Here is a 55,191-nt window from a genome sequence, read left to right as displayed (position 1 = left end):
AAGTTCCTCCGGCAAAGCGGAATGGAGGAAAGCATGCCAGATGCTGCCCGAAAAGAGATGCTCCCGTTCGAGGATAAACTGCAAAAACATAACTGGCAGCGTGACAAGCGCACCGTATAAAAACGCTTTTGCAACAACAAGTATTGGCTCTGGCTCAAACTGGTCCCGCAAATAAAAATAGCATAGCAGGGCAAGTCCGGGGGCGATGCCGGCTGACAAAAGGGCAAGCATATCGAAACCTCGCTTTTTGCAAAAATCAAATGATCCGTGCCAAGTCATTTGTTTTCATCGTAACATGAAAAAGCCGGAAAAGAAATACTGCCCCCGAAAAAACCCTTTAATTTCCTTTTTGCAAGTGAGCCTCCCGGTTTTTGATCGCTGTGGCAATTACACCGCCATGAAAGCGCCCGTTTTCAATAAAAATCTCATTGGCATTGTTTCCGGCAGCAAGCACGCCCGCAATAAAAATCCCTTCAACATTCGTTTCCATTGTCTCTTCGTTGTAATGCGGGCGGCCTGTTTCCGGATCAACGTCCACTCCCATTTTCCGCAAAAACGTATGATCCGGATGATAACCGACCATCGCAAATACAAAATCATTCCGGATCTCTTTCACTTCTCCGCCTGCTTCGTATACAACGCTCTGTTCTTTAATTTCTTTTACGTGCGCCTGAAATTCCATTTTCACTTTCCCGTGGCGGATAAGCGAATCAAATTCCGGCAATATCCACGGTTTAATGCTTTCTGAATAATGATCGCCGCGGTATAGCACGGTCACGCGGGCACCCGCCTTGTGAAGCTCAATGGCAGCGTCCACAGCCGAGTTTTTTCCGCCGATCACGCAAACATCGGTGTCAAAAAACGGATGGGCTTCTTTAAAATAATGGTACACTTTGTTTAAATCTTCCCCCGGGACATCCAGCCTGTTCGGATTGTCGTAATAGCCGGTTGCGATGACCACATAAGGCGTCTCATATTGGCCTTTTGTCGTCGTAACGATAAAGGTTCCGCGTTTCTTTTCGACACGGAGCGCTTCTTCAAACCGGTGGATGCGAAGGGCCTTCAGTTTCGCCACTTCGCGGTAGTATGTAAGCGCCTGGTTGCGTTTCGGCTTTAAATTTTCGGTAATAAACGGCACATCGCCAATTGCAAGCCGGTCGCTTGAACTGAAAAAAGTCTGGTGCGTCGGATAACGGTAAATCGCATTGACGACATTTCCTTTTTCCAGTATAAGCGGATGTTTCCCGATTTCCTGCAGGCTGATTGCAGCAGCCAATCCGCAAGGGCCGCCGCCAATAATGATACAATCTTCTTTTCGCATGTTTGTCCACTCATCCTTTTTTCGTATCTGCCTTTTCGTTTTCATCCATTTATTTAAAAATCTCCCACCGTGAACACGACAGGAGATTTCAGCCTTCTTCTTCTAAAACCTGTAAAGCCCCGTTTGTCGCCCGGCTGGAGCCGGCTTTCGGAAACTCTAAATCCAGCCTCTGAACCGCGAAGCTTCCGCCACTCTTCTTACACCGATCATATAAGCGGCAAGCCGCATGTTCACCCGGCGTGAGCGGGAAGTATTGTAGACCGTATTAAACGACTGGACAAGCACTTTTTCAAGTTTTTCTTCCACTTCTTCCTCCGTCCAGTAATACCCCTGGTTATTCTGTACCCATTCAAAATACGAAACCGTGACGCCCCCAGCAGATGCAAGCACATCCGGAACGAGCAGAATGCCGCGGTTGGTTAAAATTTCGGTTGCTTCAAGCGATGTCGGGCCGTTTGCTGCTTCCACCACAATTTTCGCCTGGATATTATGGGCGTTTTCTTCTGTAATTTGGTTTTCAATGGCGGCCGGAACGAGAATATCGCAATCCAGTTCAAGCAATTCCTTGTTCGTAATCGTATTTTTAAACAGGGTTGTAACCGTCCCGAAACTGTCGCGGCGGTCGAGCAAATAGTCAATATCAAGGCCTTCCGGATCATGCAGCGCGCCGTATGCGTCGGATATGCCAATCACTTTTGCGCCCGCATCATGCATAAATTTTGCAAGGAAACTTCCGGCATTGCCGAACCCCTGAATGACAACCCTGGCGCCTTTTAAATCAATCCCTTTTTTTCTGGCCGCCTCGCGAATGCAGATGGTTACCCCTTTGGCCGTAGCGGATTCGCGGCCGTGCGAACCGCCAAGCACAAGCGGTTTTCCTGTGATAAAGCCCGGCGAATTAAATTCGTCGATCCGGCTGTATTCATCCATCATCCAGGCCATAATCTGCGAATTTGTAAACACGTCCGGTGCCGGAATGTCTTTCGTCGGACCGACAATCTGGCTGATCGCCCGGACATAGCCGCGGCTCAAATTCTCGAGCTCGCGGAAAGACATTTTCCGCGGATCGCAGATGATGCCGCCTTTTCCTCCCCCATACGGCAGATTCACAATGCCGCATTTTAGCGTCATCCATATAGACAAGGCTTTCACTTCATTTTCCGTCACATCCGGATGAAACCGGACGCCTCCTTTTGTCGGTCCGACAGCATCATTGTGCTGCGCGCGGTACCCCGTAAAAATCTTAACCGTACCATCATCCATTCTGACGGGAATTTTAACCGTTAACATACGGACCGGCTCTTTTAAAAGTTCGTATACTTCTTCAGGGTATCCAAGCTTTTCAAGAGCTTCGTGAATAATTGTCTGTGTCGATTTCAGCACATCTCGACTTGCTTCCATTGTTTGATGATCTGCGCCCTTTTCGGCTGCCATTATCGCAAACCTCCTAGATACGAAAGAAATATCTGCTATCAAATTTAGTATACAACGTTCCCCAGCAGATGAAAACCTGAAAAAACATGCCGGACGGTTACGGGAAATGCTTCAGGAGTTCCGCAAGTGCATTTTGCTCAAACACCGCGATCCCGTATTCCCGGACCATAAACGGGGAGATTTGCGCGCGCTCGCCGTATTCAAGAATAAGCGACGCATTTTGGGTCTCCGGTTTTTGCAGCAAATAATACTGGTCTTCGAATATATAAAGGCTGCACGCGGAAATCCGGCCGATCTGGTTTAAAAAGCCCGCAAGCGCAATCATTTCCTCAATCGATGGAAAAAAGTAGGCTTCTTCCTGTTCCAAGTTTTCCGGGTCCGCCCATTCGCCCGGATCCGCGTCGTCCGCTTCCCCTACTGTCAGAATAAACACCAATTCCTGGACATTAAAGGAATAGATTTCAATGGTCAGCATGTCGCTTTCGCCGACATGGTAAGCCTGATCCGCCAACTCCAGCATTTCTTCAAATAAATGATTCCAAATGGGCGAGTCGAGATCGTTTTCCATAATACCGCGTTCCGATAACTCTTCAAACGTAATGGAGTATTTAATTTTATTGGATGAAATCCGTTCCAGCTTCATTGATTTCCGCCCCCTGCATACGGATCTTACCTTATCGTATGCGGGAGGGGAAAGATGGTTCATGATGGCCGCCTGTTGCTTTCGATCGTAATCAAATGGGCTTCCGGTTTTGCGCAAAGCCTGAGCGGAACAAGCGTCGTGCCGTAACCGTTGCTTATGAGATGGATAACATTGCGCACTTTTCTCACCCCGCCGCGCCTGTAGCGGCTGAGACCGAGAATGCGGATCTGCCCGCCGTGCGTATGGCCGCTCAGCATCACATCGATATCGTCCCATTCATAAAGCTGGTGGATCATTTTCGGGTTATGGCTGATTAAAATCCGGAGATCGTCCGGTTGCACCGATTGAAGCGCTTCATCAAGATTTTCATTTTCCGTCGTCAAATCATCCACGCCGATCAGCGCAATCCGTTTTTTTCCGTTTACGCATACAAAATCCGCCGCGTTGCGCAGCGTGCGGACGCCGGTTCTGGCAAAAACGGCCGCGAGCGCTTCGCCGTCCGCTTCATAATCATTATTTCCCCACACAAAAAATACCGGGCCAATTCTTTTCAGCAACCGCAAATTTTCTTCTGTTCTGGAAAGCGGAACCCCCTTTTCCAGCAAATCTCCCCCGATTACTGCAAAACGTGCTTTCCCTGTTGCCTCTTCCACCAGTCCGGGATCGATTTTGCGCCGGTGGATATCGGAAATAAAGAAAAAAGTGCACGGCTCCTCTCCGGCCGGATATTCATCAAGCAAAAACCGGTGCCGGACGAGCCGGTTTAACGATGCTTCATAGCGCATATACATCAATAAGACTATGCCAAGCAAAGAGGCAATCCATAAAAATGCAAACATACACGAGAGCTCCTGTTCCGCCGGGTCCTTGCCGGCACAAACGAAATTTTCTGCAATCCCTATTCGTATTATATCTTAATCACGCCAGATAGAAAGCATTCCGGCATTGTTTTTGACATAGCGGGAGAGAACCGCGCATAAAATGAAAAAGACTTTTAAATGTCAGGAGGACTGAGATGAAAAGCCATTATAAAACGTATCATCCCTTTATCGGGCCATTTGACCCCTGTCCGCCGATAACCGAAAAAGTTTATTCCACCCCGCCAAATTTGTATTTAGGGTTCCAGCCCCCGAACCTTCCTCAATTTGCGCCGCAGGAAGCGTTGAGGCGCGGGACGCTTTGGAGGCCGCTTTATGACCCGTATTACAGCCCTTATGAACGGGCAAAGGAGGAAACCGATTGAAGCAGCTGCCAAAAGAGTATTACACAAGGCTTGAAGAACTGCAGGCCCTTGATTTTGCAATTGTGGAGCTGAACCTTTATTTGGATACCCATCCCGATGATCAGGCAGCGATCGAACAGTATAACACTTTTGTCCATGCCAGGAAAAAAGTCAAAAGAGCATTTGAAAAACAGTTCGGGCCGCTGACAAATTTCGGGCACAGCTATTCGCCAACGCCTTTCCAGTGGAAAGAGCCGCCGTGGCCATGGCAGGTATAAGCAAATAAAGGAGGAAACCGTACATGTGGATCTATGAGAAAAAATTGCAATATCCCGTCCGGGTCTCAAGCTGTAACCCGAGACTTGCGAAACTTTTAATCGAGCAGTACGGCGGAGCGGACGGAGAGCTTGCGGCAGCGCTCCGGTATTTGAACCAGCGCTACACCATCCCAGATAAAGTGATGGGGCTTTTAAATGATATCGGCACGGAAGAACTGGCCCATCTTGAAATGATTGCGACGATGGTCTTAAAATTAACAAAAGATGCCACACCGGATCAATTGATTGCTGCCGGCCTTGACGCGCATTATGTGGACCATGATAAAGCGCTCCATTATCATAATGCCGCAGGAGCCCCGTGGACAGCTACCTATATCCAGGCAAAAGGGGATCCGATTGCCGATATTTATGAAGACATTGCCGCCGAGGAAAAAGCGCGGGCTACGTATCAATGGATCATCAATTTAAGTGACGACCCTGACCTAAATGACGGGCTCCGCTTTTTAAGGGAGCGGGAGATTGTCCACTCGCAGCGGTTCCGCGAAGCCGCGCAAATTTTAATGGAAGAAAGAGACAGAAAAAAAATTTTTTAGAAGATGCCGGGGCATCTTCTTTTTTTCGGCGGCTTTTAGTCTCCGTACCTGTTCCGGTGAATGGCTACTTGTTCTCGTGGTATAAATTAATATCAAACTCTTTTTGCATCATTTCGAATACAAGGTGGCGATCCTTCCAGCTTTCCCCTTTCCATAAATCTTTGCTTTTATCAATAATTTCGCAGCGGAGCGCATGAAATTCTTTTTCAGCCTTTTCCCGCTTGTCAAACAAGATTTTGCTCATGCCCCAAAGCGCAGCGGCCACAAGCAGGAAAAACAGGTGAAACGGGCTTTCAGAAATACCGGAGAAAACGGAGAACACGGAACCGGCATTTTCAAAAGACCTGTAAACATAGTAAGCCCAAGCGCATGTGTAGAGCATGCTTGTCCAAAGAAAAACAAGATGCCGCTTCCGCAGGCGGTCAAATTTTTTTTTGCGTTTGACAGCACTTTGCAGCATCTGCTTTGTCGCCGCATCTGTCCCTTTTAGTCCGGTGATGGACGGCTCCATACTGATCCCCCCTCACTCTACTATATGCGGCAAGGGACAGATCCATGACAAGCAGGCAGCTGCCCTGTCCTGAAATTTCGCCGGCAGATCCCCCCTTCTTGTGGCACCATTTATCGCGGGACGGGCATCTATCTGAAAAACAAAAAAGTATAACAGATGTAAACGGCAATTGGCACTAAAATAAAAATGACAGCCAATAGGTTCACAAGCGGCAACCGGGAGCGGGATTCCTTTTCGGTACTTTTCCGCTTTTCTGCCCGCGAAACGGCCGCCGCCGTTTGTTTCTCCGTTTTTTCCTTTGCTTTGCCGGCCGGTTCAAGCTTTTGCCGCCGTTTTTCCATTTCAATGATATATTTTTCGTCTGACATGGCTTCCCCTTCCCCACATCCGGACTAAATCCCCTGTTTTTTGATGCGGATACCCAGTAAACAATCGATTGTAAAATGCATGATGATGACTGCCGGAAGATTTTCATGAGAAAGCGCATAAACGGCACCAATCCAAAAACTCAAAAGCAGCACATTCGCAATCAAATACCAGTGGCCAAAATACCGGATATGCATGAGTGCAAAAATAAGGCTTGCTGCCGGCAATCCAAAATGCGTCTGGATGACGCCCCGGAACAAGAGCTCTTCCGCCACCGCGATCAGCGCAGTTAAAGCAATAATGTCCGAAATTGAACGGGATTTAAAAATCCGCTCATTCACGCCCCCGTCATCATAATACGCTTTCGGGAGCCATTTCATGAGCAAAGTATCCGCCGCAACGACAGCGGCTCCGTTTAATAAACCATATGTACATTTCGCAAATGACAAGTGAAAGTGCTGAAAAAATGCTTCGCCATCCGGAAATAACAGAAATCCGAGCAAAGCGGCAGCAAACAGGAGAATCAGCTGCGTCAAAATTAAGTGAAAAGTAAGTTCCCGGTCTGTGAGTTCCTTGATCAAATCCGCCTGTTTTCTTCGCGCCATTTCTGTTCCCCTTTTCTGAATAGATCCTGCAAAAGCAATTCCCATGCAGGAACGGTTTCCAGGGTGCCCCCGCTTTTTTGATTGCTTTCATATAAGGCTGTTTCAAGGCCGCAAATGTCACAGCACGCTTCATTGCCTGCAGCGGGCGGTTCACCGAAATACCGTAAAATTTCCGAGCGGCGGCATGACGAAGACCGGACCATCTGCACCATTTCCTTTAACTTCCTTCGCTTGTACGCCATCCGCTCGTCCCGGATGGCTGCAACCTCCCGGATCCATGCTTCTTCCGGCAGGTTAAGCGCTCTGTGGTGCGCTAGGAACCGGAGTTGCGGTTCCGTGCATCCGAGCAGCGCCCCGGCTTCCTTCAGATCCCCTTTCCATCTGCTGAAAGCGGCCAATTGTGCGTCAGTCGGAAGTTCAGCCTCGATTAGCTGGAGAGGGAGCCGTTCATCCCCTTCCGTATACAAAAGGACGGCAATGCTCGGCAACCCGTCCCGCCCGGCTCTGCCGATTTCCTGCAGATAGGCTTCCATCTGCAACGGCAGGTGAAAATGGATGACAAAGCGGATATCTGCTTTGTCCACCCCCATGCCAAACGCGCTTGTCGCACAAATGATCCCGATCTGTCCGTAAATAAACTGCTGCTGGATCAAAATTCTTTGCTCCTGGTCAATGCCGCTGTGATAAGCGGCCGCTTCGGCAATCCCCTCCTGCCTTAACCGCGCCGCCATTTCCTCAGCCGCCTTTTTGCTTGAAAAATAGATGATACCGGGCTTCTGCAAGTTTTTCGCATAGGCAACTAGTTTTTCCTCTTTTTCGCGGTATGAAGGGATCCGATCTATTTTGATGGCGATATTGGGCCTGTTGACAGAATAAATAAACCGGTTTGGGTCCTTTAAGCCGAGATACTTGCAAATATCGTCCCTCACCTGTTCTGTTGCTGTGGCGGTCAGGGCAAGGGTAAGCGGTGTGCCCAATTGTTTCCGGATTTCGCCAAGGTTTAAGTATTCCGGCCTGAAATCATGGCCCCATTGGGAAATACAATGCGCTTCATCGACTGCAAAGAGCGCAGTCCGGATTTGTTTTAATTTTCCGAGGACATGGCGGTTGTGCAGCATCTCCGGCGAAACAAAGATAAATTTGAAAGCACCCAGATGTGCAAGGGCGGCTTCCCGCTCCGGACCGGTTAAAAATGAATTTAACGCCACCACACTTTTTTCGCCGCGCATTTTCATCTGCTCTGTCTGGTCCTGCATGAGCGATAAAAGCGGGGAAACGATGACGCAGGATCCGTCCAGCAAATAGGCAGGCAACTGGTAGCATAAAGATTTTCCGGTACCGGTCGCAAGCATCGCCAGTGTATCTTTGCCGTCCAGCAGTGAACGGATGACTTCTTCCTGCCCCGCCCGGAATGCGCTGAAGCCGAATTTACTTTTCAAAAAGCTTAAAAGATCCACTGCGGCCCATCCTTTCTGCCAGTACAAGGCGAATATGGAAATACGGGACATCCCCTACTTTTTCTTTAATCGGTTTTAATTTCTTCGTATTTAAATCAGCGGCTGCCCGGATGATCTTTTGTTCTTCATCCTTTGGCACATACCGGTTCAGCGGAAAATCCGGGACCGTTAACGCGATTTCAATCAGATGGTCTTCAATTGTGCTTTGCTTTAACCCTCTCAGCGTGCTGATTTCCGCAATCGTTTTCCCTTGCTTCAAGAAGCCGAATGTCACCGAGGCAGACCGGGTCAGCGGCAGGGCCTTTTGCACATCATGAAGCATTTGGTATAAATACCAGAATGTTTCAGGATCTCCGAGGATGCGCCGGACCATAAAATGAAGCAAATGCAAATATCGATACCAGTACTCCACAGGATCAAGGTGCAGGGCGGAGGCAGCCTGCGTGATTGTATATCCGATCCGGCCCGCACCCGTCAACCGGAGGACAAAAATTTCAGGCTTTTCCGGCGGGCTGCCGGAAAACAGGCTGTAAAATTCACGATACAGATGCTCTGCTAAAGCAGTCCGGCTTTTTGCATGCTGTTTCAGCCAGTTTTTTGCCCAAGCCTGTAGAGCCGGGTCCCTTTGAACCGGATAATATACTTTATTTCCATACACTAAGTTGGATACGGCCTGGGTGATGAGGTTCAGCCTTTTCCAAAACAGATTTGCCGAATCCTGGTATTTCAAGCCGTCCAGGTAAGGAAACCGTTCTTCCATCCTGCCGGTTGCCAAAAGCAGGGCAGCACCTTTTTCTGTGACCACGCAGGCATCCGGGCCGCTTTTTTGCAGCAACCCGGCCTTTAAAAGGGCCTCTACTTCGCGTGTGAAAGCCTCACGGGAAATAAATGGAAACGTTTGAAAGAGCCTGCCAATCTTGAAAAAATGGGAATCCTGGATCGTCTGTGCTGATTTTTTGCCGTTTAATAGATGAAAAACAGCATAAGGGGTGCGTTCTCCATTCAGGTTGCTGAAGCAATCCAGCAATACAGCCTGTAAAAAAGGCATCTGAATCCTCTCCTGTTCTTTAGCTGAAAAAAGGGGAAAGTGCAAGGAAAAATCGGGGGTTGGTTCTATTTTAACATGGAAACCGGCGATTTGTTTACCATTTTTTTCATTGATTCGACAGGTTTCACGAACTCCGCCAGCCCGCTATTGAAATAAGAAAAAAAGAGTTTTAAAATGAAGGAGAAACACCGGCATGCCTTCGTGCACATGACGAGGCTGCCTGTTTTTCTTTTCTGCCGTGATTGAACAGCGAGGAGGAATCAAAATGGCAAAGTTTACAATCGTAGACAAAGATACATGCATCGCTTGCGGCGCTTGTTCCGCCAGCGCTCCTGATATTTTCGACTATGATGATGAAGGGCTCTCTTTCGTCATTTTGGATGATAATAAAGGCATTGCGGAAGTCCCGGAAATATTGGAAGATGACCTGATGGATGCCTTTGAAGGATGCCCGACAGAATCGATTAAAGTTTCCGACAAGCCTTTTGATGGCGATCCGTTAAAATACGAATGAAAAAAAGCAGGCCGTTTGAGCCTGCTTTTTTTCATATTCTTTTTCCCCCAATGGCGGATGCTTTGTCAATCCAATTTTTCATTTTTGTAAACATGAGCATAAACAAAACCGTCACGATGAGGCCTTTCACAAGATTAAAAGGCAGCACGCCCGCCACAATATACGCTTTTACATTCCCGACCGAAAAGTTCATGAAGTACAGGTAAGCCGGTAAAATGACGAAATAATTTAAAATGCTCATACATACCGACATGGATACCGTGCCAGTGACTAGACCTACAGTCATGCCCTTTTTTGTCCGCATCCGTTTGTAAATGAGATATGTCGGCAGGACGAACAGCATCCCTGCAAAAAAGTTTGCCACATTCCCGATCGGTACCCCTGCTTCACTGCCGAGTGATAAATAATTCAGGATATTTTTGATTAGTTCCGCTACAACAGAAGCCATCGGCCCGTAAAGAAGGGCTGCCACCAATACCGGAATGTCGCTGAAGTCCACTGTTAAAAACGATGGAAAAGGCGGAACCGGAAATTTAATAAACATCAGCATAAAAGCCAGAGCACTGAGCAACGCGACCGCAACGAATTGCTTTACATCCCATTTCTTCATTTAAACTTCCTCTCTCCTTGTGACCGATTTATCATCAAAGGAAGAAAGGTGCCGCGGACCAAAATGAAAAGCCCCTGACAAAATGTCGGGGGCTTTGTAATAGGCGAGTCCAAATAAGCGTTTAATACGTCATTAAACACTGGCAACCTTTATCTTCTCCCATCCAGACTATACTGTCGGTTTTGGAATTTCACCAAATCCTGCCGGAAATCCGGCTCGCGGACTGAAAGGCAACTGCCTTATCACCGCCGGTCGGGAATCTCACCCAGCCCCGAAGATAAATCGTATGAAATTTTGATTACAAGCTTATTATACATGCCGGCTGCCATTTTGTGAAGCATTCCGCATCACTTTCATTCATTTTTTATTTTCAGCACCTGGCCGGCCATAATTCGGTCCGACCGCAATTTGTTCCAGCTTTTCAGCCTTCCCACGCTCGTATGAAAATGGAGGGCAATGTTCCAGAGCGTGTCGCCTTTTTTCACAGTGTAAGCTGCAGGCTGAGGGACGGTGGAAGCAGCAAAAACCCCGTAAGGATCATGGGTCTTGGCGGAAACCGTCTGGCCCGGCGCGCCTGGTCCGAAGATCAAAAACGGGTCAATGGCGTTTTTCTTATCCGGCGTCCATGGCCCGTTATGCACTTCAAAATGAAGATGGATACCAGTTGAATGGCCGGTCGAACCCATATAGCCGACCACCTTTCCTTTTTCAACATGCTGCCCCGCTCTCACTGCCCTTCCGGCAAGATGGGCGTAAACCGTTTCATAACCGGACGGATGGCGGATAAAAACAACATGGCCGTAGGATGCGGACAGATAGGAACGGGTAACGGTACCTTCTTGGGCGCTGAATACTTTTGCGCGGTATCTTCCGGCAATATCAAGCCCTTTATGTGTGCCGTATCTTGTGTTAAATGTGTCGGAGATCGTCCCTGCCGCCGGAAAAATCCAGTCTTTTGTCGCTTCATGGATAACCGACCCGGATGCGGCTACGTCATTTGCCGAACAGGCAAACCCCAGGCATGCAGCTGTCAATGAAACGAAAAGGCATATTTTGATGTATGCCGGCAATTGATCCACCCCATTTTCATTTTTTCAATTCCGTTTCAAGCAAAGCCATCTTCTAAGATGCGCAAAAAACGGGAAAATATACAAAAAAGGCAGACCCGGCGCAGAGGTCAGCCTTTTTTTGGAAGGAAAAATGAAAAGGTGGTCCCTTCCCCTAATTTGCTTTTGACAAAGATCCGGCCACCATGCCCTTCGACAATGTTTTTAGCAATCGCAAGGCCCAGCCCTGTTCCCGATTTGCCGCGCGTCCTTGCTTTATCCGCTTTGTAAAAGCGTTCAAATACAAACGGCAAATCCTCATCCGGTATACCGGATCCGTTGTCTTCGACGTGTACATATACGCCGCCGGGTGCTTCTTCCTCTTTTACTTTGACGTAACCGTTCGAGGAAGTATGCCGGAGGGCGTTATCAATTAAATTCGTCAGCACCTGTTCAATTCTGTCGGCATCGATTTCAAGGGTGAGATCGCTGTCCGAAGTCTCGCAAACGAGGTCGATTCCTTTTTCTTTCGCGATGCCGTTAAATTTATGTGTCACTCTTTCAATGAAACTGTTAAATGAGACCGGCTCCATTCTGAACGAAAAATGCCCCGCTTCCATTCTTGCCAGATCGAGCAGCTCATTGACAAGCCGGCCGATCCTTAGCGTTTCATCGTAAATGATTTTGGCAAATTCTTTCTTTTCTTCTTCACTTGCCGCAATATCATCAATGATCGCTTCGCTGTATCCCTGCAACATGGCAACCGGCGTCCGCAATTCGTGCGAAACGTTTGCGATAAAATCATCGCGCAGCTTGTCCAGCTTCCGTTCTTCCGTCATATCGCGGATAATGGTGACAACGCCGCGGATCCGGGACAAATTATAAAGCGGGCTTGCAATCATAACATAGTACCGGCCGTTGATTTCAATTTCATCCGTCTGTTCTTTCTCCGTTTCGACCACTTTCGCAAGCAATGCGGACAACCCTTCAGGAAGCGGGGCGTCTTTTGCAGCCTGGTTATGATACCAGTTTTGAAGAAACATCTCAGCCGGCGGGTTCATGATTAAAATGGCACCGTCCCGGTTAAAGGTCAAAACACCGTCGGCCATGCTGCTTAAAATATTCCGCAGCTGCTCTTTTTCCTGCTTTAAGGCGTCCATATTAAATTTAAGCTGTCGCCCCATCGTATTAAAAGCGGTGGCCAGTTCCCCGATTTCATCACGGGTTAAAATCGGCACCTTTTTGTCAAAACGCCCTTTTGCCACTTCAAAAGCCGCTTCCCGCATTTTATGCAATGGCCCGCCAATCCTTTTTGAAAGGAAGAAAGCAAAGCCGGTCGTTAAAATAATGGCAATGCCTGCACCGAGCAAAATGATTTTTGTCGTTTGCCGCGTCATTTCCTGAAGCACTTCCAATGACTGGTAAACAAATACCGCGCCCGGTTCTTCCCCCTTCACATGAAGCGGGACGGCCGTCACAATCACATGATGGTACTTATTGCGGGAAGACCCGCCAGAAGGGGTTAACTCTTTGCTCACTTTCTTCTTTTCGCTAAACACTTGGGACAGCTGCTTGTCCTTTAAAATCGACGCGTACGGGATCCCTTTGTATGATTTGGAACCGGACGGATAAAAGATATCATTTTTGCGGTAAACGATCATGACTTTCTCGTTTTGGTCCAGAACGCCGAGGGCAATTTCTTTCCCGATCTTTCCGCTTGGGTGCTCCTCCATAATCCTCGAGATTTTTTGCGCCGTATTAGACAAATCCTGCTCAATCTGATTGATATGGTATTCTTCAAAAAACTTGAGCAACAGTACCGTCAGGATGAGCAGAACGCAGGCAACCATCAGCAGAATGGTCATCCACAGTTTCCCGACAACCGTCCGCCAAATTCTCATTCCGGCGCAACCTCAAATTTATACCCGACGCCCCAGACGGTAACGATCATTTTAGCCGCGTTTTCGCTCACTTTATTCAATTTTTCCCGCAAGCGTTTGACATGCGTATCCACCGTACGGAGATCACCGAAAAATTCATAATGCCATACTTCTTTTAAAAGCTGTTCGCGGTCAAACACTTTATCCGGAGATTTGGCGAGAAAATAAAGCAGCTCATACTCTTTCGGGGTCAGATTGACTTCCTTTCCGTCCGCTGTGACGCGGTGAGCATCATTGTCGATGGTAATATGCGGAAAAACGACAATGTCTTTTGCTTTTGTATCCGCGTTTAAGAAACCCGTTTGCAACGACCGGCGGAGCAGGGCTTTCACCCGCAGTACCACTTCGCGCGGGCTGAAAGGTTTTACAATATAATCATCCGCGCCAACTTCAAATCCTTCCACCCTGTTGGCTTCTTCGCCTTTGGCCGTCAGCATGATCACGGGCGTCATTTTCTTTTCGTGCAATTCCTGGCACACTTCAATGCCGTCTTTGCCCGGCATCATAATATCGAGCAAAATGCAGCTGTAGTCTTTTTCAAGCGCCATTTTCAAAGCGGTATCGCCGTCTTCCGCTTCATCAATCATGTAATTTTCCCTTTCCAAATACATTCGTAACAGGCGCCGGATCCTTTCTTCATCATCAACCACTAAAATTTTTACATCCTCATCCATGGCTATTCCTCCTCAGTCAATATCAGCCGCCTGCCCGGGCAAGATACATCCGCCGGTAAAATCCTTGCGGGTCCATGCAAGCCCCCGCATTCCCGGGTGGGGCTCCCGGGGATGCGCAGGATTCAAAAGCTTACAAAATCAGGCATACGAATGCAGCCCGGCAATGACAAGATTTACTGCAATCAGGTTAAACAGAATAATGGCAAAGCCAATGACGGCCAGCCAGGCGGATTTTTCACCTTGCCAGCCTCTTGACATGCGCAAATGGAGAAAGGCGGCATAAAACAGCCACGTAACCAGTGCCCACACTTCTTTCGGGTCCCAGCTCCAAAATTTGCTCCAGGCAATTTGTGCCCAGATCATCGCAAAGATTAACGCGCCGAGTGTGAACACCGGAAATCCGATCAATACCGAGCGGTAGCCGATCTCATCCATTAAATCTAAATTTAGATTTTTGGTGAGCGGTTTTAACAGCGCGCCGATCCGCTTTCTGGCCGCCAACCGGACCAGCGCGTAAAGAATCATGCCGCTGAAAACAGACCAGAGGACCGTGTTCAGTTTGACGGCATTGATAAAGGCCGGCACGTAAAACCACGGCTTCATTCTCCCGGCTGTTAAAATTTCCCCGTCATGCGGCCCGATAACAGCCGGCATATGGTAGACGAGGGCATTTTCCCCCGTGTTTTTTGCCCCGTTGCGGTCAATCCAGCTGAAATCCACTTTGTAATGAAACAAGCCGAAAGCGGATTTTGCAACAATAAAACCGGCGATGCAGATTAAACAAAGCATAACAAATTCCAGCCAGAAAGTCTGCCGGTTTGATTTTTGCTGATCAGTGCTTTTCACAAGGTAAATCAGCCCGGCAGCAAAACTGACAGCAAGAATGGCCTCCCCGGCGGCCGCCGTTGTCACATGAATCTGCAGCCAGTAGCTCCTGAGAGACGGCACGAGCGGATTGATGTCTTTCGGGAACATGCTTGCATAGGCAATCAAAAGAAGTGCAACCGGCAAAGCAAACAGCCCGAGCACCGCACTCCTGTAAAGAAAATAAATGACCATAAAGGCTCCAACAAGCATCATACCAAAAAAAGTAGTGAATTCAAATAAATTACTTACAGGGGCATGCCCGGATGCGATCCACCTTGTAATAAAATAACCGGCCTGGCAAATAAACCCCGCAACCGTTGCGAAGATCGCAAAATTTCCCCACTTCGTTTTTTGCGGCCCAGTGCTTCCCTGTCCCTTTTTCGGTGTGCGGATCGCGCCGCCAAACAGTAAAGTGCCGATTAAATACAAAAGAAATGCGGCGAACAACAACCGGCTGCTCGTTTCGACCAGATTTTCCAATTTTCCCCCTCCTCATCCGATTGCTCCTGTCTGTTTAAGCCGTATGGGCCTGTTGCGGATTCTTCCGTTCTTTTCTGTCAACAAGCGCCGGCATGCCGGATGCGCTGAGCACCCATTCCAGCTCCCTTTTTAGCCCGTACCAGTTTTTATTTGTATGGGCTGCCAAAAGCACGGCGCCTTTCTCCCGCTTCAGCCAGAAACGGCGGTGATTCCAGTACGCGCCTTGAATAACCCCGATCATAAAGATCGCGCCCCCAACGGCCAGTACCCAGAGCGTCTCGTCTTTTCTTACGGCCAAAGCAGAAACATTCCGCGTTTCAAGCCCGGCAAAAGCCAGCTTGTAGTCATTTTTTCCGAGCGGTTCCACAGTCTGACGGATGGCAACAAAGCTTTTTTCCCCTTTCGGATGCTCCGGCGAAATTAAGCTAAAAAGAAAAGCAGGATTGTTTGGAATATACGAATCCGTTTGCGGCTCCCCGTTTTTGGCAAACCCTGTAAACGAAGGATAGTAGCCGAGCAGCTTGACTTTATAGCCTTTTCCGAGCGGGTACTCCGCCTTTGGATGGTACAGGTCAATTTTAAGTTTGCCGTATATTTTTTTATTCGACTTCTTCTCAAAAGCAAAAGACATCGCCTGGAATTCATCCAGCTTGTAATCCATTTGATACACGGCGTAATGTCCGAATTTCAAAGGTTTATTGACCTGGATGCGGTAGAATTTCACTTTTTTAAGCGGGGCGTCTTCCCCTAAAACGCGCTTTTTCCCCTGCTTGTAAAGCACGGCGTCCGTCTCGAAATTTTTCGCAACATTGCCGACCCTATTCAGTGCCGATTCAAAATTTTGATTGTCTTTTTTGCTGTAAACTTGCAGCTTGAATTGCTTGTTCAGGAGCACATACTGCCCGTTTGTGCCGGGGAGCACCGCTTTTTCTCCTTCCCTCACCCAGACCAGTTCATCGACATACATGCCGGGAACAAAGCGGAGCATAGAGCCGCAAAGAAAGATGATCAATCCGATATGGTTGACGTACGGCCCCCAGCGGGAAAACCGATTTTTCTCGGCAAATAAGTTCCCGCCTTCTTCGCGGATTTTATAATGTTTCGCTTCAAGCCGGTGTTTGACCTGTGTATAAGCGGCGTCATCGATGACCCCATCTTTTTTCACGTACAGGCGCTGCCGCTTCAGAAACCCTTCATGGCGCGCTGCTTTCTGGTTTAAGAGGGCGCGGCGCAGCGGGATAAAGCGGTCAAGGCTGCAAATGACGAGCGAAACGCCGATCAGGGCGATGAAAAGCAGATACCACCAGGAATTGTAAAGGTTATCAAATCCGAGCGTATACCAGAGCTTGCCGAACCAGCCGTACTGATTCTCGTAATACTCGGACGGGTCGACATTGGAAGGGATATAGTCGGCCTGGGGCAGCACAGTGCCGAGTGCTGACGCAATTAACGTCAGGACAATCAGCCAGACGCCGGTTTTTACGGACGAAAAAAAATTCCAGATTTTATCCACCGGCGTTTTTTTATACACTTGCGACCTGCGCGCGCTCCCTTCATACCGCATATCATGGAGAACTGCCGCCTCCGCTTCTGCTGTCAGCGCTTTCCCACACGACTCGCACAAAACGGTCCCGGGAGGATTCACATGTCCGCACTCACATTTTATATCCTTCATTGTCTCTCTCCTCGGTTATGGTTTGATCATATCCATCATGTCCTGAATGTCTTTTTTGGAGAGGTTTTGGTTTCCAATGATCACTTTTTTGACTTTCCCGTCCGGCCCGATCAAAAAGGTTGTCGGAAGGGGGTCGATGTGATACGCATGCTGAACATCGCCGTTTTTATCAATCAGCACCGGGAACGTTAGCCCATACTGTTTCACGAATTCGTCCACAAGAAAGCGCGTATTTTTTACGTGGACGGCAAGAATTTCCACGCCTTTTGGTTTATAGGATGAATAGAGTTCATTCATATAAGGCATTTCTTTCTTGCACGGCTCACACCATGTCCCCCAAAAATTCAAAAGGACACCTTTCCCTTTATAATCAGATAACCGGTACGTTTTCCCATTCAAATCTTTCAGGATAAAATCAGGGGCCTTATCCCCCGCTGCAAGCGCTCCCCGCGACTCCTTCGTCGCATTTGCATACAGTGTGTAACCGACAGCCAATATCAAAACAGCGAGAATCGCGGCGCGGAAAATGAGACGTTTCTGTTTCGTTTGTGACATTGCTCCTCCCCCTGTCCAAAAGTGTCACACAACTCTCATACATTATAACATTTTTCTGTCCTTTTTCGCTGTTTTTTGAAGTTTTTGTGAACAAAATAAGCCCCTTAACTTGCGCTTTTATTTACGGGAGGCGTCGCCGTTTTCGGCAAGGGATCTTAACGTCTTGACTTCGTGCGGGGTGAGCTCCCTTTTTTCGCCCGCGTTTAATCCTTTTAATGTCAGCATGCCGTATGCTTCGCGCCGCAGTTTTTCAACCGGGTAGCCGAGATGTTCGAACATGCGCCTCACTTGCCTGTTTCTGCCTTCATGGATCGTAAGCTGGACGATCGCTTTCTTTTTTCGTTTGTCCATGGACAACAGTTTTGCCCTGGCAGGCGCAGTCATGCCGTCCTTTAGCCGGATCCCTTTTTCCAGCTGCTTTAATTCCTGCCTGGATGGAATGCCGGAAAGCCTTGCAATATACGTTTTGTCGATTTCAAAACGCGGATGCATCAGAAGGTTTGCAAATTCACCGTCATTGGTGACTACTAAAAGGCCCGACGTGTCGTAGTCGAGCCGGCCGACCGGATAAACCCTTGCACCTGCATCGCGGAAATAATCGCTTACCGTTTTTCTCCCTTTGTCATCGCTGACAGCGGAAATCACCCCTCTTGGTTTATAAAAAAGGTAATATACTTTTTCTTCACGCTCAAGCGGAATACCTTCCACTTCAATTTTATCCGACTGGGACACTTTTGTCCCCAGCGTTCTGACTGTCTCCCCGTTCACTTTTACTTTCCCTTCCAGTATCAGCTGTTCCGCTTTTCTCCGGGATGTGACACCGGCCTGTGCGATCACTTTTTGCAAACGTTCCATCCGTTACACCTCAATCTGTTTTGCTTAAACTATCCTTTAAGCATTATGGCATAACGTAAATAAAATGCAAAGCCGGACGAGCGAAACAAGCACCCTGAAATGACGGAGAAACCGTTTTTTCTTTTACCGCGTCAGAATAACAACAGCACCATGAAAATCGCAATTATAATCCCGAACAGATCGGCGAGCAGCCCGACTTTTAAGGCGTCCCCCATTTTCCGGATGCCGACTGCCCCGAAATAAACGGTTACAACATAAAGGGTGGTGTCCGTGCTGCCCTGGATGACGGATGCCATTCTCCCGATGAGCGAGTCCGGCCCGTATGTTTTGATCAGATCCGCCATCAGGGCAAGAGCGGCATTGCCGGAAACCGGCCGGATCAAAGCAAGCGGCACGACTTCAGATGGGATACCGAGCAAATGCAGGGCCGGTTTTAAAAATCCGACAAAAAAATCGAGCGCCCCTGAGGCCCTGAAAATTGTGATCGAGACAAGCATGCCAACTAAAAAAGGAATGATGGAAAAGGCAATTTTAATGCCTTCTTTGCCGCCTTCCACAAATGTTTCGTAAGCCGGCACTTTTTTCCATGCGCTGTAAAGTAGGATAAATCCGACCATTGCCGGAATCAGCCAAATTGAAATCAGTGAGATCCATTTCAAAAACATCACTTCCTCCGTTTCGTCCGCCGGTGGTAAAAATAGCGGTCAATGCAAATGGCGGCAATGGTCGTTGCAAAAGTGGCGATGCAGGTCGGCGCCACAATCTCGGTCGGATGCGCGGAACCTGCATTCAGGCGGATAGCAATCACCGTTGCCGGAATAAGTGTGAGCCCGGATGTGTTTAAAGCAAGGAACGTGATCATTGAACGGCTTGCTTCCGGTTTCCTTCCGTTCAGTTCGTGCAGCTGCTCCATCGCTTTAATGCCGAGCGGAGTGGCGGCATTTCCGAGCCCAAACATATTGGCAATCATATTGGAGAGGATGTAGCCGAGTGCCGGATGGTTGTCCGGCACATCCGGAAACAATTTTTTTATCACCGGCCGGAACAGGCGGGAAAGTTTTGAAAGGAGGCCTGAAACTTCCGCAATCTTCATCATCCCGAGCCAGAAAACAAGAACGCTGATCAGGCCGATGCTGATCGAGACCGCATCGCGCGCGGATGTAAAAATCGCCTCGTTCACCGCCTGCATCTTGCCATTTACCGCCGCAAAAACGAGCCCGATCACGGCCATGCCGATCCAAATATAATTAACCATTGTTTTTCAGCCCCAATTGGATCCAAAATGTCTCTTTGAACTGTTCAAGCCATGTTTCTTTCTCTTTAACCGGCGTTTTCTGATAATAAATAGGCGTGCTCGCGATCACCTTTTCGTTTAAATAAACAATCGCCCTTCCGACGGTCTCCGGCACTTTTTCCGGGTCTTTCCACGAATTTTCAGGCTTTTTGATCCGGTATTTGACTTTTACGGCGTCTTCTTCTCCGGCTTTAAGCGGGTAGGTGATATCCCGTTTCACATAAACATGCTGTTTCAAATATTTCGTGCGGACGGCGGCAACCGGCCCCTCTTCCACAATCCGTTTCCTGTCATACTGGCTGAAGCCGTACTCATACATCGCAATATGGTCATCCCAGTCATCCGAATCGTTCAGTGTAACGGCGATGAGATTTTCGCCGCCTTTTGCCGCCGTTGTCACAAGTGTCCGTCTGGCCGCTTTCGTATAACCGGTTTTCCCGCCCGTACAGTACCGGTACTTTTCAGTCAGCAGCCGGTTTTTGTTCCGCCAGCCTTTGTAAAATTTCGTGCCGGTAATTTTCCGGAACTCTTTATTTTGCATCGCGTATTTCATTAACAGCGCCATATCGTAAGCGGTCGAATAATGGCGGCCACCCGGGTCTTCAAGGCCGTTCGGGTTGGCAAAATGGGTGTCATGCATGCCGATCTCCTTCGCTTTTTCGTTCATCATAAAAACAAAGCCTTCTATGCTGCCCCCGACATTTTCGGCAATGACATTGGCGGCGTCATTTCCCGACCGGAGCATGAGCCCGTAAACAAGATCCTTCATTTTCCATTTGTCTCCCGGTTTCAAATACAATGATGACCCCTCGGTACGTACGGCGCGGTTCGAAACGACAGCCTCCTTGTCCATTTTTCCCGATTCAATGGCCACTAGCGCCGTCATAATTTTCGTAATCGAGGCAATGCTTCTCGGTTCATATGCATCTTTTTCGTACAAAATCCGCCCTGTATCCTGGTCCATTAATATCGCGCTTTTTGCCTGCACAGACGGCGTATCAGCAGCAGCCGCTCCGGGCGGAAGGGCCGAAAAAACAAGCACTGCAAGCGCCGCATATAGGAAGTACCGTTTCATAAAGAAGCTCCTTTTTTCAGCTTTTCCAAACCGTGTTTTGTACAAGTTTATGCACGGAACAGGAAGAAATAACCGGAATATGTGTGAGACGAAAAAAGCCTGCACCAATTTGGGCAAGCTTTCTTCACGGCGAAAATCCGTTTTCGCCTTTTTCTTCATGGAATTTTTCAAAAAACAGATCTGCTTCTTCCTGCGAAAATTCGTCTTCCGGCTGTTCGGGAAACGGCGGCAGTTCTTTTAAACTTTTCAGCCCGAAATGGTCAAGAAATTCTTTGGTCGTACCGTAAAGGATTGCCCGCCCGGCGCCTTCCTGCCTGCCGACTTCCTGGATGAGCCCTTTTGCCATCAGCGTCTGCAGCGGCCTTTCTGTTTTCACACCGCGGATTTCTTCGATTTCAATTCTTGTAATCGGCTGTTTATAGGAGATGATCGCCAGTGTTTCAAGTGCCGCCTGCGATAATGTATTCGTATTCGGGGATTCGACCAGTTTTTTTAAATACGGCGCATGCTCTTTTTTGGTTGCCAACTGGTACGTGCCGGCCAGTTCAATGAGCGTAATGCCGCGATCCGGGTCGTTTTCATATTGTTCTTTTAAACGCTTTAAAATTTCAACTGCTTCAAACTCTTCAATTTCCATTACATGGGAAATTTGCTTCAGGGAAAGCCCCTCGTCCCCTGCAACAAACAACAGGCTTTCGAGGATGCCTTTCCAATGGACGATTTCCATATCAATCCCCCTCTTTCCTTACAACGGTAATGTCACCGAAATTTTCTTCCTGTACCGCCATAATTTGATGGCGCTTAATCAGTTCCAGGACAGCCAAAAAAGTTACGACAATTTGTTCTTTATCGTGAAAAGAGAATAAGTCGTAAAATTGGACGCTTCCCGGCGCCGTTTCCAGCTGTTTTAAAATTTCATCCATTCTTTCTTCGATCGAGATTTCCTGCCGTGTGATTTTGGTAAACAGCGGTTTTTGCAATTTTTTTCTGCGCAAAAGTTTATTTAACGCGCCGATCATATCATAGATCGTCACATTGGCGCCGATTTTTCTTCCATCTGCGTCCGACGCATACGCCGACAAATCGCTCGGCGGCTTGGTGAAGATTTCGCTGCGGCCGGCTTCAAGGCGTTTGAACGTGCTGGCTGCTTCCTTGTATTTTTTGTATTCGAGGAGGCGCTCGACAAGTTGTTCGCGCGGGTCTTCTTCCACCGTATAATCTTCATCCGGTTCATCTGGCTCCTGTTTTGGCAAAAGCATTTTGCTTTTGATCGCCAAAAGCGTGGCCGCCATCACAAGATATTCGCTTGCGACGTCCAGTTCAAGCTCTTTCATTGTATGGATGTAGTCCAAATACTGCTCGGTAATTTCAGCAACCGGAATATCGTAAATGTCGATTTCAAGCTGGTGGATCAGATGCAAAAGCAGATCGAGCGGTCCTTCAAACGCGCCGATTTTCACCTTATATTCCATAAAATTGTACACCGTTCCTTTTTCAAAGCGTCAAAATAAGTATAGCCTGAAACGTATGTATCTCCAATCAAAAGCGCGCAGATGGGCAGGAGTCCATACACGTTCCGGCGCGCCTACATAGTATACCATGTAATGACTGTTGAGGGAGGGGTTATCATGGCTGACGGTTTTGGCTGGGGCAGCGGATTTGCGTTAATTGTCGTGCTTTTTATTTTGTTGATCATTGTCGGCAGTGCGTATATCTGGTAACCGTAAAAAGGGCCTCCGGCATCATGCCGGCAGGTCCTTTTTGCCGTATCCGAAATAAAAGAAGACCCGGTCAGGACAGGTCTTCTTTTTCAGCACACTTATGGAAGAAGTCAACAATGTATTTATTCGGAACCACTTCTTTTCCTTCATACATTTGTTTTAAAGCCTTGACCATGCTTTTCCCGATTCCTTGGTCGCGATAAGACGGATTGACGGAAATATGCTGGATTTCCACTTTGTCCCCATCCAGTACAACCCCGATCAGGCCAACAATGTCATCATCCTCTTTCCATAAAAAAAGCTGCCACTTGTCTTCTGTTTCGTACAATTGCTTTGTTTGCTGCAGCTTTTTCAAATCTTTTTCATCTGGCATAAAGGACAACAGGCCCATTGCAATCTTATCGAAAGATTTTTTATACCGAATTAACATACTGAATCCCTCGTAATCATCCAATTTAATTCAAACGCTTTACTTATTAGTATATTCCTATTTCAGAGAAAGTAAACAAGGCACGTACAATATTTTCCAAAAGCAAGTCCGGAAAACAAGTGCCATCCGCTTTTCCGCCCCGGATTTGTCAAGAAAGCGGCACGCGCAGACGGAGATCATTGCGGATCAGGTCTTCGTACGTCTCCCGCTTTACGACAAGCTCATCTTTGCCGTTTTCGACAAACACAACCGGCGGGCGTGGGATCCGGTTATAGTTATTTGCCATCGAATAACCGTAAGCGCCAGTGCAAAATACGGCCAAAAGGTCATCGCTGCCTGTCTTCGGCAGCGGCAGATCCCAAATCAGCATATCCCCCGACTCGCAGCATTTCCCGGCAACGGATACGGTCTCTTCGCACTTATCAAGCGGACGGTTGGCCAGCACTGCTTCATATTTTGCGTCATAAAGTGCCGGGCGGATATTGTCGCTCATCCCCCCGTCAACCGCAATATATTTTCTGACATGCGGCACTTCCTTGCGGGACCCGACCGAATAAAGCGTCGTCCCGGCTTCGCCGACAAGCGAGCGGCCCGGTTCGATCCAGATCTCGGGAACCGGCAGGCGGCGGGAACCGGCCTGTTTCTTCACTTCTTTGACGATTTCTTCTACATAATAAGCAGGCGGAAGCGGATGGTCTTCTTCCGTATAGCGGATGCCGAAACCACCGCCAAGGTTAAGCACTTCCGGAAAATAACCGTACCTGGCATGCCACTCGTCCAGTTTATCCATAATTTTCTGCACAGCCAGGACAAAGCCGGCTGTTTCAAAAATTTGCGATCCGATATGGCAATGCACCCCGAGCAATTTTATCCAGCCGGATGAAAGCACCTGCTTCAGCGCCGCCTCCGCCTGCCCGTTTTGCAAGTCAAAACCGAATTTTGAATCTTCCTGGCCCGTTAAAATATAATCATGCGTATGGGCTTCAATGCCCGGTGTGACCCTTAAGAGCGCGGAAACTTTGCGGCCTTTTTCAGCGCACAAGTTTTCCAGCATGTCAAGCTCGTAAAAATTATCGGCAACGATGCAGCCGATTCCGGCATCAAGCGCCATTTCCAATTCTTCCCGGCTTTTATTGTTGCCGTGGAAATGAATGTGTTCAACAGGAAACCCGGCAGCAAGGGCAGTATACAGTTCCCCGCCTGAAACAACATCCAAAGACAGCCCCTCTTCATCTGCAAGCTGGATCATGGCAATGGCGGAAAAAGCCTTGCTGGCATAAGCAACCTGGGATTTGACGCCGAGTTTCCGGAATGTTTCCTTGAACGCTCTGGCCCTTTGCCGTATTAAAGCAACGTCATATACATAAAGAGGCGTTCCGTAACGGGCAGCGAGGCTTACCGTGTCAACACCGCCGATTTCGAGATGCCCCTTTCCATTTACCTTTACCGACCCGTTATGCTTCATGTTTTCAACCCCACCTAATATTCCGCCAATCGGGAGAGAAGCCTTCCCGGCATAAACCGGGGTAGGCTTCCCTCCCTTTCCTAGAGCTTTTGCGTTAATTTTCTACTAACTTTAACATAAAAACAGGCTTTCTGCAATAGTTTCAAGCTTCAGGCGGCTGGCGGAAGCGATCGACCGGGTGGACAATGCTCGGGCGGTACTTGGAGCCCGGAACCGGCCTTCTGAACAGGATTTGGAAAAATGCCTGCGGGTTAAACGGGATAAACGGCCAGAAATACGGCGTGTTCAACGGCCGGATGGACACGAGGAACAGCAGAAAAACGGTGCTGCCGATCACAAAGCCTTTGACTTTAAAAATTGCTACGATAATCAGTAAAATCATTCTCACAAGTTTATTCGCCACGCTCAGCTCATAACTTGGTGTGACAAAAGTGCCAATCGCCGCGGCGGATACATACAAAATGACTTCCGAAACAAACAGCCCGGCTTCAACCGCAATCTGCCCGACCAAAACGGCCGCAATCAAGCCCATGGCGGTGGCGAGCGGCGTCGGCGTATGGATGGCGGCAACCCGCATAAACTCAATGCCTAAATCGGCGATAAGAAGCTGAAGGACAAGCGGGACATGCGACTGCTTATTCGGCCCAATGTAATCCAGTTGCTCCGGCAAAAGCGACGGTTCCACCGCCACTAAATACCAAAGCGGCAGGAGAAAAAGAGAAACGGCAATCCCGAAAAACCGCACCCAGCGGATAAACGTGCCGACAGCTGCAGCCTGGCGGTATTCTTCGGCGTGCTGCATATGGTGAAAAACCGTTGTCGGCATAATCATCACGCTTGGTGAAGTGTCCACCAATACAAGCACATGCCCCTCCAGCAAATGGGTGGCCGCGACGTCCGCCCGTTCCGTATAGCGGATCAGCGGGAAAGGATTATAATTTTGTTTCAAAATAAATTCTTCTACCGTTTTATCTGCCATCGTAATTCCGTCAATATCAATCGCCTTCAGTTCTTTTCTGACCGTTTCGATGACTTCGGGATCTGCCACGCCTTCAATATAAGCAATCGATACATCCGTTTTCGAGCGTTCGCCAACTTTCATCATTTCAAAGCGCAGCCGCTCATCGCGGATCCGCCGCCGCGTCAAGGCCGTATTGATAACAATATTTTCAACATAACCGTCACGCGCCCCACGGACGACTTTTTCCGTATCCGGTTCCATCGGCGTCCTTCCCGGATAACTGCGAACATCGATAATAAATGCTTCTTGTTTTCCTTCGACATAAATGGCGATCAGCCCGGACAGCACTTCATCGACCATTTCATCATAGGTTTTGACTTTTTCGACCTGCATATGGACGATGTAATTTTCAACAAGCTCATGCACTTTCCCGGAAGAAAATTTGCCGTTATTTAATCTCAGCAGTTCTCTCATAATTTGGATAATCGAAATCGTTTCCGTGAGCCCGTTGACATAGTACAGCTGGATTTCTGTATCAAGGACCTGGATTTTTCTGACACCAATATCATAACTGATGCCAAGTCCGACTTTATTTTTAAAAAATGCTTCCACTTCTGCCGGATTGGATGAAATCAGCCTTTTCCTGCCTGTTTCAGCCATGCTTGAACCCGCTCCTTTCCAAGATCAGTCGTACCGCTTTTTCTGTGATCGGGGCGCCGATATGATAATCGTCTTTTTTCGACATTTTGCCGACATCCCCGATGCCGACAATAATGGGCACGTCCAGCCGGTCAAGACTGTAAACCGTGTCCCCGTTGATTTTTTTCAAATCCATTTCCGGAATGCCGAATTTGTCCACCCCGTACGGCGTGATTTCACCGGTATTGTCAATGCACACATCCACCCTTGACCATTCGGCCTGATGGGTTTTCGATGCGACCGCAATCACGCCGAGCACTTCGATGCGCGGATGCCCGGCCACAAAAGTGAGCGCCTCTTCGCCGGGTCCCGGGCCGATCACCCCTGAATCATCGAACATGGCAAAAACAGGGTCTCCGGCCGCCTTGAGGATCAGGTCCGCGATCTGCTCCCCACAAAGCCGGGTTGGATTTCCGTATGATTGTGAAATACAGCGCCCGCCCATTTTTTTCGCGACGCATTCGATTGCTTTTTTCGCATACTCATCCCCGTCCGTGACAAGGATCACCCGCCGTTTTTCCCCCATGCCGGTTGTTCCTTTCTTAATGATTTACATAATAAAGCCATTGAAATAAAGCGCCAGCCACCTTCCCGAGCACGATCGCCATCAATGCGCCGGCAAGACGCCCGTCCATTCCAATTCTTTTGGAAAAAATTGGGATGACATTGACCACTTCTGTGAGCGCCGCAGCAAGCATGCCGACAAACAGGCCGCAAAACAACCCGACAGGCGCCGCAACGATTGCTGAAAGCCGGCCGCCTGCGTCACCAAGCCCCCACCATGTCCCGGACAGCACCCCGAATACAACTGCCCATTCGTATGATTGGATGAACCGTTCTGTCCTGGACAGCTGGACAAGCCGCGGCACAATGCCAAGCACCGTTAAAAAAGCCACATACCCGCAGCCGACCACAAGCCCGCCGCCGAGCCCGCAAAACACGGTGAAGATTTGCTTAAGGATGGTCAAAATGTTTCATGTTCTCCTTATTCTCATTCAACAGGATATAATGGTCGATGTCCTGCTGATAGTTGAAAATTTCAACTTCAAGCGGGCTCGGTTCTTCATTAAATTTCTTTTTAAATGCATGGTTAAAAAAAATTACCATACCCGCCCCGAGGCCGAGCGAATAGGGAATTTGAAACATAAGCGGCGTATTGTCGCGGATGCCTGTAATCAGATAATAAATTTTTTCCTGGGCAGCCCGCATGCCGACATCTTCGTGAAAATTGATAATCCCAAGCGCAGAGCCTAAAAAAAGCAAAATCCAAATCAATATAAAAAACAAAAGCGGCAGGTACCTCTTTTTTGCGGCTACTTCCACAATCGTTGCCGCCGGACCGACCGGAGACACGGCAGCGTCCGGAATCTTTTTCTTGATACAGGAAATAATTTTCATCATATCAATGACAACGGTGTTCCCGTCGGCCTTGGAAATGGTTTGGACGGGGGTGTCCAAAAGGGTTTCCTGTATACCGGACGGCGCGTGAATCTGGGCAATATGGGATAATCTTACAGTAAAGCCCGGATTGACGCGAATACGGTGGCGGAGCCGCAAATAAATCGTTTCATCCACTGCCTTCACCCCCTGCTTTCATACGTTGTGTTTGTAGTATGTGATATTGGAAGATTTTCATGCACCAGTTTCATGCTGTATGTATCGTATGATCAGGCGATTCGCCGGACTTTTGCACGCTTCCTGTACTTTTTTCCATTGCCGGATGATTTTCGGCTTCTGTTGGACGCCACATCCGGGAATAAAAAAGCAAAAAAGCGCACGTTTACAACTCCATGCGCTCTTTCATTACTTCAAGTATTTTCTTTTCAAGCCGTGAAACCTGCACTTGCGAAATGCCAAGCCGTTCGGCCACTTCGGACTGTGTCTGGTCTTTGTAATAGCGGAGGTACACAATCAGCCTTTCGCGCTCCTCAAGCCCTCTGATCGCTTCCTGGAGGGCAATCTGGTCAAACCACTTTTGGTCGTTCTGGTCTGAAATCTGGTCGAGAAGCGTGATCGGGTCGCCATCGTTTTCATATACCGTCTCATGGATCGATGACGGGGCTTTGCCTGCCTCCTGCGCCATGACGACTTCCTCGACCGGCATCCCGAGTTCTGATGCGATTTCGTGCACGGTCGGCGATCTCCCCAGCTTTTTCGTTAACTCATCGCGGGTTTTGCGGATCCGGTTGCCCGTTTCTTTCAAAGAACGGCTTACTTTCACCGTCCCGTCGTCGCGCAAAAACCGCTGGATTTCCCCGATGATCATGGGGACTGCATAGGTGGAAAATTTGACGTCATATGAAAGATCAAATTTATCGACCGATTTTAACAGCCCGATACAGCCGATTTGAAATAAGTCATCCGGTTCATATCCGCGATTCAAAAAGCGCTGGACAACCGACCAGACAAGGCGCATATTTTTTTCAACAATCAGGTCGCGTGCCCCCTGGTCCCCTTCCTGGCTGCGCCTGATCAGGTTTTTCACTTCCTCATCTTTTAACCGGGTTTTCTTTTCTGCCTTTTTCAGTTCTGCATCCATCGGCACGACTCCTTAATTGCATAAGGCGTTTTTCAAGGCCAAATGCTTTTTTAGACGAATGATGGTGCCTGATTCTGGCTGCGACTTGATTTCTACATCGTCCATAAAGTTTTCCATGATCGTAAAGCCCATTCCGGATCTTTCCAGGTCAGGCTTTGTTGTAAATAGCGGCTGCCTGGCTTCTTCAATATCCGCTATGCCTTTTCCTTCATCGCGGACGGTAATTTCAACCGTGCCGTCGTCACAAATGGCAGCCGATACATAAACCATTCCGTCCGGGTTCTCTTCATATCCGTGAATAATCGCGTTTGTTACCGCTTCGGATACGACCGTTTTGATTTCGGTCAATTCATCAAGTGTCGGGTCAAGCTGGGCAACAAAAGCGGCAACCGCCACGCGGGCAAAAGATTCATTCCGGCTGAGCGCGGAAAACTGCAATTGCATTTTATTTTTCATTCAGGCAACCCCCAATCTGTGCAGCGCGTATTGTTCCGATTCATCAAGGCGGATGATTTTAAAGAGGCCGGACAGTTCAAACAACCTTTTTACGGCCGGAGAAATGGCGCAGACGATCATTTCCCCGTTTTTCTGCTTGATCTGTTTGTATCTTCCCAATATCACACCTAAACCGGAGCTATCCATAAAGGAAAGCTGCTCCAGATTTAATACAAGATGGCGGATGCCGTTTTCTTCAATTGCTTTTGTCACACTTGCACGCAAACTTTCAGCCGTATGATGGTCCAATTCCCCCTGCAACCGGATGCACAGGACATCTTTTTTCACTTCCAGGTCAATTGCCAGACTCACAATTAAAGCCTCCTTCGCTGTTAATAGTGAGTCATTTCGACCTTGCTTCCCGTTTTTCCTTCCGGGAGACAAAAGAAGCTTTAAAAAAACAGAAACCAAGCGGATTCGACATCAATCTTTCTGGACAAACATGCCCGCTGCACGTTTAAACAGCTGCCACCAGCCTGCACGTTTCACCGTTTTGTCGGCAACAAGCGTTGTTTTTGAAAGCACCTTTCCGTCTTGGCTGATAGTCAGTGTTCCAATTTCATCGCCTTTTTGGACAGGGGCCTGCACATTTTTTTTGAGCTTCACGGTTTTTTTCAAATTTGACAATTTGACACCTTTTTTCGTCAGCACCGATACCGGTTCGCTCGTCACCGCCCGGACATGCCGCATGCTCCCTTTTGACACTTTGACCTGGTCAAGCGCCGCGCCTTTTTTGTACAGCGGGTGGGAGGTATACTGGCTGAACGCATAGTCAAGCATTTTTGAAACCTGGGCGTTCCGCACTTTTGTTGATGGCGCCCCGAAAACGACGGCGATCACACGCATGCCGTTTTTCTTTGCCGTTGCGGTCAGGCAGAATTTTGCTTCATTTGTAAAGCCGGTTTTCAGGCCGTCAACGCCCGGATAATGGCGGACCAGTTTATTGGTATTGACGAGCCAGAACTTTTTATCGGAGCCTTCCCTTAAGTAATCTTCATATTTGCCGGTGAAATGTGTAATGCCGTGATGTTTCAGCAATTGCTTCGCCATGACGGCCATGTCATAAGCTGAACTGTAGTGACCTTTGACAGGGAGCCCGGTCACATTTTCAAAATGGGTGTTTTTCAAACCAAGCGCTTTTGCCCGTTCATTCATTTTGTCGACAAAAGCTTCTTCGCTTCCGCCAATTCTTTCCGCCATCGCAACGGCCGCGTCATTTGCCGAACCGATCGCAATCCCTTTCAGCATTTGTTCAACCGTCATTTCTTCGCCGGGCTCGAGAAAAATTTGCGATCCGCCCATGGATGCCGCATACTCGCTCGTCCGTACTTTTTCATCCATTTTGATTTCGCCTTTGTCGAGCGCTTCCATAATTAAAAGCATGGTCATGATTTTCGTCATGGAAGCAGGCGGCAATTCTTCATGGCTGTTCTTGCTGTACAGCACTTCGCCCGTGGCCTGTTCAATTAAAATGGCGGATTTCGCTTCCGGCGCCAGTTCATTTTTCTTTTCAGCTGCGAACGCTTCAGGCACAAGGACGCCGGCTGCAAGCATGAAGCAGGTAACCAAACCAATGATTTTCTTCATGATGACCCTCCAACTTGTAAAATCATAAAACGTGAAAACAAAACCTCCGTACACGCTGGGAGATATGCATAAAATCATTTTTTCCAGTTGCGCCATTTTTATACTGGATAAATTCCCTTTCTTCTAATCCGCGGGATGCCGGCTGCCGGACAAATAAAAAACGCACGGTTTTTACGCCGTGCGCCTTAAAGATCTGTTTTTAATTTGCCCCTGTGTTCGCGAAAAACGGGTCCCCGCCAAACCCGCCGCGCCCGAAAAAAAATGCGGCCGGGTTTAAGCCCTTGGATGGAATTTCGCATAAACATCCTTTAACCTCGTTTTGGAAACATGGGTGTAAATTTGCGTTGTGGAAATGTCGGCATGGCCGAGCATTTCCTGAACCGCCCGCAAGTCTGCCCCGTTTTCAATCAGATGAGTGGCAAATGAATGCCTCAGTGTGTGCGGGGTAATGTCTTTCTCAATATTGGCTTTTTTCGCAAGCGCCTTTAATATTTTCCAAAAGCCTTGCCGTGAGAGACGGGCACCGTGATGGTTCAAAAACAGGGCATCCGTTCTATTCGTTTTTGAAACCAGTTTGGGCCGTCCTTCTTTTAAATACCGGTCAAGCGCAGCCGACGCCGTGCGGCCGATCGGGATAATCCTTTCCTTGTCCCCTTTTCCGATACATTTAATAAATCCCATTGATAAATGCAGATCGTCAAGATTAAGGCCGGTCATCTCACTGACGCGCATGCCGGTCGCATACAACAGTTCAAGCATCGCACCATCCCGCATATGAAGAGGGGTATCCCCTTTTGGCGCAGCAAGGAGCGCTTCCACTTCCTGAACGCTCAGCACTTTCGGAAGCGTCCGCTCAGGCTTCGGGGTTTCAATATGGACAGTCGGATCCTGGCCCGCAAATTTTTCCCGCAACAAAAACTGATGAAAAGACCGGATGGAGGCGACATGCCTGGCAATCGTCTTCGAGGACTTTCCCTGCTGTTTTAAAAAGTTCAGAAAGTGGAGGATGTGAAACCGCGTCACTTCATTCCAGGATGTAACAAGCTCCACTTTTTGCAGGTAGCGGAGATAACTGTGCAGATCGCGTTTATAGGACGCGATCGTATTTTCAGCAAGCCCTTTTTCAACGATCATAAAATGCATGAAATCTTTGATTTGATCTTCCATTCCAATTACTCCCCATCCATATAAAAGAGCAGCAGCCGTTCTGCCCAGGCAGGCTTATGGTCCCCGGCACTCACCTTTACAGCCGCGCCTTTTGGTTTTTCATAACGGTGGTAGCTTTCATATTCCTGATTCACCCAAAGCAGGGCAAAGTAGAACAACAATGTGCAGCATAAAAATAAAATGAAGACTTTAAGCGCATGAAGCAAAAGTTTCAGCCACGGCATATCCCGCCCGCCTTTCTGTATCGCTTTACATACAAGCTATGACAGACTTCCGCCGTTTTATACATCCTTTTATGTAAAAATTCAACCGGCTGAAAATGCGGTGTTATAACAAAAACCTTTTCGTCTTGCGAAAAGGCCGGTTATTTTTCGTTTTTTCCGTTTTCGTTTCCCTTTTCTTTTTGCTGGCACCGGTAACAAATCCCGTGAAATGTCAGGCGATGGTCTTTGATAATAAAATTCCAGCGGCTTTCCACAACTTTTTCGACATTTTCCAGTAAATCTTCCTGAATTTCGTCCACCGCGCCGCATTCAATGCAGACAAGATGATGGTGAAAATGTGCGGCGCCTTCCTGCCTCAAATCATAACGGTACACCCCGTCGCCGAAATTGATTTTGTCCACCACTTTCAGTTCGGACAGCAGTTCCAGCGTGCGATAAACGGTGGCCAGACCGATTTCAGGGGATTTTTCTTTCACAAGGAGGTATACATCTTCCGCACTTAAATGGTCTGTTTCATGTTCCAGCAAAACGCGCACGGTTGCTTCCCGTTGCGGCGTCAGTTTGTAGCTGGCCGAATGCAATTGCTTCTTAATTCTATCAATACGAGCTTCTTCCATGATTCCTCCCCCTTGCCGCTGTCTCTGATATTATAGCAGATTAAGGGGAATAGTCAAAATGAAATGATTATAAACAGTTAAAAACAACATTTATTATTTAAGAATGATTTTAATGGATCATCTTCATCACGGCCTGCATCAGCTGCGGAGAAAGATAAGCCTCGATGCAGGCGGCCGCGAGAGATGCGATGAAAACAGCGAGAAGCGCCGTGCAATACCTTAAAAACAATTGAAAAAAAGCAAAGTGGGCAGCCTGTTTCATAAAAATTTTCCGGATCAGGTTCAAGGAAAACATGACAGCCATCACCGAGGTGAAAATAAACAAAGGAATGATCAGCAAATTTTGCGGAAGAACGGTTACAAACGAAAGCAAAAAACCGCCCCATTTCATCTGGTTGACAAGAAAACCGATCGAAAACCCGACGACAAGCCCCTTTAAAAATAAGAGAACAAGAATGAGCGGCAGGCCGATGATCGAAATACCGAGCAGCCAGATGAGGCCGAGAAATTTCAAATTGTGCAGGAAACTTGAACGGAACAGGTCCTCAGGCGCGGCGAGTTTGCCGGTTGAGACTTGTCCGAAAAATTGCTTTAAGTAAAAAAACAAGTCTTCTTTCTGTGCGATCGACAGGCTGTTGACGATGACGGCGCCAAAAATGACGCCCATCAGGAACAACGCGATGACAAATGCATAAATAGAGGAGTTTTCCCGGATATGGCGGCTGACAGGATTTTGCAGGGCAACTTGCTTCATGAGCGGTGTCCCCTCCTTCAAAAGATTGGCACTTGCTATTAATCTATGAAAGGACATAGCCGTTTATGAAAAAAGTCCAAAACCGGAGCGAAACTATTCCGGCTTTGGACTTTTTACCTTGCCATATTTTCCGCCCCCGCCGGCCTCAAACGCCAATTTCCCGGACCGCTGTTTCAAGATCAGTTCCGAAAGCGGCGGTTTTACAACGCTTTTCAAGGCGGATTCGGGCACCCGGTGCAAAATATTCATCTCCGTCCCGAAATGGGCCAGCAGCTTGCCCATCGTTTTCGGTCCGAGCCCCGGCAAAAAATCAAGCGGCACCTGGTGGATGTAGGGTGGCCGGGCAGGATGCGTTTTTGCGTCTGTCAGCTCTTCTATTCTTTCCGAGACACCTTTTGTTTTCAGGCGCGACCCGCAATGCGGGCATGGGCCGTTTGAAACAGGGTTCCGGCATTTGGCGCAAGTCGTTGTATAATATTTCCCAAGTTTCGGGTTTAAGCCGTAATTGGCGGCAATCCGGTTTTCCCCTTCGCCGCGCAAAGCTTTTAACAGCCCTGTAAACCCCGGCGATTCCAGCATCAATTTTTGGTACTCCCTTGCCATTTTGCCGAGGGAATGGGCGTCTGAATTGGTCACGAACGGATAGCGGTGCAACTCGCTAATTTGATCGGCCATGCCGGTATCAGAACTTAATCCCAATTCCACAGCATCTATCAGATCCGGGTCCAGCACTTCTGTTAGCGACCGTTCCACACCTTTTCCATAAAGGCTCTTAAAGGGGGTAAATACATGGGCGGGAATAAACATCCCGGAGAGTTCTTTCGTTTTTTCCTGCACTTTCCGGGCCTCTGCGCGGACCCGCTGTGTGCTTAAATGCGGATTGGACACGCGCCCGCCATACCATGCGGAAAACTTGCCGAGTGTGTCCATATCCGGAAAATAGCTGAGCAGATGGACCGGCCCACGGCAGTTTTCATCATACACTTCCATTTCAATCCCGGGAATCAGCGTGACTTCCCCCTGGTAGAGGAGGCCGCCTTCATCAAGCTGCACCAGTTCACCGGCTGCAAGAAGCGCCTTCATCTCTTCCCTGACTTCCGGGACATGGCAGTCGATCACCCCGACGAGATCGAGCCCTTTCGGCTGTTTGGCCGCCTTTAATATATTTTCAAGCGTCAGGCTTTTTGCCCCCGTAATTTTGACGGGCCGCCCCGTTTTTGTGCGCCCGATGTGGATGTGCAAATCTGCAAAGTACGGATTGACACTCATTTTCGCGCCTCTTCAAGCATCCAGTGCTGGAGGGCAACCAATGTTTTGGCGTCGCATATTTTCCCCGACCGGATCATTTCCCTGACTTCATCCATGCCCAGTTCCAAAATATCGACAAATTCATCATCATCGCCCGCTTTTGGATTGGAAAGTTTTTCAAGGCCGGTTCCGGCATAAAGATGGATATATTCATCCGCAAAGCCCGGTGAAGTATAAAAAGCGGTTACCGGTTCTAATTTCGCGCAGGCATAACCGGTTTCTTCCTCCAGTTCGCGTTTTGCCGCTTCAAGCGGGTCTTCCCCCGGCTCGAGCTTCCCCGCCGGAATTTCAATGAGCGCGCGTTCAGCCGCTTTCCGGTATTGTTCCACCATCACCACTTTATGCTCATTTGTGACCGCAAGCACACAGACGGCGCCGGGGTGCTTAATAATCTCACGTTTCGACGTTTTTCCGTCCGGCAGTTCAACTTCCAAGACTTGCACGTGCAAAATTTTGCCGTTGAAAATTTCTTCCGTCTTCAATGTTTTCTCTTCGTATTTATGCATGTTACCCGGCTCCTTTTGTTCTTCATCTAAAACTGACGCATATATTTTACCATAAAAAACAGACCGTTCCGGGAGGGAAAGCTTGATGATCATCATCGTCCATCCGAAAGGCATCCTTATGAAAGGAAAAGCATGGGAAATTCGCGACCGGCTGAAAACATACCGCAAACAATATAAAACGGTCGCCGAATGGGTTGCAAAAACAGCTTCTTCATAAAGGTTCTGTCCTCATATTTGTATTTTTCCCCGCCCCTTCTATACAATAAAAAAAAGGAGGCAGGAAAACATGGAAAAAAACCGGTTGGGAAATTCAGATTTATATGTTTCAAAGCTCGGGCTCGGCTGCATGTCGCTCGGTACGGATCCGAAAAAAGCACGGGTCGTCATTGAAGCCGCACTTGAAGCAGGCATTAACTATTTTGACACGGCCGATCTTTATGACCACGGAGTGAATGAAAAACTGGTCGGCGAAGCGCTCAAACATGTGCGCGGCGAAGTGATCATTGCCACAAAAGCCGGAAACCGCTGGAATGAAGACGGCAAAACGTGGCGCTGGGATGCTTCCAAAGCTTACATAAAAGAAGCGGCAAAACAAAGCCTGAAACGACTCGGCACGGACTATATCGATTTGTACCAGCTGCACGGCGGCACGATCGAAGACCCGATAGACGAAACGATCGAAGCGTTTGAGGAATTAAAGGCAGAAGGCATCATCCGCGCTTACGGCATTTCTTCCATCCGCCCGAACGTGATCCGCGAATATGTGAAAAAGTCATCCATTGCAAGCGTCATGATGCAGTACAGCCTGCTTGACCGGCGGCCGGAAGAGACCATCACGACGCTTTTAGGCGAAAACGGCATCAGCATTGTCGCAAGAGGCCCGGTCGCAAAAGGGATTTTAAGCGGGCTGCCGGAAAAGATTCCAGCAGACGGTTATCTTGATACCGGTTATGAAGAAATTGTCGCCCTTCTTGAGAAAATCAAAAATACGCTTTTAACCGGCGGGCGGACGATGCTTGAACTTGCACTTCAATATGATCTCGCCTGCCCTCCAGTTGCCGCCGTGGTTGCCGGCGCCAGTTCCCCGGACCAGGTGCGCGCCAATGCAAAAGCCGTAAACGCTGCGCCACTTACACCGGAGGAGCACCGGCTTCTGCGCGAGCTCACCAAACAAAACCGATACGAAGCGCATCGGTAATCTGTTTTCAGCAAAGAATGCACCGCGTTCTTTGCTTTTTTGTTTATTTTTTCACCTTGTTCCAACAGCCCTTTCCCGGTTATGCCGGAAACCATCCCGTTTTCCCCCGTGCAAAGGAAGGATTTAAACGGCAAATGGAAATCAGGGCGTAATCAATCGTACAGGCAGTTGTGTCAAGGCGACTGCCTGTACCATTGCCATCTTTTTAGCCTTTATATCGTTTCCAGTCCAAATCGGATTCTTCCAGCAGTTCCGCAAACGATTTGTTCCGCTCGCGCTGCTTCCGTTCTTCTCTTTTTCGTTCTTCTTCCGCCCTCTTTTTTTCTACTTCCACTGCCGCAAGTTCCTGCTTTGCCTGTTTCAATTTTTCGAGCACATCTTTTTGCAGCGCATCCTTCAGCTGCACTTTCTCATCCTGTTTTCCTTTTTGTTGTGCCTGTCTCTTTTTTGCCATTTGCTGCCGTTTGCAAAAAGCCCGCATGCCTCGAGTGCAGCCGGGGGCATCTTACAAACGGCCTTCACCGCCCTTCTTCTATCATCTTTTTTCATTATAATATATTTACCAATGCTTCATCATCCCTCAGGAGGTCCGTTCATGAGCGACCCGGCTCCCAGACTGAAAAATATTTTCCGGAAGCTGCTTTCTCTCTTTAAATCCATGCGCGATCTCTGGTATAGTAGCGTTAAAGAAGAAATTTGCAAGGTTTTCGAATCTTTTCAGGGCTGCTTTTCGTATAAGACGTATGGCCGAATCAACCAAGATCGTGATCAGGGGTGTCGATTATGAAATTTTTTATGGGTACGGTGATTCGCACCGTGATAACCATTTCTAGCGTTATCCTTCTCTTTCTCGTCATTTATTTTTCATCCGGCCATCTGTTCTGGCTGTCGCTTTTGCTTTCGCTTGTCGGCGGCTTTCTGATCAACCGGCTTGTGAAGTGGCAAATGTTGCGGGGTTTTCTGAAAGCGCAGCAGCTAACGCGGAAAGATTATCAATATATCCGGAAAAACCTGAAAGAAGCGGACGAAAAAATCAGGCGACTGCAAAAAACCTTTTTATCCGTTCGTTCCATTAGCACGTTCAAACTTTTTTACGATATGAATAAAGTAATCAGGAAAATACAGGCACTGGTCAAAAGAGAGCCGAAACGTTTCTATCAGGCTGAATCTTTTTATTTTTACCATTTGGATTCCATGACGGAGCTTGCGGAAAAATATGCCCTCCTGCAATCCCAGCCTGTAAAAAACAAAGAAATGGCCGTGCAAATCCGGGAAACGGAAGAAACGTTAAAACAATTGGGACGCGAAACAGAGAAAGATCTGTACCATATGCTGTCAACGGATATGGATGAGCTCGATTACGAACTGGCATACGCCAGGCACACCATCGAACGCAAATCCCCTTCCCGGCATGAAAGGAGTGCAAAAAAATGAACGCAGACAAAGAACTTTGGCAGGAACCAACAGGCGGCGGGCTGGATGATCTGCTTGCCGATCCGTTCGGCACGCGTGACGCCATGCTGCCGGATGAGGGACAGAAAGCGGAGCCTGTCACTGAAACGAAACCATCACGCCTTGTGGACATGCTGCCGGAGGAAAACCGGCAAAAAGCATACGAACTCGCAAAGCAAATTGACCCTTCAAACCACCAGGCCGTCATTTTATATGGCACACAGGCGCAATCGAAGCTGCTAAATTTCTCACATGCCATGCTTGACCAAGTCCAGAAAAAAGATATCGGGGAAATCGGCGATATTTTAAATGATTTGATGAAAAAACTTGAGCAGGTGAATCCCGAAGAACTTGTCCCAGAAAAGAAAAACTTCTTTTCCCGCATGTTCGGCAAAATTTCCAATTCGGTGCAGGAACTGCTTTCAAAATACCAGAAAACAAGCGCGCAGATCGATCGCATCAGCGTGAAGCTCGATCTCTCGAAAAAGACGTTGCTGAAAGATATCCAGCTGCTCGAACAGCTGTATGAAAAAAACAAAGATTATTTCCATGCGCTTAATATTTATATTGCAGCCGGCGAGCTTAAGCTTGAGGAACTGAACACAAAAACGATTCCTGAAATGAAGAAAAAAGCGGAAGCAACCGGCGACCAGATGGCCTTCCAGGAAGTCAACGACATGGTCCAGTTTGCCGACCGGCTTGAAAAACGGCTGCACGACTTAAAATTAAGCCGGCAAATCACGATCCAAAGCGCGCCGCAAATCCGACTGATTCAAAACACAAATCAGACGCTGGCTGAAAAAATCCAGTCCTCTATTATGACGGCGATCCCGCTATGGAAAAACCAGATCGCGATTGCCCTGACGCTCATCCGCCAGCGCCATGCGGTCGAAGCGCAAAAACAAGTGTCCAAAACGACCAATGAACTTCTGTTGCGCAATGCCGAAATGCTGAAATCGAACACGATCGAAACGGCGCAGGAAAATGAGCGCGGCCTTGTCGACATTGAAACGTTGAAAAAAACGCAGGAAAGCCTGATTTCAACGCTCGAAGAAACGCTGCGCATCCAGCAGGAAGGAAGAGCCCGGCGGTTCCAGGCCGAACAGGAACTGGCGACGATGGAAAACGAACTGAAACAAAAACTAATGAACTTGAAAGGACCGGGGCCGGATGCCGGGGCGTCCTGACCAAAACGGGCAAAACGGCAACAGACCGGGCCGGCGGACGGAAAGCCTGCTGCCGCTTTCAAACAAAGATCCATCCGGAAAAGCGGCAGGAGCCTGAAAATAAAACCGGCGCAACCGGAAACTTGCGCCGGTTTTTTCTTTCCGCTTATTAAAGCGCATCCGGCATCCTTTTTTACTTCAACATGCGGAGGGATTTTGATGAAAAAATGGTTTTCCCTGCCCGCCACGGCGGCGGCGCTTGCTGCAGGCGGGCTCGGCTTTTACATGTCAGAGCGGGTGATGCATATCCGAAAAAAAGACGACAGCCTCGTCATAAGCCGAGAAGTGGCCGCGAAAAGGCTGGATCTTAAAGCGTACGAATCATTGCCGAAAGAGGAAGTTTTGATTCCGTCCCCATTCGGTTACAAGCTCAAATCGGTTTTTGTGAAACCGTTCCCCGAGTCGAAAAAATGGATGATTTTTTGCCATGGCGTGACGGAAAACAAAATGAATTCCGTTAAATATATGAACCTGTTCCTGAAGCGGGGCTTTAACGCTGTCCTCTACGACCACCGCCGCCACGGGGAATCCGGCGGCAGTACAACGAGCTACGGGTACTATGAAAAGCATGACTTAAAAGCGGTGGTGGATGAACTTCTCAGGCGCGAAGGGGACGGCATCTTTTTCGGGATTCACGGCGAATCAATGGGCGCCGCCACGCTCCTGCTGTATGCCGGCGAGCTTTGCGGCCGCGCCGATTTTTACATCGCCGACTGCCCGTTTTCCTCGTTCCGGGCGCAATTGATCCGGGAATTTACGCGGGAAACGCGGCTGCCCGGAAAATGGTTTTTTCCGCTTGCCGATTTTTTTGTCCGCATCCGCGACGGCTACTCGCTCCGCCGTGTGTCGCCGATTGATGTAGTCGGCCGGATCAAACAGCCGGTCCTCTTTATCCACAGCGCCAAGGACGACTACATTCTGCCCGGGATGACCAAAGCGCTTTATGAAAAGAAAAAAGGGCCGAAACAGCTGTTTATTGCCGAAAACGGCGCCCACGCCCAGTCGCTCAACTTAAACCGCGAACAGTATGAACAGGTGATTGATGAATTTCTTGAAAAAATGGCGGCGTCCCGTAAGCTTTAATGCCATTTTTTGCGAACGTCCGCCCATGTTGCTGAATATGGTATAGGAGCCTATCAAAACAGGGAGTGTCCATGATGGAAATCTATACCGTACAGCAAGGCGATACCCTTTGGCGGATTGCAAACCGCCTCGATGCCGATCTTGCCCAGCTTTTTTTGGCAAACGGGCTGACTGCATCATCCCCGCTCGTTCCCGGCCAGGCGCTTGCCATTCCCGACCGATTCTTTCAGTACATCGTCCAGGAAGGGGACCAGCTCGGCACAATCGCCGCACGCCTCGGCGTTTTGGCACAAGCGCTTATAAACGCCAACCAACTCCGCAATCCCGCCTCGCTTTTTCCGGGGCAGGTGCTTTTTATCCCCTACCGAAACCATACGGTAAAACAGGGTGAAACTCTGTACGGCATTGCCCGTACTTACGGGGCGGACATGGGGGCCATTATGCAGGCGAACCGGCTTCCCGGCACGGCTCTTTCCGCCGGCCAGGTGCTGCGTATACCCGCACCCCGCCGCCCTGTGAAAGAAGTCAATGCCTATACAACCGGGTTCGGCGCTGCGGGCACCGCTGAAGTTTACCAGCTTGGGCCTTATTTTACGTACTTGTCCCCTTTCCGTCATACGTTCCGTGAAGATGGCAGCCTGACGCCGCTCAACGACCGCTCCGTCCTTCAGGCAGCGGAAGCAAACGGCGTCCTTCCGCTTTTAATCCTGGCCAATTTCACCTCGGAAGGATTTAGCTCCGATCTGGCTGCCCGGCTGCTTCGCAATGAAGCATTGCAGGAAACTTTGATCAGCAATCTTCTCGTCACGATACGACAAAAAGGGTACCGGGGAGTCAATTTTGATTTTGAATATGTGTATCCGGAAGACCGCGACCGTTATACGGCGTTTCTCAGGCGCGTCGTCCGCCGGTTCCGCCCGGAAGGACTGCTCGTCTCGACTGCGCTTGCGCCGAAAATTTCCGGCACGCAGCCGGGCCTGCTTTACGAAGCCCACGATTACGGCGCACACGGGGCCATCGTTGATTTTGTCATTTTGATGACGTATGAATGGGGATGGGCCGGCGGCAGGCCGCGAGCCATCGCCCCGATTCCTGAAGTGAGGCGTGTCCTTGATTATGCCGTTACTGTCATTCCGCGGAATAAAATTATGATGGGGGCGCCGCTTTACGGGCGTGACTGGAGAATCCCGTGGCGCGCAGGCACAACGGCGCGCACGATCAGCCCGCATGAAGCCCTTTCCTTGGCGGCACGGTACGGGGCTGACATCCGCTACCACCCGACCGACCAGGCGCCTTATTTCCGTTACACCGATGCATCAGGCCAGCAGCATGAAGTCTGGTTTGAAGATGCGCGCAGCATGCGGGCAAAAATCAATTTGCTAAACGAATACGGGCTGCGTGGAATCAGCTACTGGGTGCTCGGCAACCCGTTTCCCGAAAACTGGGTCGTACAGCAGGCACTCATTCAGGCAAGAAAACGGTAATCCGCAACAAAGCGTACGGATGCCCTAAGATTGATTTCATAAATGCTGCTTCTTGCTGCAACAGGATGCGTCCAAACCGCCGGTGCTGCATTTTTCTGCATCGCCCGCACGAAAATCCATCCGGCAGGCTTTTTCAGGCTTGCCGGTTTTTCATGCCCAGTCCACTTCTGTCACCGCGGAAAGTTTGATCGATATCCGCTCCCCTGTCTCCCCTGCCAGCTCCAGCTTTTTTTCGAGCGGCCGGAATTTTGTAATGGTACCGGTGGCGGTAAAGAAATTTCCCGCTTCAAAGAAACGGACCGTAACCGGCACGCGCAGCCGGCAGGCAGATATGAGCATATGGTTCATCTCTTCAAGCTGCTGCTCATCGAGTTCGGGCTTTGCCTGTTTTTCCTGTTCTTTCTGCCATTTTAAAAGTGCCTGCTTATGCTCGGGCAAAAACATGCGTGACCCTTCCCAAAGTTTGTTACCGCGCTGCAGGTATCCGCTCATTTGTAATGCCCTCCTATCTTTTTGGCACGTTCAAGCGCCTGGCCGGCATCAAGCAGCGACACGGCGCGGATGACGGCGCCGGAACCGTATTTCTGCTTGATGCGGTCGACCGCATACCCAATCTTTCTTTCCCCTTCCCTGTTTTCAAACAGATCAAGCTGCCGGATATCATCCCGCGACAGGCGCGACAGCCCGACGCTGATACGGCGGACCGGATTTCCGTCCCAAAACGAAAGAAACAGCCGGCACGCCGCCCGGTAAACGTCCATTGTCCCGTTTGTCGGCGCCAGAAGCGTCATCTGGCGGTGAAAGCCGGACGGATGGGCATAATCCGCCCCCTGGCAGCCGACCGAAACACAAGCGCCCATGACGCCTGAAGTACGCGCCCGGAAACAGACTTCCTCGCAAAGTTCAAGAAGGGCAACTTTGATTTCATGCTCAAAATCGGCGTAGTCGCGCGGCAGCGTCATCGCATGCCCGATCGCTTTCTGTCCGACGTGCGATTCTTTCGAGACGGGCGACTCATCAATGCCGTTTGCCGTCTCCCACAGTACCTGGCCGCCAATCCCCCACCGTTTTTTTAAAACAGAAAGTGGAAAGCAGGCAAGCGCACCGATTGTATAAATGCCGAGCCGCTTCAGATGCTGCTCCATCCGGCTGCCGACACCGAACATCCTGCCAACCGGCAAAGGCCATAAATGCGTTTTGAGATGATGGTGATCCAGTTCAAAAATGCCGGTTTTGTTTTTCTTCGCAAAATGGTCGCACGCCATTTTGGCCAGCACTTTGTTCGGCCCGATCCCGCAGCGGGCATACACGCCGGTTTCTTCCATGATGTCCCGCTGGATTTGCGCGGCGATCTCGCGCGGCTCTCCGAACAGTCGCCTGCTGCCCGTTACATCCATGAACTGCTCGTCAACGGAATACGGTTCAACCATATCCGTATAGCGGGCAAGAATCGAAGAAATCTGCACCGATACATCGAGATAGCGCTGCATGCGCGGCCGAACAATAACGGCATCCGGGCAGAGCTGCTGCGCTTCCCACAGGCGGAGCGCATTCTTCACGCCGCGCTTTTTCGCGAGCGGGCAGGCAGCGAGCACCACCCCGGACCGGCGCGCCGGATCCCCCGATACGATCACGGGTTTATCCCTGTACGCCGGATGATCGGCTTTTTCCACACTTGCATAAAAAGACTGCATATCGACGAGAAAAATCACACGCTGGCTCATCTTTCAACCCCTCTTACCTTAGAAACTAAGCAAACAACACGAACTATAGTTCTTATTCTATTCCTCATTATAAACGAATATACGTTCTTTCGCCAATTGTTTTTTTAGGCAGAGGGGCTATATTTTTCCAAAACGCGCATCACACCGGCTGCTATTTTTTAAAGAAAGCCTGCCGTCCGAGCCTTTCCACAAGCCCGGGGAAAAGCGCATGGATGGTAGCGGATGCATTCATCCATTTTGGCGCATTGATTTCACGCCGATTTACAAGCATCGTATCCGTTATTTTTTCTGCAAGTTTTTCGGGATCCAGCATCCATTTTTCAATATTTTTCCGGTAGGTGCCGGACCGGTCGGCGATGTCGAAAAAACCGGTTGCAACCGGGCCGGGATGAACGGCTGTCACATAGACGCCAAAGCGCGCCATTTCCATGCGGAGGCTGTCCGTAAAGCCGCGCACTGCAAACTTGCTGGCCGCATAGACGCTTGATTTCGGGGTCGCCATTTTGGCCGCCTGGGAAGCGATATTGATAATATGGCCGGCACGGTTTTTTTGCATATGCGGGACGACCGCTTTGGTGCAGGCAATGAGCCCGATGACATTGACATCAAACATCCCCCTGACATCCTCGATGCGGATATCCTGCACTTCATCAAAAACGCCGAAACCGGCATTGTTCACGAGCACATCAATATGGCCGCAGCGGTTGTAAATCGATTCAAAAACAGCAGGAATTTTGCCGTGTTCCGCCACATCGCAGCGAACGGTCAGGCACGAAACCGGGTAAGCTGCTTCGATCTCCGCCTTGATTTTTTCAAGCTTGTCGAGGCTTCTGGCGAGCAGAACAAGGTTAGCCCCGTTTTTGGCGGCGGCAAAGGCGATTTTTTCGCCGAGGCCGCCGGAAGCGCCGGTAATCACGATCGTTTTCTTCCGGATCCGTTTATTTGCCATGTTTCCATCTTCTCCCTTCTATCTTGAAAATTTTCATTCCTCCGCTGGTGCCGTTTGCCGCGGCATGGATGCCTATTCTGAAAAATGGTGCCGGCCGATTTTCATGCTTCCTCCCGTGCCGCGTTCATTGCGGCATGCACGCCTGGTACCATTTTAAAATGGCCGGGCACGGATTTTTTATCTGAAAATTCGCGGAACCGCCCTTGACAACTCCTCGATTTTTCTTCATAATAAGTAATACCATTTTGATAAGCGATCGGCTGTGACCAGGACCAGTAAGCCGGGCATGATGCAAGAGAGCGGGGTTCTCAGGCTGGAAAACTCCGCCATCCGCTGCCCGGCCGAACCTGCCTGTGAGCTGTTTGGCAAAACCAAACCGGATGAAAACCGTTAACCAAATGAGATGCAGGATGGATTCCTGCAATAAAGGTGGTACCGCGGAACATGCCCTTTCGTCCTTTACGGATGAAGGGGTTTTTTGCTTGAAAGGAGGCATTTGCATGAAAATATCATTTATTGGTGCCGGGTCGATGGCCGAGGCGATGATCAGCGGCATGCTTGAAAAAAGAATCGTAAAAGCCGGGGACATTCGCGCCCATAACCGCACGAACAAGAAAAGGCTCCGCACGTTGGAACAGAAATACGGCATCCAGACTGCAAAAGGCCTTAAGCAGCTTTTTGAAGGCCCCGACGTGGTCATCTTAGCCGTAAAACCGAAAGATGCCCCAGATGTGCTCGAATCGGTCCGTCCGCTCATATCTCCGGACACCCTGCTCGTTTCAGTAGCGGCCGGCATCACCATTCCGTTTATCGAAAACAAGATTGGCCGGCATATTCCCGTTGCGCGCGCAATGCCGAACACATCGGCGAAAGTCGGACTGTCGGCAACCGGCATTGCCTTTAACGCCGCTGCGACAAAACAGCACCGGCACCGGGCGTTTGCCATATTTTCGGCTGTCGGCATGACTACGGCCGTAAAAGAAGAACAGCTCGATGCTGTAACAGGGCTTTCGGGAAGCGGACCGGCGTATATTTATTATATCGCCGAAGCGCTCCAGCAGTCAGCTGCAGAAATCGGGCTCGACGCACAAACGGCAAAACAATTTATCCTCCAGACGATCATCGGCGCAGCAGAAATGCTGAAAACTTCAGCAGAACCGCCGGAAGCGCTCCGGAAAGCCGTCACAAGCCCGAACGGCACCACAGAAGCCGCGATCCGCGTCCTTGACGAACGCGAGGTCAAACAAGCTTTCATTGACTGTGTAAAAGCAGCTGCAAAGCGAGCAAATGAGTTATCGAACGCAGGGAAAGAACCCGCAAGAGAATAACCGGCAATAAAAAAAGCGGCAGGCAAGCCGCTTTTTTTGCTTTACAAAACAGGCACTTCCATCAAATCATGGACAAGCAGACTGTCCGGGAATAAAGCTTGCGCTTCCTGCTCAAGCGCCGGCCAGTCTTCTTTTCCGTACCTGGCACTAATATGGGTAAGAAGCAGCCGTTTTGCCCCCGCCTGCTTTGCCGTTTGCGCCGCGTCCGCCGTCGTCGAGTGAAAATAATCATGCGCCATTTGCCCGCTCTCCTTGTTAAACGTTGCTTCGTGAACGAGAAGATCGGCATTGGCTGCGAGCCGGATTTCCGCCTCATTCGGCCTTGTATCGCCAAGGATGGCAATGATCTTCCCCTTTTTCGCCGGGCCGAGATAATCTTTTCCGCTGATCACGCGGCCGTCTTCCAATGTTACCGTCCGGCCTTCTTTCAGCAGCCGGTAAACCGGGCCCGGGCGGATCCCTTCTTTTTTCAATCGATCCGCATCCAGCGCGCCCGGTTTGTCTTTTTCGGTAATCCGGTAGCCGAAGCTTTCGATCCCATGATCAAGCCGCAGCGCACAAACCGTAAAGCGGTCGTCTTCAAATACCGTTCCTTCTTCAATTTCGATGATCTCCAAAGGATATTTCAGACGGGTTTCGCTCACTTTCAGGGAAACTTCCACAAACGCTTTTATGCCTTTCGGGCCGTAAACGGTAAGCGGGCCATCCCCGCCCTGGAACGACCGGCTCCCAAGAAAGCCGGGAAGCCCGAAAATATGGTCGCCGTGCAAGTGGGTGATAAAAATTTTTTCAACTTTGCGCGGTTTGATCGCAGTGTGCAAAATCTGGTGCTGTGTCGCTTCCCCACAGTCAAAAAGCCAGATGGCATTTCGTTCTTCCAGCAATTTGAGCGCAATGGACGTGACGTTTCTTGCTTTGGCAGGTACGCCCGCGCCAGTTCCCAAAAATAAAATTTCCAAATGATGTTCCCCCCTTTCCTGCCGGATCCCGGCCGCACATATAGAACTATCTTATCATAATTTTACGGAAAGGAAACTATTGCATATCATTTGCGTATTTGCCCGTGAAAGTCTAGAATATAGTGACAATGAAATGGGGCCGGAAAACGGAAAAAAATGATTTTTCCCTGCTTTTGAAATGAAATGGCTGCAACAAGGCAAACTATAACCGTATCATGAGACAGGCCGGCCTTAAATCGTGATTTTTTGAACAAAGAGAGGTAAGAAAGATGCAGACAACTGAGACACCGAAATCGTTATTTATGCTTTTTGGCGCAACAGGTGATCTGGCGAAGCGTAAGCTGTTTCCTTCCCTGTACAATTTGTACCGGAAAGGCAGGCTGTCAGAGCATTTCGCTGTGATCGGCACGGCAAGAAGGGAATGGACGGACGAAATCTTCCGTGCGCATATAAAAGATTCCGTTCTGAGCGCGAGAGAACATGCTGAACAGCTTGAAGCGTTTGCCGCTCATTTTTACTATCAGCCGCATGATGTGACAGACAGCAACTCGTACATACAGTTGAAGCAATTGGCGGATGAACTGGATGAAAAGTACCAGCTGGAAGGCAACCGGATCTTCTATTTGGCGATGGCCCCGAAATATTTCGGGACGATTTCGGACCATCTGAAAAGTGACGGGCTTACCGCTACAAACGGGTTTAAACGGCTTGTCATCGAAAAACCTTTCGGGCATAGCCTCGAATCAGCGAAACAGCTGAACAGCCAGATCCGGAAATCTTTTTCAGAAGACCAGATTTACCGAATCGACCATTATTTAGGTAAAGCGATGGTACAAAATATCGAGGTCATCCGGTTTGCCAACGCCCTGTTCGAGCCGCTTTGGAACAATCGTTATATTTCCAACATCCAGATTACATCAAGCGAGATGCTTGGCGTGGAAGAACGGGCGCGGTATTACGAAGCGAGCGGGGCGCTCAGGGATATGGTGCAAAACCATATGCTGCAAATGGTGGCGCTCCTTGCAATGGAACCGCCGATCAGCCTGACAACAAACGAAATCCGGAGCGAAAAAGTGCGGGTGCTGCGTGCCTTGCGCACCATTGAAGGAAAAGATGTGCCGGCATACTTCGTGCGCGGCCAGTACGGTCCGGGCGAAATTGGCGGCAAAAAAGTCCAGGGTTACCGGGAAGAGCTGAATGTAGCGCCGGATTCCAGGACCGAAACGTTTGTCGCCGGGAAACTGATGATTGATAATTTCAGATGGGCGGGCGTGCCGTTTTACATCCGCACCGGCAAACGGATGGCGGCGAAATCGACGAAAATTGTCGTGCAGTTTAAAGATATCCCGATGAATTTGTACTACAATACAAATCATGAACTGAACCCGAATCTGCTTGTCATCCATATCCAGCCGGAAGAAGGGATTTCGCTTCATCTGAACGCCAAAAAACCGGGCCAGCATATGGAAACCACCCCTGTGCAGCTCAGCTTTGCAAGCAGCAGCAAAAACGGTATCAATACGCCCGAAGCCTATGAAAAATTGATTCATGACTGCCTGATGGGCGACGCAACCAACTTTACCCATTGGGATGAAGTCGCCTTATCGTGGAGCTTTGTCGATAATATTTCAAAAGTGTGGGAAAACAAGCCGATTTCATTCCCAAATTACAAATCCGGTTCGATGGGGCCGAAAGCAGCCGATGAACTGCTAGAAAAAGACGGCTTCTTCTGGTGGCCGGTGGAAGATCTGGAAGTCGGGAACTGCTGAGTCTATTAAAAAAGGAACACGCCATCTTTGTGCGTGTTCCTTTTTTATGGAATGTGCCGGAAGCCGGTAATTAAACGCGGGGATCCGGCGGCTTTCCCGCTTCTCTCCCGGTTTGGATAATCTGCTCCCCAAATTTCTTGCGGAGCCGGCTGATTGCCTCATACAGCGGCTCTTTTTTGGCTGCTTCTTCATATGAAAACAGACTCAGCTGTTCTGCTTCCGCCTTCCGGTCCGTTAAACCGGAGGCGGTAATGCCCAAAAGGCGTACGGGCTGCCCGTTCCAGTTCCGGATAAAAAGCGTACGGGCGGCTTGAAACAACGCATCGCCAGTTTCAACCGGCCCTCCGCTTTTTTTGCTCCTCGTCACCGTTTTCCGGTCCGCGTAACGGATCATGATGCCCACATTGGTTGCCGCAACCTCCTTTTTTCTCATCCGTTCCGCCGTTTCATCCGCAAGCTTTTTCAGCACGGCATCGATCCGGTGTTCATCCTCCGTATCCTCAGATAGCGTCACCATCCGCCCAACGCTTTTGGTGACGTTTACGGATTCGGGATCAACAGGACGCGGGTCTCTTCCATTCGCTCTTTCTTTCAAACGGATGCCGCGGATGCCGAGAAGCTGCTTTAAAAGAAAATCATCCGCATGCGCCAGATCGCCGATCGTAAAAAGACCACAGCCGTTAAGCTTTTCCGCCGTTTTGCCGCCTACACCGTGCATCTCGATCAACGGCCGCGGCCATAATAAACGGGGAATATCCCGCTTTCTTAAAATGGTGATGCCCATCGGCTTTTTCATATCCGACGCTGTTTTCGCCAAAAATTTATTCGGGGCGATCCCGATGCTTGACGGCAAATCGAGTTCCGCAAGAATTTGCTGCTGGATCGATTCGGCAATGGCAGGCGGCGTCCCCAGTTCCTCGAGGCCGGTAATGTCCACATAACCTTCATCGATCGAAACCGGTTCGACCAAAGGCGAATACGCGCGGAGGATTGAAAACATTTCGGCGGATGCTTTTTTATACAGATCAAAACGGGGTGGCACGATTAAAAGATCCGGGCAGCGTTTTTTTGCTTCCCAGACCGGCATGGTCGTTTTTACACCGAATTTTCTCGCTTCATAACTGCACGTCACAATGATGCCTTTCCGTTCTTTCGGATTCCCGGCAACGGCCAGCGGCTTCCCTTTAAGCGCAGGGTTTTCCGCCATTTCAACCGAAGCGAAAAAACTGTTCATATCGACATGCAAAATGACACGGCCTTTTTTCGGATAAAATGCTTTCATCTTCACCCACTCCGGCGCTCACGAATTTCCGGCCGCTTCTTTCATATAAGCGGCAATGTCTGCAATCCCTTCAAGCGACGCCGTAAACAAATCGACATCCATAATGGTAATCAGCCTGTCCTTCAAACTGGCGACAGCCGTAAAATAATTTGTCCGCCCGTAGCCGGCAAGGCCGATCTGTTTTTTCTCTTCTTCCTGTATTTCCACAATGTCGTTTGCCTCTTTGACGAGCAGGCCGACCGGAATGGCTTCTGTCCGGACGACGATAATACGGGCGTCCTCTATGGAGGAAAGCGGTGTCTGGTAAAAACAATGTTCGACGTCAATAATCGGGATCAGTTCATCCCTCACCTTCATGATGCCCCGTACAAATGCAGGCAGTTTTGGGACGGGATTGGCCGCTTGCGCCTTTTCAACAGAAATGACCGATCCGATATGAATGCCGTACTCCTCTTCCCTCGTTTTAAAAATGATATATTTATTGAGCGCTTCCAACTGATCGCTTCCTTTCTTAAAAAGGAAGCGGTTATCCCGCTTCCGCCTCAAATCCTGTTACTCCCCGCCGGCCACTTCCGCAATGGCAACCGCCATCTCAGCCAGTTTGACCAGTTCTTTAACCGGAATTCTTTCTTTTGTCGTATGGATTTCTTCATACCCTGTGCCGAGATTGACCGTCGGGATGTTAAATCCTGCAATGACGTTGGCGTCGCTTCCGCCCCCGCTTTGCTCCAGCTTGCTCTCGCGGCCGATTTTTGCTGCTGCTTTTTTGGCCACTTCCACCACTTGGTCGCCGTCTGAGAATTTAAATCCCGGGTACATGACGTTCACTTCGACTTCCGCTTTTCCGCCCATTTCCAGTGCCGTCTGTTCAAAAGCGGTTTTCATTTTGGCAACCTGTGTTTCCATTTTTTCCGGAACGAGTGAACGGGCTTCCGCCAGAATATCGACGCGGTCGCAAACGATATTGGTTGCCTGACCGCCTTCAAAGCGCCCGATATTCGCGGTCGTTTCACTGTCAATGCGGCCGAGCGGCATTTTTGCGATCGCTTTTGCGGCAATGGTGATCGCGGAGACCCCTTTTTCCGGCGCCACACCGGCATGGGCGGTTTTGCCTAAAATGGTTGCTTTGATTTTGGCCTGCGTCGGGGCAGCCGTTACAATCGTGCCAACCGGGCCGTCGCTGTCAAGGGCAAAGCCGTATTTTGCTTTTAACAGCGACGGATCGAGCGCGCGCGAACCGACCAGTCCAGACTCTTCGCCGACAGTAATGACAAACTGGATATCCCCGTGGCGGATCTGGTCTTCTTTCAATACCCGGATCATTTCCAACATCGCGGAGAGCCCGGCTTTGTCGTCAGATCCGAGGATTGTCGTGCCGTCTGATTGGATCCAGCCGTCTTTGATGGACGGTTTGATGCCTTTCCCCGGAACGACGGTATCCATATGGGAAGTAAAATAAATCGGCGTCGCTTCAGGAACATTGCCTTTCAATGTGCAGATCAGATTGCCAAAGCCGTGCCCCGTTTTTGCTTTTGTATCATCCTCATATACTTCAAGGCCAAGGCCTTCAAATTTTTGTTTTAAGACCTTGCCAATTTCTTCTTCATGTCCGGTTTCCGAATCCACCTGAACCAGTTCAAAAAATTCTTTTACTAACCGTTCTTCATTCACCATGGAAAAACCTCCAATATGTATATGTACTTTAATAGTATAACGCGAATGATTTTACTTGTACAACCGGCGGCTTCAGGCTAGAATAAAAATGATTACCGTCCGTTTAAGAGGTGAAGTCTGCTTTGTCGAAAAAAACGCAGAAAATTGTCGTGTACTTAATGCTCATTGCCATGCTGGCAGGAACAGTTCTTTCCGGCCTTTCAATGCTGTTTTAAAAAAGGAACGGGAAAGTCCGCGTTCCTTTTTTAAATGGCGCCTTTTGCTTTTGCCAGTTCGGTCATCGGCCGGGTTGACCGAGTGATGTAAATTTTTGTTCCGACCGGCACTTCATCGTACAGCTTTTCGAGTGCCGCTTTCGGCAGGCGGATGCAGCCGTTTGAAATATACCGGCCGATTGAAGCAGGATTGTTTGTGCCGTGCAGGCCGTAAATCCGGCCGTCCGTGCCGCGCGCATCAAAACCGATCCAGCGCGAGCCGAGCGGATTGCGCGGGTCACCGCCAGGAATATTCTTTTTCCGGTAATACGGATTTTTCGCCTTGACTTTGATCGTAAAAAACCCTTCCGGCGTCAGGTCATTTGTTTTCCCGGTCGCAACCGGTGTTTCGAGCCGGACTTTCCCGCCGCGGATCCAAGCAAGCCGGTTTGTTGTTTTATTGACAATAATGAGCGGGTCCCCCGGGGCAACATGCCCATCCGCCGGCCATACCGATAACCCGAAAACAAGCATCCATGCCACCCATATATGCATAAGCCATTCACCTGCTGGTTGTATTTTTCTTTAGTATGCATCCCGCATGCCGGTTCATACATGCGGAAGATGCGCTTACGCAGAAGGCACACTTTGCACCCGGGTTACGCCCCTGTAAAAAAAGCCTGCCCCTTTCCAAAACGGAGGGGACAGGCTTTATGCATTACAGTTCTTCACAATATTCTTCAAACAATGCTTGCAGCTCGGCCACGACAGCCGCCGGGTCATGCCCTTCGATCTGGTGCCGTTCAATCATTTTCACAATCTTGCCGTCTTTTAAAAGAGCGAAAGACGGGGAGGACGGCGGATAACCGGTAAAATAGCTGCGTGCCCTCGCCGTTGCTTCTTTATCCTGGCCGGCAAAGACGGTTACAAGCTGGTCCGGACGCTTATCATAATGGATGGCGTGCGCCGCAGCCGGCCGTGCAATGCCCCCTGCGCAGCCGCACACAGAGTTGACCAGGACAAGCGTCGTCCCTTTTTTGGAAAACGCTTCGTCTACTTCTTCCGGCGTCCTCAGTTCCCGGTAGCCGGCTTCTACTGCCTCTTCACGGGACATGCGCACGACATCATTCATATAAAGATTAAAATTGACAGACATGCCACTCATCCTTTCATTCTGCTTTAAAGCTAATCATAGCAGGTTTTCACGTTGCTTTTCAAATATTCTGTTTGCAGCCGTCCCTTTTCTTTTATTTTACGCGTAAAAACGAAAAAAATAGCCGGAAAGCGTTTATTTTTCCACAAAACCGGGTAAAATGACAGTACATCTAGATCCATACCCCTAAACTCCCTAGATGCTTTGGATGGCGTCTCATGCGCTGTCCCTTTTTTATGCAAAAAAACCGGGGCATCCCGGTTTTTCGTTTTATAAAGATTGGACATGGACCTGTTCGAGAAGCGATGTTGCTTCTTGCTTTGTGCACAGTTCCATGGAAAATGCCGTTGCAGAACCGCAGGCAACCCCGAGTGCAAACGATTCTTTGTACGATTTTCCTTTTGCCATCCCGCTTACAAACCCGGCTACGACCGAATCGCCGGCGCCGGCAGAATTTTTTACCTTCCCTTTCGGCGCTTGCGCAAAATAAGATACTTCCTTATTCAAAAAGAGCGCACCCTTTTCTGCCATCGAAACGATCACATTTTCAACGCCCATATCAAGCAGGCGGCTGCCATATTGTTTCGCTTCTTCAGGCGTTTCGACTTTCACGCCGAAAATTTCGCCGATTTCATGATGGTTCGGCTTGATTAAGAACGGGCCCGTTTTGATGACATGGCCGAGCGATTCGCCGGAAACATCTGCGATCACGCGGATTTGTTTTTCACGGCATTTTTGAATGAGGCTGGCATAAATGGATGGCGGGAGCGAACTTGGGATGCTGCCGGAAAACAAAATGGCATCCTCTTCGTTTAGGCTGTCGATTTTGGCAAGCAGCCGGTCCAGCTCCGTTTCCGAAATAGAAGGCCCCATTCCGTTGATTTCCGTTTCAACACCGGATTTTAATTTTATATTGATCCGCGTGTCGCCTGAAACTTGGACAAAATCCGTTAAAATGCCTTCTGCTTTAAGAAAATTTTCAATGTAGCTGCCGGTGAAACCGCCGAGAAAGCCGAGTGCCGTAGAATCAACGCCCAGCCTTTTCATGACGCGCGAGACGTTGATGCCTTTTCCGCCCGGAAATTTGGTGTCCATCACGGAACGGTTCAATCCGCCAAGTTCAAAATGTTCCACCTGGACGATGTAGTCAACAGACGGATTCAGTGTTACCGTATAAATCATTTTTTACACAACCTTTGCTTTGGAGATCAGTTTTAGTATTCCCCTTTTTGATGGCAATCGTTCCACGCCTGCACGATTGCAAGCGGTGCATCCGGTCGTTATTTTACCTTCAAAAACAGTAAAAATCAATTAAATTCATTCAAAAACAATCAGTTTTCCATAAATCGCCACATTTTCCAAAATAGAAAAGCCCGCTTCATCAGCGGGCATTTTTCATTAATAGAGCGGTGCCGTTTCCGGTGTCACCGTCTCTAAAATCTCTTTGACGCGCTTCAAGAAGCGGCCGGAGACAAGTCCGTCCAAAATGCGGTGGTCAATCGACAGACAAAGGTTCACGATATCGCGCGCCGCAAACATTCCCTCTTCCATGATGACAGGGCGTTTGACAATCGACTCGACCTGGAGAATGGCAGCCTGCGGATAGTTGATAATCCCCATCGACTGCACCGAACCAAATGACCCGGTATTATTGACGGTAAAGGTGCCACCCTCCATGTCTTCCGGGGCGAGTTTCCCGGCGCGGGCTTTTTGCGCCAGGACAGCAATTTCACGGGCAATGCCTTTGATCGATTTTTCATCGGCATGCTTTATGACCGGCACGTACAGCTTGTCTTCGGCGGCAACCGCGATCGAGATGTTGACATCATGTTTCTGGATAATGGCATCCCCGGCCCACGTTGAATTGAGCGCAGGAAACTCTTTCAATGCCCGGGCGACCGCTTTGACAAAAAAGGCAAAGTATGTGAGGTTAAAGCCTTCACGCCGCTTAAACTCTTCTTTTACGGCATCCCGGTAGCGGACAAGGTTCGTAACGTCCGCTTCGACCATCATCCACGCATGCGGAATTTCCTGTTTGCTGCGTGCCATATTGTTCGCGATCGCTTTACGCACGCCGGTAACCGGAATCACCGTATCTTCTTTTCCAGCTTCCCGTACAGGCAAAGGCCGGGAAGCAGGCGGCGTTTCACGGGCAGGTGCCGGTTTTGCCGGTTCCGGTT

Annotated in this window: 65 protein-coding genes and 1 riboswitch (2 of these 66 running past the window's edge); of the genes, 14 read left to right on the top strand and 51 right to left on the bottom strand. The window is 49.3% G+C overall.

Features of this window, described 5'->3' with window-relative positions; translation table 11 throughout:
• The 5 genes from prsW to NFR98_RS01890 form a co-directional block, all read right to left on the bottom strand.
• Positions 1–231: the beginning of a glutamic-type intramembrane protease PrsW gene (gene prsW / locus NFR98_RS01910; RefSeq protein WP_041819115.1), read on the bottom strand. Its footprint begins 450 nt before the window's first position; 231 of the gene's 681 nt are visible here — the first part of the coding sequence; its start codon is at positions 229–231; the stop codon falls past the left edge of the window.
• 106 nt (positions 232–337) lie between these two features.
• On the bottom strand, positions 338–1,321 hold the full coding sequence (locus NFR98_RS01905; protein ID WP_251459562.1) for a YpdA family putative bacillithiol disulfide reductase: 984 nt from the start codon (positions 1,319–1,321) through the stop codon (positions 338–340).
• Positions 1,322–1,477: 156 nt separating this feature from the next.
• A complete protein-coding gene (locus tag NFR98_RS01900) occupies positions 1,478–2,755 on the bottom strand; it encodes a Glu/Leu/Phe/Val family dehydrogenase (protein ID WP_013859528.1) in 1,278 nt (425 codons plus the stop codon).
• Between the two features lie 97 nt (positions 2,756–2,852).
• Positions 2,853–3,398, bottom strand: a complete 546-nt coding sequence (locus NFR98_RS01895; RefSeq protein WP_013859529.1) for an adaptor protein MecA — start codon at positions 3,396–3,398, stop codon at positions 2,853–2,855.
• A gap of 59 nt (positions 3,399–3,457) precedes the next feature.
• Entirely contained in the window at positions 3,458–4,237 is a 780-nt protein-coding gene (locus NFR98_RS01890) for a metallophosphoesterase (RefSeq protein ID WP_013859530.1), read from the bottom strand.
• A gap of 176 nt (positions 4,238–4,413) precedes the next feature.
• Between NFR98_RS01890 and NFR98_RS01885 the strand changes: the two genes are divergently transcribed.
• From NFR98_RS01885 to NFR98_RS01875, 3 genes are read left to right on the top strand one after another with little or no spacing between them, the layout of a single operon-like run.
• A complete protein-coding gene (locus tag NFR98_RS01885; protein WP_019720962.1) occupies positions 4,414–4,641 on the top strand; it encodes a spore coat associated protein CotJA in 228 nt (75 codons plus the stop codon).
• Entirely contained in the window at positions 4,638–4,898 is a 261-nt protein-coding gene (locus NFR98_RS01880; protein ID WP_017553600.1) for a spore coat protein CotJB, read from the top strand. Before NFR98_RS01885 ends, NFR98_RS01880 begins: the two co-directional genes overlap by 4 nt.
• Positions 4,899–4,921: 23 nt before the next feature.
• On the top strand, positions 4,922–5,491 hold the full coding sequence (locus NFR98_RS01875; protein ID WP_014098135.1) for a manganese catalase family protein: 570 nt from the start codon (positions 4,922–4,924) through the stop codon (positions 5,489–5,491).
• 64 nt (positions 5,492–5,555) lie between these two features.
• Here NFR98_RS01875 and NFR98_RS01870 read toward each other — a convergent pair whose 3' ends face one another.
• From NFR98_RS01870 to NFR98_RS01850, 5 genes are all read right to left on the bottom strand, one after another.
• Positions 5,556–6,002 carry a YpbF family protein gene (locus NFR98_RS01870; RefSeq protein WP_014098134.1) on the bottom strand — a complete coding sequence of 149 codons (447 nt, stop codon included), beginning with the start codon at positions 6,000–6,002 and terminating at the stop codon, positions 5,556–5,558.
• Between the two features lie 128 nt (positions 6,003–6,130).
• A complete protein-coding gene (locus tag NFR98_RS01865; RefSeq protein WP_014098133.1) occupies positions 6,131–6,370 on the bottom strand; it encodes a hypothetical protein in 240 nt (79 codons plus the stop codon).
• Positions 6,371–6,394: 24 nt separating this feature from the next.
• Positions 6,395–6,973 (bottom strand): CPBP family intramembrane glutamic endopeptidase, encoded by a 579-nt coding sequence (locus NFR98_RS01860; RefSeq protein ID WP_013859534.1) that lies wholly within the window; start codon positions 6,971–6,973, stop codon positions 6,395–6,397.
• Positions 6,946–8,430 carry a RecQ family ATP-dependent DNA helicase gene (locus tag NFR98_RS01855; protein WP_207368214.1) on the bottom strand — a complete coding sequence of 495 codons (1,485 nt, stop codon included), beginning with the start codon at positions 8,428–8,430 and terminating at the stop codon, positions 6,946–6,948. The genes NFR98_RS01860 and NFR98_RS01855 overlap by 28 nt, the downstream gene beginning before the upstream one ends.
• A complete protein-coding gene (locus NFR98_RS01850) occupies positions 8,402–9,478 on the bottom strand; it encodes a YpbB family protein (protein WP_013859536.1) in 1,077 nt (358 codons plus the stop codon). The genes NFR98_RS01855 and NFR98_RS01850 overlap by 29 nt, the downstream gene beginning before the upstream one ends.
• A 265-nt stretch (positions 9,479–9,743) precedes the next feature.
• Between NFR98_RS01850 and NFR98_RS01845 the strand changes: the two genes are divergently transcribed.
• The gene (locus NFR98_RS01845) at positions 9,744–9,992 is read left to right on the top strand and encodes a ferredoxin (RefSeq protein WP_013859537.1); all 249 of its coding nucleotides are present in this window, start codon (positions 9,744–9,746) and stop codon (positions 9,990–9,992) included.
• 31 nt (positions 9,993–10,023) lie between these two features.
• Here the strand turns inward: NFR98_RS01845 and NFR98_RS01840 are convergent, their stop codons facing one another.
• From NFR98_RS01840 to NFR98_RS01780, 13 genes are all read right to left on the bottom strand, one after another.
• Complete coding sequence (locus NFR98_RS01840; RefSeq protein WP_035188057.1) at positions 10,024–10,602, bottom strand: ECF transporter S component; 579 nt, start codon at positions 10,600–10,602, stop codon at positions 10,024–10,026.
• 147 nt (positions 10,603–10,749) lie between these two features.
• Positions 10,750–10,885, bottom strand: a riboswitch (FMN riboswitch).
• A 70-nt stretch (positions 10,886–10,955) separates the two neighbouring features.
• Entirely contained in the window at positions 10,956–11,681 is a 726-nt protein-coding gene (locus tag NFR98_RS01835; RefSeq protein WP_235221967.1) for a peptidoglycan DD-metalloendopeptidase family protein, read from the bottom strand.
• Between the two features lie 98 nt (positions 11,682–11,779).
• Positions 11,780–13,549, bottom strand: coding sequence for an ATP-binding protein (locus NFR98_RS01830; RefSeq protein ID WP_014098126.1), 1,770 nt, complete (start codon positions 13,547–13,549; stop codon positions 11,780–11,782).
• Entirely contained in the window at positions 13,546–14,262 is a 717-nt protein-coding gene (locus NFR98_RS01825; RefSeq protein ID WP_017553608.1) for a response regulator transcription factor, read from the bottom strand. The genes NFR98_RS01830 and NFR98_RS01825 overlap by 4 nt, the downstream gene beginning before the upstream one ends.
• A gap of 138 nt (positions 14,263–14,400) precedes the next feature.
• Positions 14,401–15,600 carry a c-type cytochrome biogenesis protein CcsB gene (gene ccsB, locus NFR98_RS01820; protein ID WP_061087040.1) on the bottom strand — a complete coding sequence of 400 codons (1,200 nt, stop codon included), beginning with the start codon at positions 15,598–15,600 and terminating at the stop codon, positions 14,401–14,403.
• Between the two features lie 43 nt (positions 15,601–15,643).
• Positions 15,644–17,284, bottom strand: a complete 1,641-nt coding sequence (gene resB, locus NFR98_RS01815; RefSeq protein ID WP_014098123.1) for a cytochrome c biogenesis protein ResB — start codon at positions 17,282–17,284, stop codon at positions 15,644–15,646.
• Positions 17,285–17,299: 15 nt separating this feature from the next.
• Positions 17,300–17,839 (bottom strand): thiol-disulfide oxidoreductase ResA, encoded by a 540-nt coding sequence (resA, locus tag NFR98_RS01810; protein WP_014098122.1) that lies wholly within the window; start codon positions 17,837–17,839, stop codon positions 17,300–17,302.
• A gap of 117 nt (positions 17,840–17,956) precedes the next feature.
• Positions 17,957–18,694: a pseudouridine synthase gene (locus NFR98_RS01805; protein WP_014098121.1), complete on the bottom strand. Its 738-nt coding sequence runs from the start codon at positions 18,692–18,694 to the stop codon at positions 17,957–17,959.
• 131 nt (positions 18,695–18,825) lie between these two features.
• A complete protein-coding gene (locus NFR98_RS01800; protein ID WP_014098120.1) occupies positions 18,826–19,359 on the bottom strand; it encodes a spore maturation protein in 534 nt (177 codons plus the stop codon).
• A complete protein-coding gene (locus tag NFR98_RS01795; RefSeq protein WP_013859547.1) occupies positions 19,359–19,949 on the bottom strand; it encodes a nucleoside recognition domain-containing protein in 591 nt (196 codons plus the stop codon). Before NFR98_RS01795 ends, NFR98_RS01800 begins: the two co-directional genes overlap by 1 nt.
• Positions 19,942–21,222 (bottom strand): D-alanyl-D-alanine carboxypeptidase family protein, encoded by a 1,281-nt coding sequence (locus tag NFR98_RS01790; RefSeq protein WP_211062343.1) that lies wholly within the window; start codon positions 21,220–21,222, stop codon positions 19,942–19,944. Before NFR98_RS01790 ends, NFR98_RS01795 begins: the two co-directional genes overlap by 8 nt.
• A complete protein-coding gene (gene scpB, locus NFR98_RS01785; RefSeq protein ID WP_014098117.1) occupies positions 21,188–21,790 on the bottom strand; it encodes an SMC-Scp complex subunit ScpB in 603 nt (200 codons plus the stop codon). Before scpB ends, NFR98_RS01790 begins: the two co-directional genes overlap by 35 nt.
• 1 nt (position 21,791) lies before the next feature.
• Positions 21,792–22,535 (bottom strand): segregation/condensation protein A, encoded by a 744-nt coding sequence (locus tag NFR98_RS01780; protein ID WP_017550482.1) that lies wholly within the window; start codon positions 22,533–22,535, stop codon positions 21,792–21,794.
• A 156-nt stretch (positions 22,536–22,691) separates the two neighbouring features.
• On the opposite strand from NFR98_RS01780, the gene NFR98_RS01775 reads away from it, so the two are divergent.
• Positions 22,692–22,784, top strand: coding sequence for a YjcZ family sporulation protein (locus tag NFR98_RS01775; RefSeq protein ID WP_014098115.1), 93 nt, complete (start codon positions 22,692–22,694; stop codon positions 22,782–22,784).
• 70 nt (positions 22,785–22,854) lie between these two features.
• On the opposite strand, the gene NFR98_RS01770 is transcribed toward NFR98_RS01775, so the two are convergent.
• The 16 genes from NFR98_RS01770 to NFR98_RS01695 form a co-directional block, all read right to left on the bottom strand.
• Positions 22,855–23,214 carry a GNAT family N-acetyltransferase gene (locus tag NFR98_RS01770; protein ID WP_014098114.1) on the bottom strand — a complete coding sequence of 120 codons (360 nt, stop codon included), beginning with the start codon at positions 23,212–23,214 and terminating at the stop codon, positions 22,855–22,857.
• A gap of 148 nt (positions 23,215–23,362) precedes the next feature.
• A complete protein-coding gene (gene lysA / locus NFR98_RS01765) occupies positions 23,363–24,679 on the bottom strand; it encodes a diaminopimelate decarboxylase (protein WP_035184659.1) in 1,317 nt (438 codons plus the stop codon).
• 142 nt (positions 24,680–24,821) lie between these two features.
• Positions 24,822–26,300: a spore germination protein gene (locus NFR98_RS01760; RefSeq protein ID WP_014098112.1), complete on the bottom strand. Its 1,479-nt coding sequence runs from the start codon at positions 26,298–26,300 to the stop codon at positions 24,822–24,824.
• Positions 26,293–26,865, bottom strand: coding sequence for a stage V sporulation protein SpoVABEA (gene spoVAEA / locus NFR98_RS01755; protein WP_014098111.1), 573 nt, complete (start codon positions 26,863–26,865; stop codon positions 26,293–26,295). Before spoVAEA ends, NFR98_RS01760 begins: the two co-directional genes overlap by 8 nt.
• A 16-nt stretch (positions 26,866–26,881) precedes the next feature.
• Positions 26,882–27,307 carry a stage V sporulation protein AB gene (locus NFR98_RS01750; protein ID WP_014098110.1) on the bottom strand — a complete coding sequence of 142 codons (426 nt, stop codon included), beginning with the start codon at positions 27,305–27,307 and terminating at the stop codon, positions 26,882–26,884.
• On the bottom strand, positions 27,294–27,914 hold the full coding sequence (locus NFR98_RS01745) for a stage V sporulation protein AA (RefSeq protein WP_014098109.1): 621 nt from the start codon (positions 27,912–27,914) through the stop codon (positions 27,294–27,296). Before NFR98_RS01745 ends, NFR98_RS01750 begins: the two co-directional genes overlap by 14 nt.
• 205 nt (positions 27,915–28,119) lie before the next feature.
• Positions 28,120–28,878 (bottom strand): RNA polymerase sporulation sigma factor SigF, encoded by a 759-nt coding sequence (gene sigF / locus NFR98_RS01740; RefSeq protein ID WP_014098108.1) that lies wholly within the window; start codon positions 28,876–28,878, stop codon positions 28,120–28,122.
• A gap of 12 nt (positions 28,879–28,890) precedes the next feature.
• Positions 28,891–29,334, bottom strand: coding sequence for an anti-sigma F factor (gene spoIIAB, locus NFR98_RS01735; RefSeq protein WP_061087018.1), 444 nt, complete (start codon positions 29,332–29,334; stop codon positions 28,891–28,893).
• Positions 29,335–29,685 carry an anti-sigma F factor antagonist gene (gene spoIIAA / locus NFR98_RS01730; RefSeq protein ID WP_014098106.1) on the bottom strand — a complete coding sequence of 117 codons (351 nt, stop codon included), beginning with the start codon at positions 29,683–29,685 and terminating at the stop codon, positions 29,335–29,337.
• Between the two features lie 111 nt (positions 29,686–29,796).
• Positions 29,797–30,960: a D-alanyl-D-alanine carboxypeptidase family protein gene (locus NFR98_RS01725; protein WP_251459560.1), complete on the bottom strand. Its 1,164-nt coding sequence runs from the start codon at positions 30,958–30,960 to the stop codon at positions 29,797–29,799.
• Positions 30,961–31,233: 273 nt separating this feature from the next.
• Positions 31,234–32,127 carry a site-specific tyrosine recombinase XerD gene (gene xerD / locus NFR98_RS01720; protein WP_251459558.1) on the bottom strand — a complete coding sequence of 298 codons (894 nt, stop codon included), beginning with the start codon at positions 32,125–32,127 and terminating at the stop codon, positions 31,234–31,236.
• A gap of 5 nt (positions 32,128–32,132) precedes the next feature.
• Positions 32,133–32,351, bottom strand: coding sequence for a YqzK family protein (locus NFR98_RS01715; RefSeq protein ID WP_013859564.1), 219 nt, complete (start codon positions 32,349–32,351; stop codon positions 32,133–32,135).
• A gap of 140 nt (positions 32,352–32,491) precedes the next feature.
• Complete coding sequence (fur, locus tag NFR98_RS01710; protein WP_013859565.1) at positions 32,492–32,968, bottom strand: ferric iron uptake transcriptional regulator; 477 nt, start codon at positions 32,966–32,968, stop codon at positions 32,492–32,494.
• Between the two features lie 109 nt (positions 32,969–33,077).
• Positions 33,078–33,722, bottom strand: coding sequence for a stage II sporulation protein M (spoIIM, locus tag NFR98_RS01705; RefSeq protein ID WP_035188054.1), 645 nt, complete (start codon positions 33,720–33,722; stop codon positions 33,078–33,080).
• Positions 33,723–33,815: 93 nt separating this feature from the next.
• A complete protein-coding gene (locus NFR98_RS01700) occupies positions 33,816–34,991 on the bottom strand; it encodes an endonuclease Q family protein (RefSeq protein ID WP_251459556.1) in 1,176 nt (391 codons plus the stop codon).
• Positions 34,988–35,536, bottom strand: a complete 549-nt coding sequence (locus NFR98_RS01695) for an NUDIX hydrolase (protein ID WP_035184647.1) — start codon at positions 35,534–35,536, stop codon at positions 34,988–34,990. Before NFR98_RS01695 ends, NFR98_RS01700 begins: the two co-directional genes overlap by 4 nt.
• 85 nt (positions 35,537–35,621) lie before the next feature.
• On the opposite strand from NFR98_RS01695, the gene mciZ reads away from it, so the two are divergent.
• Both mciZ and NFR98_RS01685 read left to right on the top strand, forming a co-directional pair.
• The gene (mciZ, locus tag NFR98_RS01690; RefSeq protein ID WP_035184645.1) at positions 35,622–35,753 is read left to right on the top strand and encodes a Z-ring formation inhibitor MciZ; all 132 of its coding nucleotides are present in this window, start codon (positions 35,622–35,624) and stop codon (positions 35,751–35,753) included.
• A 69-nt stretch (positions 35,754–35,822) separates the two neighbouring features.
• Positions 35,823–36,734 carry an aldo/keto reductase gene (locus tag NFR98_RS01685; RefSeq protein ID WP_026683310.1) on the top strand — a complete coding sequence of 304 codons (912 nt, stop codon included), beginning with the start codon at positions 35,823–35,825 and terminating at the stop codon, positions 36,732–36,734.
• Between the two features lie 205 nt (positions 36,735–36,939).
• Here NFR98_RS01685 and NFR98_RS01680 read toward each other — a convergent pair whose 3' ends face one another.
• Complete coding sequence (locus NFR98_RS01680) at positions 36,940–37,188, bottom strand: YqkE family protein (protein ID WP_026104517.1); 249 nt, start codon at positions 37,186–37,188, stop codon at positions 36,940–36,942.
• A gap of 329 nt (positions 37,189–37,517) precedes the next feature.
• On the opposite strand from NFR98_RS01680, the gene NFR98_RS01675 reads away from it, so the two are divergent.
• The 4 genes from NFR98_RS01675 to NFR98_RS01660 all read left to right on the top strand — a co-directional run bounded on the left by NFR98_RS01675 (position 37,518) and on the right by NFR98_RS01660 (position 41,979).
• The gene (locus NFR98_RS01675; RefSeq protein WP_014098097.1) at positions 37,518–38,168 is read left to right on the top strand and encodes a 5-bromo-4-chloroindolyl phosphate hydrolysis family protein; all 651 of its coding nucleotides are present in this window, start codon (positions 37,518–37,520) and stop codon (positions 38,166–38,168) included.
• Entirely contained in the window at positions 38,165–39,373 is a 1,209-nt protein-coding gene (locus tag NFR98_RS01670) for a toxic anion resistance protein (RefSeq protein ID WP_251459554.1), read from the top strand. The genes NFR98_RS01675 and NFR98_RS01670 overlap by 4 nt, the downstream gene beginning before the upstream one ends.
• Before the next feature lie 198 nt (positions 39,374–39,571).
• Entirely contained in the window at positions 39,572–40,495 is a 924-nt protein-coding gene (locus NFR98_RS01665; protein ID WP_046720761.1) for an alpha/beta hydrolase, read from the top strand.
• A gap of 74 nt (positions 40,496–40,569) precedes the next feature.
• A complete protein-coding gene (locus NFR98_RS01660) occupies positions 40,570–41,979 on the top strand; it encodes a glycoside hydrolase family 18 protein (RefSeq protein ID WP_251459552.1) in 1,410 nt (469 codons plus the stop codon).
• Between the two features lie 150 nt (positions 41,980–42,129).
• Here NFR98_RS01660 and NFR98_RS01655 read toward each other — a convergent pair whose 3' ends face one another.
• From NFR98_RS01655 to NFR98_RS01645, 3 genes are all read right to left on the bottom strand, one after another.
• Entirely contained in the window at positions 42,130–42,471 is a 342-nt protein-coding gene (locus NFR98_RS01655; RefSeq protein ID WP_251459550.1) for a YolD-like family protein, read from the bottom strand.
• On the bottom strand, positions 42,468–43,703 hold the full coding sequence (locus NFR98_RS01650; protein WP_014098092.1) for a DNA polymerase IV: 1,236 nt from the start codon (positions 43,701–43,703) through the stop codon (positions 42,468–42,470). Before NFR98_RS01650 ends, NFR98_RS01655 begins: the two co-directional genes overlap by 4 nt.
• A gap of 151 nt (positions 43,704–43,854) precedes the next feature.
• Complete coding sequence (locus NFR98_RS01645; protein WP_251459548.1) at positions 43,855–44,652, bottom strand: SDR family NAD(P)-dependent oxidoreductase; 798 nt, start codon at positions 44,650–44,652, stop codon at positions 43,855–43,857.
• 500 nt (positions 44,653–45,152) lie between these two features.
• Between NFR98_RS01645 and proC the strand changes: the two genes are divergently transcribed.
• A complete protein-coding gene (gene proC, locus NFR98_RS01640; RefSeq protein WP_251459546.1) occupies positions 45,153–45,980 on the top strand; it encodes a pyrroline-5-carboxylate reductase in 828 nt (275 codons plus the stop codon).
• Positions 45,981–46,021: 41 nt separating this feature from the next.
• Here proC and rnz read toward each other — a convergent pair whose 3' ends face one another.
• Complete coding sequence (gene rnz / locus NFR98_RS01635; protein ID WP_014098089.1) at positions 46,022–46,939, bottom strand: ribonuclease Z; 918 nt, start codon at positions 46,937–46,939, stop codon at positions 46,022–46,024.
• 269 nt (positions 46,940–47,208) lie between these two features.
• Here rnz and zwf point away from each other — a divergent pair, with 269 nt between their 5' ends.
• Positions 47,209–48,708: a glucose-6-phosphate dehydrogenase gene (zwf, locus tag NFR98_RS01630; RefSeq protein ID WP_251459544.1), complete on the top strand. Its 1,500-nt coding sequence runs from the start codon at positions 47,209–47,211 to the stop codon at positions 48,706–48,708.
• Positions 48,709–48,778: 70 nt separating this feature from the next.
• Here zwf and NFR98_RS01625 read toward each other — a convergent pair whose 3' ends face one another.
• Genes NFR98_RS01625 through NFR98_RS01615 form a run of 3 tightly spaced genes read right to left on the bottom strand, consistent with a single transcriptional unit; the run spans position 48,779 to position 51,664 of the window.
• A complete protein-coding gene (locus tag NFR98_RS01625) occupies positions 48,779–49,990 on the bottom strand; it encodes a DNA polymerase IV (protein ID WP_251459542.1) in 1,212 nt (403 codons plus the stop codon).
• Positions 49,991–50,008: 18 nt separating this feature from the next.
• Positions 50,009–50,536: a chemotaxis protein CheW gene (locus NFR98_RS01620; protein ID WP_251459540.1), complete on the bottom strand. Its 528-nt coding sequence runs from the start codon at positions 50,534–50,536 to the stop codon at positions 50,009–50,011.
• Between the two features lie 6 nt (positions 50,537–50,542).
• A complete protein-coding gene (locus tag NFR98_RS01615; RefSeq protein ID WP_046720757.1) occupies positions 50,543–51,664 on the bottom strand; it encodes a M20/M25/M40 family metallo-hydrolase in 1,122 nt (373 codons plus the stop codon).
• 122 nt (positions 51,665–51,786) lie between these two features.
• On the opposite strand from NFR98_RS01615, the gene prli42 reads away from it, so the two are divergent.
• Entirely contained in the window at positions 51,787–51,879 is a 93-nt protein-coding gene (prli42, locus tag NFR98_RS01610) for a stressosome-associated protein Prli42 (RefSeq protein WP_017550500.1), read from the top strand.
• A gap of 30 nt (positions 51,880–51,909) precedes the next feature.
• Here prli42 and NFR98_RS01605 read toward each other — a convergent pair whose 3' ends face one another.
• The 4 genes from NFR98_RS01605 to NFR98_RS01590 all read right to left on the bottom strand — a co-directional run.
• The gene (locus NFR98_RS01605; RefSeq protein ID WP_014098084.1) at positions 51,910–52,413 is read right to left on the bottom strand and encodes a L,D-transpeptidase; all 504 of its coding nucleotides are present in this window, start codon (positions 52,411–52,413) and stop codon (positions 51,910–51,912) included.
• 163 nt (positions 52,414–52,576) lie between these two features.
• Complete coding sequence (locus NFR98_RS01600; RefSeq protein WP_014098083.1) at positions 52,577–53,014, bottom strand: BrxA/BrxB family bacilliredoxin; 438 nt, start codon at positions 53,012–53,014, stop codon at positions 52,577–52,579.
• Between the two features lie 267 nt (positions 53,015–53,281).
• Positions 53,282–54,193, bottom strand: a complete 912-nt coding sequence (gene pfkB / locus NFR98_RS01595) for a 1-phosphofructokinase (protein WP_061087023.1) — start codon at positions 54,191–54,193, stop codon at positions 53,282–53,284.
• A 216-nt stretch (positions 54,194–54,409) separates the two neighbouring features.
• Positions 54,410–55,191 carry the 3' portion of a dihydrolipoamide acetyltransferase family protein gene (locus NFR98_RS01590; protein ID WP_014098081.1) on the bottom strand. The gene runs 496 nt beyond the window's last position, so 782 of the gene's 1,278 nt are visible here — the last part of the coding sequence; the start codon falls outside the window, past its right edge; it ends in the stop codon at positions 54,410–54,412.

This window comes from Weizmannia agrestimuris, assembly GCF_943193165.1.
In the GTDB taxonomy this organism is placed as follows: domain Bacteria; phylum Bacillota; class Bacilli; order Bacillales; family Bacillaceae_C; genus Weizmannia; species Weizmannia faecalis.
This window is presented reverse-complemented; position numbering and strand designations above follow the sequence as displayed.

What these genes read in the sequence shown, in the direction of transcription:
- mciZ (WP_035184645.1), top strand. Translation starts at nt 35,622, where the DNA reads ATGATCATCATCGTCCATCCGAAAGGCATCCTTATGAAAGGAAAAGCA.
- proC (WP_251459546.1), top strand. Translation starts at nt 45,153, where the DNA reads ATGAAAATATCATTTATTGGTGCCGGGTCGATGGCCGAGGCGATGATC.
- zwf (WP_251459544.1), top strand. Translation starts at nt 47,209, where the DNA reads ATGCAGACAACTGAGACACCGAAATCGTTATTTATGCTTTTTGGCGCA.
- NFR98_RS01680 (WP_026104517.1), bottom strand. Translation starts at nt 37,188, where the DNA reads ATGGCAAAAAAGAGACAGGCACAACAAAAAGGAAAACAGGATGAGAAA.
- spoIIM (WP_035188054.1), bottom strand. Translation starts at nt 33,722, where the DNA reads ATGAAGCAAGTTGCCCTGCAAAATCCTGTCAGCCGCCATATCCGGGAA.
- NFR98_RS01865 (WP_014098133.1), bottom strand. Translation starts at nt 6,370, where the DNA reads ATGTCAGACGAAAAATATATCATTGAAATGGAAAAACGGCGGCAAAAG.
- NFR98_RS01860 (WP_013859534.1), bottom strand. Translation starts at nt 6,973, where the DNA reads ATGGCGCGAAGAAAACAGGCGGATTTGATCAAGGAACTCACAGACCGG.
- NFR98_RS01605 (WP_014098084.1), bottom strand. Translation starts at nt 52,413, where the DNA reads ATGCATATATGGGTGGCATGGATGCTTGTTTTCGGGTTATCGGTATGG.
- NFR98_RS01600 (WP_014098083.1), bottom strand. Translation starts at nt 53,014, where the DNA reads ATGTCTGTCAATTTTAATCTTTATATGAATGATGTCGTGCGCATGTCC.
- NFR98_RS01805 (WP_014098121.1), bottom strand. Translation starts at nt 18,694, where the DNA reads ATGGAACGTTTGCAAAAAGTGATCGCACAGGCCGGTGTCACATCCCGG.
- NFR98_RS01665 (WP_046720761.1), top strand. Translation starts at nt 39,572, where the DNA reads ATGAAAAAATGGTTTTCCCTGCCCGCCACGGCGGCGGCGCTTGCTGCA.
- lysA (WP_035184659.1), bottom strand. Translation starts at nt 24,679, where the DNA reads ATGAAGCATAACGGGTCGGTAAAGGTAAATGGAAAGGGGCATCTCGAA.
- NFR98_RS01700 (WP_251459556.1), bottom strand. Translation starts at nt 34,991, where the DNA reads ATGAGTGTCAATCCGTACTTTGCAGATTTGCACATCCACATCGGGCGC.
- resB (WP_014098123.1), bottom strand. Translation starts at nt 17,284, where the DNA reads ATGAAGGATATAAAATGTGAGTGCGGACATGTGAATCCTCCCGGGACC.
- NFR98_RS01890 (WP_013859530.1), bottom strand. Translation starts at nt 4,237, where the DNA reads ATGTTTGCATTTTTATGGATTGCCTCTTTGCTTGGCATAGTCTTATTG.
- NFR98_RS01650 (WP_014098092.1), bottom strand. Translation starts at nt 43,703, where the DNA reads ATGAGCCAGCGTGTGATTTTTCTCGTCGATATGCAGTCTTTTTATGCA.
- resA (WP_014098122.1), bottom strand. Translation starts at nt 17,839, where the DNA reads ATGTCACAAACGAAACAGAAACGTCTCATTTTCCGCGCCGCGATTCTC.
- NFR98_RS01840 (WP_035188057.1), bottom strand. Translation starts at nt 10,602, where the DNA reads ATGAAGAAATGGGATGTAAAGCAATTCGTTGCGGTCGCGTTGCTCAGT.
- fur (WP_013859565.1), bottom strand. Translation starts at nt 32,968, where the DNA reads ATGGAAGAAGCTCGTATTGATAGAATTAAGAAGCAATTGCATTCGGCC.
- NFR98_RS01685 (WP_026683310.1), top strand. Translation starts at nt 35,823, where the DNA reads ATGGAAAAAAACCGGTTGGGAAATTCAGATTTATATGTTTCAAAGCTC.
- pfkB (WP_061087023.1), bottom strand. Translation starts at nt 54,193, where the DNA reads ATGATTTATACGGTAACACTGAATCCGTCTGTTGACTACATCGTCCAG.
- NFR98_RS01790 (WP_211062343.1), bottom strand. Translation starts at nt 21,222, where the DNA reads ATGAAGAAAAAGGCGAAAACGGATTTTCGCCGTGAAGAAAGCTTGCCC.
- NFR98_RS01780 (WP_017550482.1), bottom strand. Translation starts at nt 22,535, where the DNA reads ATGGAATATAAGGTGAAAATCGGCGCGTTTGAAGGACCGCTCGATCTG.
- NFR98_RS01670 (WP_251459554.1), top strand. Translation starts at nt 38,165, where the DNA reads ATGAACGCAGACAAAGAACTTTGGCAGGAACCAACAGGCGGCGGGCTG.
- NFR98_RS01625 (WP_251459542.1), bottom strand. Translation starts at nt 49,990, where the DNA reads ATGAAAGCATTTTATCCGAAAAAAGGCCGTGTCATTTTGCATGTCGAT.
- NFR98_RS01615 (WP_046720757.1), bottom strand. Translation starts at nt 51,664, where the DNA reads ATGGTGAATGAAGAACGGTTAGTAAAAGAATTTTTTGAACTGGTTCAG.
- NFR98_RS01850 (WP_013859536.1), bottom strand. Translation starts at nt 9,478, where the DNA reads ATGCCTTTTTTACAGGCTGTATTGCTGGATTGCTTCAGCAACCTGAAT.
- NFR98_RS01645 (WP_251459548.1), bottom strand. Translation starts at nt 44,652, where the DNA reads ATGGCAAATAAACGGATCCGGAAGAAAACGATCGTGATTACCGGCGCT.
- spoVAEA (WP_014098111.1), bottom strand. Translation starts at nt 26,865, where the DNA reads ATGGGGGAAAAACGGCGGGTGATCCTTGTCACGGACGGGGATGAGTAT.
- scpB (WP_014098117.1), bottom strand. Translation starts at nt 21,790, where the DNA reads ATGGAAATCGTCCATTGGAAAGGCATCCTCGAAAGCCTGTTGTTTGTT.
- sigF (WP_014098108.1), bottom strand. Translation starts at nt 28,878, where the DNA reads ATGGATGCAGAACTGAAAAAGGCAGAAAAGAAAACCCGGTTAAAAGAT.
- NFR98_RS01770 (WP_014098114.1), bottom strand. Translation starts at nt 23,214, where the DNA reads ATGTTAATTCGGTATAAAAAATCTTTCGATAAGATTGCAATGGGCCTG.
- NFR98_RS01760 (WP_014098112.1), bottom strand. Translation starts at nt 26,300, where the DNA reads ATGGCTGAAACAGGCAGGAAAAGGCTGATTTCATCCAATCCGGCAGAA.
- NFR98_RS01830 (WP_014098126.1), bottom strand. Translation starts at nt 13,549, where the DNA reads ATGAGAATTTGGCGGACGGTTGTCGGGAAACTGTGGATGACCATTCTG.
- NFR98_RS01775 (WP_014098115.1), top strand. Translation starts at nt 22,692, where the DNA reads ATGGCTGACGGTTTTGGCTGGGGCAGCGGATTTGCGTTAATTGTCGTG.
- NFR98_RS01845 (WP_013859537.1), top strand. Translation starts at nt 9,744, where the DNA reads ATGGCAAAGTTTACAATCGTAGACAAAGATACATGCATCGCTTGCGGC.
- xerD (WP_251459558.1), bottom strand. Translation starts at nt 32,127, where the DNA reads ATGGAAGATCAAATCAAAGATTTCATGCATTTTATGATCGTTGAAAAA.
- NFR98_RS01800 (WP_014098120.1), bottom strand. Translation starts at nt 19,359, where the DNA reads ATGTTTTTGAAATGGATCTCACTGATTTCAATTTGGCTGATTCCGGCA.
- NFR98_RS01660 (WP_251459552.1), top strand. Translation starts at nt 40,570, where the DNA reads ATGGAAATCTATACCGTACAGCAAGGCGATACCCTTTGGCGGATTGCA.
- NFR98_RS01655 (WP_251459550.1), bottom strand. Translation starts at nt 42,471, where the DNA reads ATGAGCGGATACCTGCAGCGCGGTAACAAACTTTGGGAAGGGTCACGC.
- NFR98_RS01825 (WP_017553608.1), bottom strand. Translation starts at nt 14,262, where the DNA reads ATGGATGAGGATGTAAAAATTTTAGTGGTTGATGATGAAGAAAGGATC.
- NFR98_RS01895 (WP_013859529.1), bottom strand. Translation starts at nt 3,398, where the DNA reads ATGAAGCTGGAACGGATTTCATCCAATAAAATTAAATACTCCATTACG.
- NFR98_RS01715 (WP_013859564.1), bottom strand. Translation starts at nt 32,351, where the DNA reads ATGCCGTGGCTGAAACTTTTGCTTCATGCGCTTAAAGTCTTCATTTTA.
- spoIIAB (WP_061087018.1), bottom strand. Translation starts at nt 29,334, where the DNA reads ATGAAAAATAAAATGCAATTGCAGTTTTCCGCGCTCAGCCGGAATGAA.
- NFR98_RS01885 (WP_019720962.1), top strand. Translation starts at nt 4,414, where the DNA reads ATGAAAAGCCATTATAAAACGTATCATCCCTTTATCGGGCCATTTGAC.
- NFR98_RS01675 (WP_014098097.1), top strand. Translation starts at nt 37,518, where the DNA reads ATGAAATTTTTTATGGGTACGGTGATTCGCACCGTGATAACCATTTCT.
- NFR98_RS01870 (WP_014098134.1), bottom strand. Translation starts at nt 6,002, where the DNA reads ATGGAGCCGTCCATCACCGGACTAAAAGGGACAGATGCGGCGACAAAG.
- NFR98_RS01900 (WP_013859528.1), bottom strand. Translation starts at nt 2,755, where the DNA reads ATGGCAGCCGAAAAGGGCGCAGATCATCAAACAATGGAAGCAAGTCGA.
- NFR98_RS01905 (WP_251459562.1), bottom strand. Translation starts at nt 1,321, where the DNA reads ATGCGAAAAGAAGATTGTATCATTATTGGCGGCGGCCCTTGCGGATTG.
- NFR98_RS01695 (WP_035184647.1), bottom strand. Translation starts at nt 35,536, where the DNA reads ATGCATAAATACGAAGAGAAAACATTGAAGACGGAAGAAATTTTCAAC.
- NFR98_RS01875 (WP_014098135.1), top strand. Translation starts at nt 4,922, where the DNA reads ATGTGGATCTATGAGAAAAAATTGCAATATCCCGTCCGGGTCTCAAGC.
- NFR98_RS01795 (WP_013859547.1), bottom strand. Translation starts at nt 19,949, where the DNA reads ATGGTTAATTATATTTGGATCGGCATGGCCGTGATCGGGCTCGTTTTT.
- NFR98_RS01725 (WP_251459560.1), bottom strand. Translation starts at nt 30,960, where the DNA reads ATGAAGAAAATCATTGGTTTGGTTACCTGCTTCATGCTTGCAGCCGGC.